This is a genomic window from Leucobacter sp. GX0328, from assembly GCF_053567315.1.
In genome coordinates, this window is the sequence record NZ_JBSGPC010000002.1 from 393,770 (window position 1) to 449,548 (window position 55,779).

53 protein-coding genes (2 of these 53 only partly in view) are annotated in these 55,779 nt (G+C 71.1%); 31 read left to right on the plus strand and 22 right to left on the minus strand.

All coding sequences use genetic code 11. The annotated features are described in order from the left end of the window. Together ACUYTF_RS10010 and argG are read left to right on the plus strand one after the other, a co-directional pair. Positions 1-175, plus strand: the 3' portion of a protein-coding gene (locus ACUYTF_RS10010) for a PucR family transcriptional regulator (protein ID WP_449279694.1). The gene continues 1,433 nt to the left of window position 1, outside the view; the window shows 175 of its 1,608 coding nt (coding positions 1,434-1,608); the start codon falls outside the window, past its left edge; it ends in the stop codon at positions 173-175. 10 nt (positions 176-185) lie between these two features. Continuing rightward, positions 186-1,607 (plus strand): argininosuccinate synthase, encoded by a 1,422-nt coding sequence (argG, locus tag ACUYTF_RS10015; RefSeq protein WP_449279695.1) that lies wholly within the window; start codon positions 186-188, stop codon positions 1,605-1,607. A gap of 61 nt (positions 1,608-1,668) precedes the next feature. Here argG and ACUYTF_RS10020 read toward each other — a convergent pair whose 3' ends face one another. Further along, the gene (locus ACUYTF_RS10020; protein WP_010156721.1) at positions 1,669-1,917 is read right to left on the minus strand and encodes a WhiB family transcriptional regulator; all 249 of its coding nucleotides are present in this window, start codon (positions 1,915-1,917) and stop codon (positions 1,669-1,671) included. 194 nt (positions 1,918-2,111) lie between these two features. On the opposite strand from ACUYTF_RS10020, the gene ACUYTF_RS10025 reads away from it, so the two are divergent. Continuing rightward, positions 2,112-2,522 (plus strand): hypothetical protein, encoded by a 411-nt coding sequence (locus ACUYTF_RS10025; protein WP_449279696.1) that lies wholly within the window; start codon positions 2,112-2,114, stop codon positions 2,520-2,522. Positions 2,523-2,532: 10 nt separating this feature from the next. Here the strand turns inward: ACUYTF_RS10025 and bcp are convergent, their stop codons facing one another. Then, complete coding sequence (bcp, locus tag ACUYTF_RS10030; RefSeq protein WP_449279697.1) at positions 2,533-3,015, minus strand: thioredoxin-dependent thiol peroxidase; 483 nt, start codon at positions 3,013-3,015, stop codon at positions 2,533-2,535. Between the two features lie 120 nt (positions 3,016-3,135). On the opposite strand from bcp, the gene ACUYTF_RS10035 reads away from it, so the two are divergent. Then, entirely contained in the window at positions 3,136-5,355 is a 2,220-nt protein-coding gene (locus tag ACUYTF_RS10035; protein ID WP_449279698.1) for an NADP-dependent isocitrate dehydrogenase, read from the plus strand. A gap of 189 nt (positions 5,356-5,544) precedes the next feature. On the opposite strand, the gene ACUYTF_RS10040 is transcribed toward ACUYTF_RS10035, so the two are convergent. After that, positions 5,545-6,201, minus strand: a complete 657-nt coding sequence (locus ACUYTF_RS10040) for a TetR/AcrR family transcriptional regulator (protein ID WP_449279699.1) — start codon at positions 6,199-6,201, stop codon at positions 5,545-5,547. A 123-nt stretch (positions 6,202-6,324) separates the two neighbouring features. Between ACUYTF_RS10040 and ACUYTF_RS10045 the strand changes: the two genes are divergently transcribed. The 3 genes from ACUYTF_RS10045 (at position 6,325) to ACUYTF_RS10055 (ending at position 10,543) form a co-directional block, all read left to right on the plus strand. Then, a complete protein-coding gene (locus tag ACUYTF_RS10045) occupies positions 6,325-7,368 on the plus strand; it encodes an agmatine deiminase family protein (RefSeq protein WP_449279700.1) in 1,044 nt (347 codons plus the stop codon). After that, on the plus strand, positions 7,365-9,056 hold the full coding sequence (locus ACUYTF_RS10050) for an amidase (protein WP_449279701.1): 1,692 nt from the start codon (positions 7,365-7,367) through the stop codon (positions 9,054-9,056). Before ACUYTF_RS10045 ends, ACUYTF_RS10050 begins: the two co-directional genes overlap by 4 nt. A gap of 98 nt (positions 9,057-9,154) precedes the next feature. Continuing rightward, positions 9,155-10,543: an APC family permease gene (locus ACUYTF_RS10055; protein WP_449279702.1), complete on the plus strand. Its 1,389-nt coding sequence runs from the start codon at positions 9,155-9,157 to the stop codon at positions 10,541-10,543. Between the two features lie 10 nt (positions 10,544-10,553). Here ACUYTF_RS10055 and rsgA read toward each other — a convergent pair whose 3' ends face one another. Further along, positions 10,554-11,612 (minus strand): ribosome small subunit-dependent GTPase A, encoded by a 1,059-nt coding sequence (gene rsgA / locus ACUYTF_RS10060; RefSeq protein WP_449279703.1) that lies wholly within the window; start codon positions 11,610-11,612, stop codon positions 10,554-10,556. Between the two features lie 2 nt (positions 11,613-11,614). After that, entirely contained in the window at positions 11,615-13,159 is a 1,545-nt protein-coding gene (gene aroA / locus ACUYTF_RS10065; RefSeq protein ID WP_449279838.1) for a 3-phosphoshikimate 1-carboxyvinyltransferase, read from the minus strand. Between the two features lie 136 nt (positions 13,160-13,295). Here aroA and ACUYTF_RS10070 point away from each other — a divergent pair, with 136 nt between their 5' ends. Both ACUYTF_RS10070 and ACUYTF_RS10075 read left to right on the plus strand, forming a co-directional pair. Then, positions 13,296-13,919, plus strand: coding sequence for a sigma-70 family RNA polymerase sigma factor (locus tag ACUYTF_RS10070; protein WP_434142732.1), 624 nt, complete (start codon positions 13,296-13,298; stop codon positions 13,917-13,919). Then, entirely contained in the window at positions 13,916-14,182 is a 267-nt protein-coding gene (locus ACUYTF_RS10075) for a zf-HC2 domain-containing protein (protein ID WP_449279704.1), read from the plus strand. Before ACUYTF_RS10070 ends, ACUYTF_RS10075 begins: the two co-directional genes overlap by 4 nt. A 24-nt stretch (positions 14,183-14,206) precedes the next feature. Here the strand turns inward: ACUYTF_RS10075 and ACUYTF_RS10080 are convergent, their stop codons facing one another. From ACUYTF_RS10080 to ACUYTF_RS10090, 3 genes are read right to left on the minus strand one after another with little or no spacing between them, the layout of a single operon-like run. Then, positions 14,207-14,575, minus strand: a complete 369-nt coding sequence (locus ACUYTF_RS10080) for a Fe-S oxidoreductase (RefSeq protein ID WP_449279839.1) — start codon at positions 14,573-14,575, stop codon at positions 14,207-14,209. Positions 14,576-14,628: 53 nt separating this feature from the next. After that, the gene (locus ACUYTF_RS10085) at positions 14,629-15,486 is read right to left on the minus strand and encodes an arginase family protein (protein WP_449279705.1); all 858 of its coding nucleotides are present in this window, start codon (positions 15,484-15,486) and stop codon (positions 14,629-14,631) included. A gap of 30 nt (positions 15,487-15,516) precedes the next feature. Then, positions 15,517-16,353, minus strand: coding sequence for a DUF3097 family protein (locus tag ACUYTF_RS10090; protein ID WP_449279706.1), 837 nt, complete (start codon positions 16,351-16,353; stop codon positions 15,517-15,519). A gap of 80 nt (positions 16,354-16,433) precedes the next feature. Between ACUYTF_RS10090 and ACUYTF_RS10095 the strand changes: the two genes are divergently transcribed. After that, a complete protein-coding gene (locus tag ACUYTF_RS10095; RefSeq protein ID WP_449279707.1) occupies positions 16,434-17,552 on the plus strand; it encodes a 3-hydroxyisobutyryl-CoA hydrolase in 1,119 nt (372 codons plus the stop codon). Then, the gene (locus ACUYTF_RS10100; RefSeq protein WP_434142737.1) at positions 17,549-18,436 is read left to right on the plus strand and encodes a DNA-methyltransferase; all 888 of its coding nucleotides are present in this window, start codon (positions 17,549-17,551) and stop codon (positions 18,434-18,436) included. Before ACUYTF_RS10095 ends, ACUYTF_RS10100 begins: the two co-directional genes overlap by 4 nt. A gap of 11 nt (positions 18,437-18,447) precedes the next feature. On the opposite strand, the gene ACUYTF_RS10105 is transcribed toward ACUYTF_RS10100, so the two are convergent. The 3 genes from ACUYTF_RS10105 to pdxS form a co-directional block, all read right to left on the minus strand. Next, positions 18,448-19,437 carry a DMT family transporter gene (locus ACUYTF_RS10105; RefSeq protein WP_449279708.1) on the minus strand — a complete coding sequence of 330 codons (990 nt, stop codon included), beginning with the start codon at positions 19,435-19,437 and terminating at the stop codon, positions 18,448-18,450. Next, on the minus strand, positions 19,434-20,078 hold the full coding sequence (locus ACUYTF_RS10110; protein WP_449279709.1) for a TetR/AcrR family transcriptional regulator: 645 nt from the start codon (positions 20,076-20,078) through the stop codon (positions 19,434-19,436). Before ACUYTF_RS10110 ends, ACUYTF_RS10105 begins: the two co-directional genes overlap by 4 nt. 165 nt (positions 20,079-20,243) lie before the next feature. Further along, the gene (gene pdxS, locus ACUYTF_RS10115) at positions 20,244-21,137 is read right to left on the minus strand and encodes a pyridoxal 5'-phosphate synthase lyase subunit PdxS (protein ID WP_449279710.1); all 894 of its coding nucleotides are present in this window, start codon (positions 21,135-21,137) and stop codon (positions 20,244-20,246) included. Between the two features lie 94 nt (positions 21,138-21,231). Here pdxS and pdxR point away from each other — a divergent pair, with 94 nt between their 5' ends. Beyond that, a complete protein-coding gene (gene pdxR, locus ACUYTF_RS10120) occupies positions 21,232-22,785 on the plus strand; it encodes a MocR-like pyridoxine biosynthesis transcription factor PdxR (RefSeq protein ID WP_449279711.1) in 1,554 nt (517 codons plus the stop codon). Positions 22,786-22,806: 21 nt separating this feature from the next. Here pdxR and ACUYTF_RS10125 read toward each other — a convergent pair whose 3' ends face one another. Continuing rightward, positions 22,807-23,187, minus strand: a complete 381-nt coding sequence (locus ACUYTF_RS10125; RefSeq protein ID WP_434142742.1) for a DUF488 domain-containing protein — start codon at positions 23,185-23,187, stop codon at positions 22,807-22,809. Between the two features lie 84 nt (positions 23,188-23,271). Between ACUYTF_RS10125 and ACUYTF_RS10130 the strand changes: the two genes are divergently transcribed. Together ACUYTF_RS10130 and ACUYTF_RS10135 are read left to right on the plus strand one after the other, a co-directional pair. After that, complete coding sequence (locus tag ACUYTF_RS10130) at positions 23,272-23,961, plus strand: iron dependent repressor, metal binding and dimerization domain protein (RefSeq protein ID WP_434142743.1); 690 nt, start codon at positions 23,272-23,274, stop codon at positions 23,959-23,961. Positions 23,962-24,000: 39 nt separating this feature from the next. After that, on the plus strand, positions 24,001-24,642 hold the full coding sequence (locus ACUYTF_RS10135; RefSeq protein WP_434142744.1) for an asparagine synthase: 642 nt from the start codon (positions 24,001-24,003) through the stop codon (positions 24,640-24,642). Between the two features lie 11 nt (positions 24,643-24,653). Here the strand turns inward: ACUYTF_RS10135 and ACUYTF_RS10140 are convergent, their stop codons facing one another. Next, entirely contained in the window at positions 24,654-25,037 is a 384-nt protein-coding gene (locus tag ACUYTF_RS10140) for an N-acetyltransferase (RefSeq protein ID WP_434142745.1), read from the minus strand. Positions 25,038-25,079: 42 nt separating this feature from the next. Between ACUYTF_RS10140 and ACUYTF_RS10145 the strand changes: the two genes are divergently transcribed. The 4 genes from ACUYTF_RS10145 to ACUYTF_RS10160 are packed head-to-tail and all read left to right on the plus strand — an operon-like array spanning position 25,080 to position 28,144. Beyond that, complete coding sequence (locus ACUYTF_RS10145) at positions 25,080-25,760, plus strand: hypothetical protein (RefSeq protein WP_449279712.1); 681 nt, start codon at positions 25,080-25,082, stop codon at positions 25,758-25,760. 29 nt (positions 25,761-25,789) lie between these two features. Further along, positions 25,790-27,274 (plus strand): MDR family MFS transporter, encoded by a 1,485-nt coding sequence (locus tag ACUYTF_RS10150; protein ID WP_449279713.1) that lies wholly within the window; start codon positions 25,790-25,792, stop codon positions 27,272-27,274. A gap of 31 nt (positions 27,275-27,305) precedes the next feature. Next, positions 27,306-27,821 (plus strand): hypothetical protein, encoded by a 516-nt coding sequence (locus tag ACUYTF_RS10155; RefSeq protein WP_449279714.1) that lies wholly within the window; start codon positions 27,306-27,308, stop codon positions 27,819-27,821. Then, positions 27,818-28,144: a transcriptional regulator gene (locus ACUYTF_RS10160; protein ID WP_434142751.1), complete on the plus strand. Its 327-nt coding sequence runs from the start codon at positions 27,818-27,820 to the stop codon at positions 28,142-28,144. The genes ACUYTF_RS10155 and ACUYTF_RS10160 overlap by 4 nt, the downstream gene beginning before the upstream one ends. A gap of 224 nt (positions 28,145-28,368) precedes the next feature. Here ACUYTF_RS10160 and ACUYTF_RS10165 read toward each other — a convergent pair whose 3' ends face one another. After that, entirely contained in the window at positions 28,369-28,587 is a 219-nt protein-coding gene (locus ACUYTF_RS10165) for a hypothetical protein (RefSeq protein WP_434142752.1), read from the minus strand. 130 nt (positions 28,588-28,717) lie between these two features. Between ACUYTF_RS10165 and ACUYTF_RS10170 the strand changes: the two genes are divergently transcribed. After that, entirely contained in the window at positions 28,718-29,110 is a 393-nt protein-coding gene (locus ACUYTF_RS10170; RefSeq protein ID WP_449279715.1) for a YchJ family protein, read from the plus strand. Positions 29,111-29,141: 31 nt separating this feature from the next. Here the strand turns inward: ACUYTF_RS10170 and ACUYTF_RS10175 are convergent, their stop codons facing one another. Next, positions 29,142-29,687 carry a hypothetical protein gene (locus ACUYTF_RS10175; RefSeq protein ID WP_449279716.1) on the minus strand — a complete coding sequence of 182 codons (546 nt, stop codon included), beginning with the start codon at positions 29,685-29,687 and terminating at the stop codon, positions 29,142-29,144. A gap of 58 nt (positions 29,688-29,745) precedes the next feature. Continuing rightward, entirely contained in the window at positions 29,746-31,170 is a 1,425-nt protein-coding gene (locus ACUYTF_RS10180; RefSeq protein WP_449279717.1) for an aminopeptidase P family protein, read from the minus strand. Positions 31,171-31,254: 84 nt separating this feature from the next. Between ACUYTF_RS10180 and ACUYTF_RS10185 the strand changes: the two genes are divergently transcribed. From ACUYTF_RS10185 to ACUYTF_RS10200, 4 genes are all read left to right on the plus strand, one after another. Beyond that, entirely contained in the window at positions 31,255-32,103 is an 849-nt protein-coding gene (locus ACUYTF_RS10185) for a PHP domain-containing protein (RefSeq protein WP_449279718.1), read from the plus strand. A 115-nt stretch (positions 32,104-32,218) separates the two neighbouring features. Then, positions 32,219-32,392, plus strand: coding sequence for a hypothetical protein (locus tag ACUYTF_RS10190; RefSeq protein ID WP_434142759.1), 174 nt, complete (start codon positions 32,219-32,221; stop codon positions 32,390-32,392). Continuing rightward, entirely contained in the window at positions 32,389-33,936 is a 1,548-nt protein-coding gene (locus tag ACUYTF_RS10195) for a sodium/proline symporter (protein ID WP_434142760.1), read from the plus strand. The genes ACUYTF_RS10190 and ACUYTF_RS10195 overlap by 4 nt, the downstream gene beginning before the upstream one ends. Positions 33,937-33,994: 58 nt before the next feature. Next, positions 33,995-34,534, plus strand: a complete 540-nt coding sequence (locus ACUYTF_RS10200; RefSeq protein WP_449279719.1) for a hypothetical protein — start codon at positions 33,995-33,997, stop codon at positions 34,532-34,534. Positions 34,535-34,623: 89 nt separating this feature from the next. Here ACUYTF_RS10200 and ACUYTF_RS10205 read toward each other — a convergent pair whose 3' ends face one another. Next, positions 34,624-36,159 carry a DEAD/DEAH box helicase gene (locus tag ACUYTF_RS10205; RefSeq protein ID WP_434144116.1) on the minus strand — a complete coding sequence of 512 codons (1,536 nt, stop codon included), beginning with the start codon at positions 36,157-36,159 and terminating at the stop codon, positions 34,624-34,626. 145 nt (positions 36,160-36,304) lie between these two features. On the opposite strand from ACUYTF_RS10205, the gene ACUYTF_RS10210 reads away from it, so the two are divergent. After that, positions 36,305-37,024: a ferritin-like fold-containing protein gene (locus tag ACUYTF_RS10210; protein WP_434144118.1), complete on the plus strand. Its 720-nt coding sequence runs from the start codon at positions 36,305-36,307 to the stop codon at positions 37,022-37,024. 17 nt (positions 37,025-37,041) lie between these two features. Continuing rightward, on the plus strand, positions 37,042-38,328 hold the full coding sequence (locus ACUYTF_RS10215; RefSeq protein ID WP_434144119.1) for a 23S rRNA (uracil(747)-C(5))-methyltransferase: 1,287 nt from the start codon (positions 37,042-37,044) through the stop codon (positions 38,326-38,328). 24 nt (positions 38,329-38,352) lie between these two features. On the opposite strand, the gene ACUYTF_RS10220 is transcribed toward ACUYTF_RS10215, so the two are convergent. Continuing rightward, a complete protein-coding gene (locus tag ACUYTF_RS10220) occupies positions 38,353-39,270 on the minus strand; it encodes a GmrSD restriction endonuclease domain-containing protein (protein ID WP_449279720.1) in 918 nt (305 codons plus the stop codon). An 86-nt stretch (positions 39,271-39,356) separates the two neighbouring features. Between ACUYTF_RS10220 and ACUYTF_RS10225 the strand changes: the two genes are divergently transcribed. Continuing rightward, entirely contained in the window at positions 39,357-40,742 is a 1,386-nt protein-coding gene (locus ACUYTF_RS10225; protein ID WP_434144121.1) for a phosphopantothenoylcysteine decarboxylase domain-containing protein, read from the plus strand. Between the two features lie 139 nt (positions 40,743-40,881). Here ACUYTF_RS10225 and ACUYTF_RS10230 read toward each other — a convergent pair whose 3' ends face one another. Both ACUYTF_RS10230 and ACUYTF_RS10235 read right to left on the minus strand, forming a co-directional pair. Next, positions 40,882-41,109: a DUF3107 domain-containing protein gene (locus ACUYTF_RS10230; RefSeq protein ID WP_434144122.1), complete on the minus strand. Its 228-nt coding sequence runs from the start codon at positions 41,107-41,109 to the stop codon at positions 40,882-40,884. A 161-nt stretch (positions 41,110-41,270) separates the two neighbouring features. Continuing rightward, positions 41,271-44,003, minus strand: a complete 2,733-nt coding sequence (locus ACUYTF_RS10235) for a penicillin acylase family protein (RefSeq protein ID WP_434144124.1) — start codon at positions 44,001-44,003, stop codon at positions 41,271-41,273. A 144-nt stretch (positions 44,004-44,147) separates the two neighbouring features. On the opposite strand from ACUYTF_RS10235, the gene ACUYTF_RS10240 reads away from it, so the two are divergent. After that, positions 44,148-47,369, plus strand: coding sequence for a PD-(D/E)XK nuclease family protein (locus ACUYTF_RS10240; RefSeq protein WP_434144125.1), 3,222 nt, complete (start codon positions 44,148-44,150; stop codon positions 47,367-47,369). Between the two features lie 23 nt (positions 47,370-47,392). Next, positions 47,393-50,782 (plus strand): UvrD-helicase domain-containing protein, encoded by a 3,390-nt coding sequence (locus tag ACUYTF_RS10245; RefSeq protein ID WP_434144127.1) that lies wholly within the window; start codon positions 47,393-47,395, stop codon positions 50,780-50,782. Here ACUYTF_RS10245 and ACUYTF_RS10250 read toward each other — a convergent pair. Beyond that, positions 50,779-51,684, minus strand: a complete 906-nt coding sequence (locus ACUYTF_RS10250; RefSeq protein WP_434144129.1) for a LysR substrate-binding domain-containing protein — start codon at positions 51,682-51,684, stop codon at positions 50,779-50,781. The two genes, ACUYTF_RS10245 and ACUYTF_RS10250, sit on opposite strands and share 4 nt — an antisense overlap. Positions 51,685-51,762: 78 nt before the next feature. Here ACUYTF_RS10250 and ACUYTF_RS10255 point away from each other — a divergent pair, with 78 nt between their 5' ends. Then, entirely contained in the window at positions 51,763-52,719 is a 957-nt protein-coding gene (locus tag ACUYTF_RS10255; protein ID WP_449279721.1) for an EamA family transporter, read from the plus strand. Here ACUYTF_RS10255 and ACUYTF_RS10260 read toward each other — a convergent pair. Further along, positions 52,677-53,957: a phosphotransferase gene (locus tag ACUYTF_RS10260; protein WP_449279722.1), complete on the minus strand. Its 1,281-nt coding sequence runs from the start codon at positions 53,955-53,957 to the stop codon at positions 52,677-52,679. The genes ACUYTF_RS10255 and ACUYTF_RS10260 overlap by 43 nt on opposite strands. A gap of 102 nt (positions 53,958-54,059) precedes the next feature. On the opposite strand from ACUYTF_RS10260, the gene nudC reads away from it, so the two are divergent. Beyond that, entirely contained in the window at positions 54,060-54,971 is a 912-nt protein-coding gene (gene nudC, locus ACUYTF_RS10265; protein ID WP_434144133.1) for an NAD(+) diphosphatase, read from the plus strand. Further along, positions 54,964-55,779 carry the beginning of an ATP-dependent helicase gene (locus ACUYTF_RS10270; RefSeq protein WP_449279723.1) on the plus strand. It continues 861 nt past the right edge of the window, so the window shows 816 of its 1,677 coding nt (coding positions 1-816); it begins with the start codon at positions 54,964-54,966; its stop codon lies off the right edge, out of view. Before nudC ends, ACUYTF_RS10270 begins: the two co-directional genes overlap by 8 nt.

The window sequence follows — 55,779 nt, forward strand, 5'->3', positions numbered from 1 at the left end:
TATCGCCGAAGTCGCCCGCGCCGTCTACCTCAGTCGGCCGAGCGTCTACGCGCGTCTGAACCGCATCGAGGCGGTCATCGGCTCGAGTCTCGGCAGCGCCGATACCCGCACCGGGCTCTACGTCGCGCTGCTCGCCGATGCGAATGGGGAAACGGGAGCCTCCGGCTCGTCATAGGATAGAAGGCATGTCTAAGGTTCTTTCCTCCCTCCCGATCGGCGAGCGCGTCGGCATTGCGTTCTCCGGTGGCCTCGATACCTCATGTGCCGTCGCTTGGATGCGCGAGAAGGGCGCCGTGCCCTGCACGTACACGGCCGATATCGGTCAGTACGACGAACCCGACATCGACGGCGTCGCCGGCCGCGCGAAGGAGTACGGCGCCGAGCTCGCCCGCCACGTCGACGCGAAGCTCCCCCTCGTGGAAGAAGGCTTCGTCGCGCTGCAGACCGGCGCCTTCAACGTGCGCTCGGGCGGCAAGACCTACTTCAATACGACCCCGCTCGGCCGCGCCGTCACCGGCACGCTGCTCGTGCGGGCGATGAAGGAGGACGGCGTCGATATCTGGGGCGACGGCTCCACCTACAAGGGCAACGACATCGAGCGCTTCTACCGCTACGGCCTCATGGCGAACCCCGCGCTGCGCATCTACAAGCCGTGGCTCGACAGCCAGTTCGTCGAAGAGCTCGGCGGCCGCCACGAGATGAGCGAGTGGCTCGTCGCCCACGGCTACCCGTACCGCGATGCCACCGAGAAGGCCTACTCGACGGACGCGAACATCTGGGGTGCGACCCACGAGGCGAAGAAGCTCGAGTTCCTCGACGCCGGTCTCGACATCGTGGAGCCGATCATGGGAGTCGCCGCCTGGCGCGACGACGTCGAGGTCGCCACCGAAGAGGTCTCGGTGCGCTTCGAGGCGGGCCGCCCCGTCGCGATCAACGGCGTCGAGTTCGCCGACCCCGTCGCCCTCGTCACCGAGGCCAACGCGATCGGCGGCCGTCACGGCCTTGGCGTCTCGGACCAGATCGAGAACCGCATCATCGAGGCGAAGTCGCGCGGCATCTACGAGGCTCCCGGCATGGCGCTGCTGCACATCGCCTACGAACGCCTCGTCAACGCGATCCACAACGAGAACACGCTCGCCTCGTACCACAACGACGGCCGCAAGCTCGGTCGCCTCATGTACGAGGGCCGCTGGCTCGATCCCGAGTCGCTCATGCTGCGCGAGGCGCTGCAGCGCTGGGTCGGCTCGGCGGTCACCGGCGAGGTCACGCTGCGCCTGCGCCGCGGCGACGACTACACGATCCTGAACACCGAGGGCCCGAACCTCAGCTACCACCCCGAGAAGCTCTCGATGGAGCGCACGGTAGGCGCGGCCTTCGGCCCCGAGGATCGCATCGGCCAGCTCACCATGCGCAACCTCGACATCGCCGACTCGCGGCAGCGCCTCGAGCAGTACGCGGCTCTCGGCCTCGTCGGCGGCGCGACCGCCGAGCTCGTCGGCGAGCTCGAAGCCGGCGGCGCCGAGGAGATCGCCGACGCGGTCGGCGGCATCGACGGCGACGCCGATCAGCTCGGCCTCTCGGCGGCGTTCGACTCCGGCACCGACTGACGTCGTGACGCAATGAAGAAGCCCCGGGCCGCGGCCCGGGGCTTCTTCATCCGATCAGTGGTCAGGAGGCGCGGCGCGCACGTGCGGCGCGGCGCTTCAGAGCGCGGCGCTCGTCCTCGCTGAGACCGCCCCAGACACCCGAATCCTGACCGGTGTCCATCGCGTACTGCAGGCACATCTCGGTGACGGTGCACCGCGCGCACACCGACTTCGCCCGCTCGATCTGCTCGACGGCGGGGCCGGTGTTGCCGACCGGGAAGAAGAGCTCCGGGTCTACCGTGAGGCAAGCCGCCTGCTCGCGCCAATCCATCGTGTGTCCTCCTATGCTGCGAACGCACGCGAAATACACTGGAGGCCGGTGGCCTAGATCTCGCGCCGTCAATTACCTGAAACGTGGCTGAGAATGCTCACGTCGGTGTGCGCGAAACTCGACGAAATATATAGTTTCATGGATATCAAGGCAAATCAATAGTCAATTTGCAATTCTCTGGAAAGGTGCTCGTCATGAGTTCGTCACCCGCCGTCGGTAATCGTGCGCGCATCGCATGGGGCGTGCTCGCCGTGCTGCTCGCGCTCGAGACGCTGCTGCTCGTGTGGGTGGCCTATCTGACGGGGGCCGCCACGTTCGGCGATCGCGATTTCCTCGTGCAGAATGCGAGCCTCTGTGTCATGTCGGTGTGCTCGCTGCTGTGGGTGCTCATCACTCTGATCGGCGCGCTGCGTTCGCGGGCGAGCTGGGTGCGGGGGTCGGCGGTCACCATCCACGTGCTGCTCTTCGCCGCGGGCACCGGCTGTCTGCAGCTCGCGATCGGCTCCTGGCAGTTCGGCTTCGCGCTGGTGGGCGCGGCGCTCGTCGGCTTCGTCGCGGCCATCCTCGCGAAGCCGCTGCTGCAGTCGGACGCCGTGCCGAACTGACGCGCCGCGGCTATGCCGCGCCGACGCCCACGAGCTTCAGTACCCGGGCGGCGTGGCCGGTCGCCTTCACGTTGTACAGGGCGTGCTCGATGCGGCCGTCCGCATCGATGACGAACGTCGACCGGATGACGCCCTCGTAGACGCGGCCGTAGTTCTTCTTCTCGCCGTACGCGCCGTACGCGAGCAGCGTCCCGTGCTCCGGGTCGCTGAGCAGGGGATAGGCGAGGGCGTCGCGCTCGGCGAAGCGGCCCTGCTTCTCGACCTCGTCGGGCGACAGCCCGAGCAGCGCGAAGCCCGCCGCCTGCAGGGGTTCGAGGGAGTCGCGGAAGTCGCAGGCCTCCTTCGTGCACCCGGGGGTCATGGCAGCCGGGTAGACGAAGAGGATCACTCGCTCGCCGCGATAGTCCGAGAGGGAACGGATGGTGCCCGACTGGTCGGGCAAGGAGAAGTTCGGGGCGGTCTGACCGGGTTCGAGAATTACGCGCTCGCTCATACCCGCCAGTCTATGGGCCGCGATCCCTGCGCGTTTTCTCTCGACATCGAGATAGTTCAGGCTGGTGGGCTAAGATGCTGGAGGCCTTATGCCCTCTTTCGAACGGGAGAACTACCAGCTGTGACCGACTCCACCATCATTTACACCCACACCGATGAGGCACCGGCTCTCGCCACCGCCTCGCTCCTGCCGATCGTCGACGCGTTCACCCGCGCGGCGGACATCGCCTTCGAAACTCGCGACATCTCGCTCTCGGGGCGCATCCTCGCCGCGTTCCCGCAGCGGCTGACGCCGGAGCAGCAGGTGGGAGATGCATTGGCGGAGCTCGGAGCGCTCGCGACGCAGCCCGAAGCGAACATCATCAAGCTCCCGAACATCTCGGCCTCGATCCCGCAGCTGAAGGCCGCGATCGCCGAGCTGCAGTCGAAGGGCTACGACATCCCCGACTACCCCGATGAGCCGAGCGGCGTCGAGGAGCAGGATATCCGCGCGCGCTACGACCGCATCAAGGGGTCGGCCGTGAACCCGGTGCTGCGCGAGGGCAACAGCGACCGCCGCGCGCCCCAGTCGGTGAAGAACTACGCGAAGAAGCACCCGCACACGAACAAGCCGTTCGCCGCCGGATCGAAGACCCGCGTCGCGACGATGGGCCACGACGACTTCAAATCGAACGAGAAGTCGTGGATCGCGGCTCATGACGACGTGCTCACCGTCCGCCACACGGCGGAGGACGGCACCGTCACCGTGCTCAAGGACAACCTGAAGGTGCTGCCGCGCGAGATCATCGACGCGACCTTCATGTCGGCCGCCGCCCTCGACGCCTTCCTCGCGGAGACGCTCGAGCAGGCCAAGGCCGAGAACGTGCTCTACTCGCTGCACCTCAAGGCGACGATGATGAAGGTCAGCGACCCCATCCTCTTCGGCCACGCCGTCAAGGCCTACTTCGCCGAGGTCTTCGCGAAGCACGGCGCCGCGTTCGAGGCTGCAGGGATCACCCCGAACAACGGTCTCGGCGCCATCCTCGCGGGCCTCGACGCCATCCCCGGCGGTCAGGGCATCGCCGATGAGATCGCCGAGGCGATCGCCGCAGGCCCGCGCCTGTCGTACGTCAACAGCGACAAGGGCATCACGAACCTCCACGTGCCCTCCGACGTGATCGTCGATGCATCGATGCCGGCGCTCGTGCGCAACGGCGGCAAGCTGTGGGGCGTCGACGGCGGCGAGGACGACACGATCGCGGTCATCCCCGATTCGTCGTACGCCGGCGTCTACCAGGCCGTCATCGAGGACGTCATCGCGAACGGCCCGCTCGACCCCGCCACCATCGGGACCGTGCCGAACGTCGGTCTCATGGCGCAGGCCGCCGAGGAGTACGGCAGCCACGACAAGACCTTCGAGATCGCCTCGGCGGGCACCGTGCAGCTCGTCGACAGCGACGGCGACGTCGTCATCGAGCACACCGTCGGCGCCGGCGACATCTGGCGCGCGACTCAGACGAAGCACATCGCCGCCATGGACTGGGTGAAGCTCGCCGTCACCCGTGCCCGCGCGACCGGCGTGCCCGCGGTCTTCTGGCTCGATGTGAATCGCGCGCACGACGCCCAGCTCATCGCGAAGGTGCACCAGGCGCTCGCGACCCTCGACGCGTCGGACGTGCAGATCGCCATCCTCGCGCCCGAGGAGGCGACGCGCTACACGCTCGCACGCCTGCGCCGCGGCCTCGACACCATTTCGGTGACCGGCAATGTGCTGCGCGACTACCTCACCGACCTCTTCCCGATCCTCGAGGTCGGCACGAGCGCCAAGATGCTCTCGATCGTCCCGCTGCTCGCGGGCGGCGGCCTCTTCGAGACCGGTGCCGGCGGGTCGGCCCCGAAGCACGTGCAGCAGCTCGTCGAGGAGGACTACCTGCGCTGGGACTCGCTCGGCGAGTTCTTCGCGCTGGCCGCCTCGCTCGAGCACCACGCGACCACCGCGGGCAACCCGAAGGCCCAGGTGCTCGCCGACACGCTCGACCGGGCGACCGGCACCTTCCTCGAGAACGACCGCTCGCCGGGTCGCAAGCTCGGTACGATCGACAACCGCGGCAGCCACTACTACCTCGCGCAGTACTGGGCGCAGGAGCTCGCGCAGCAGTCGGCCGATGCGGAGCTCGCCGCGTTCTTCGGCCCCGTCGCCGAGCAGCTCACCTCGAACGAGGAGGCCATCGTCGCCGAGCTGCTCGCCGTGCAGGGCGAGAGCGTCGAGCTCGGCGGCTACTACAAGCCGCAGCCCGAGCTCGTGAATGCGGCGATGCGCCCGTCGGCGACGCTGAACGGCATCATCGACGCGATCGCGTAATCCCGTTCGCCGGTTCTGCCGGCTATGTCAGGGGGCGGCTGCGGCCGCCCCCTTTTTCTTGCGTGCACGGGGCGGTCCCGGGGAGGTGCTGCCCGCGCGGCGATGCGGCGCGGCGCGGCGGCTGGGCTTCATCGACCCCGGTGCTCCGGCGGCCCCGGTGCTTCGGTCCGGTGCTTCGGCCCCGGCGGTTCAGCTCTGGTGTACGGCTACTTCGCCGTCGAGGCGGTCGCTGATCGCACCGGGTGTTGCGCCCACGAGCGTTTCGCAGGCCTGGGCGAGCCGCGCCGCGAAGAGCGCGGCGTCGGTACCGCGCGTCAGCGCATGCGCCGAGATGCCGTCGATCATCGCGAGGATCTGCCAGGAGACCGCAGCGGCGTCGTCGAAGCGGAAGGCGCCCGCATCGCGCCCGTCGATGACGATCTGCGTGATGCACGCCTGCCAGGCGTCCATCTGCTCCTCGATCGCGACCGAGAGCGCCGGCAGGCTCCTGCTGAGGGACCAGGCGTCGACCCATACCAGGGTGATGTCGTCGTGGTCGTTCCGCAGCACCGCGGCGATCATGCGTGCGAGCCGCGCAGCGGCGTCCGATGCCTCCCGGACCTCGGCCTCGACCTCGACGAGCTCGGCGCCGACGAGCGCGCTGAACGTGCGGGCCACGAGTTCTTCCATGCTGGTCGCGTAGTGGGAGACAAGGCCGGGCGCCACGCCGGCCCGTGCGGCGACGGCGCGCAGTGTGAGGGCAGCGAGCCCCTGTTCGCGTGCGAGATCGGAGGCGGCGGCGTGGATCTCGTCGGAACGCTGCTCGGGGCTCTTGCGACGGCGGGGGCGAGGAGGAGCTGTTGACATGATCCCTCCAGTGTAGGATGATGTCAGTGTTGATCGGATGATCAATAAGCTTCGGTGCGATGCGGATCGCACCGCTCGACCCGGCGACTCGGGGCGAGCCGCAGAATCGACGAAGGAGACGATATGGGCTGGCGTATGCCGCACGAAGGCGACGCGCACGAGCGCACCTGGATGGCGTTTCCGCGCGCGGGCACCACTCTGGGCGAGGGAGCCGAGTACCAGGAGACCGCGTACCGCGCCTGGACCGATACCGCCCTCGCGATCGCGGAGTTCGAGCCCGTGACCATGGTCGTCGACCCCACTGAGACGGAGCGCGCGAAGCGCATGCTCGGCAGCGACGTCGAGATCGTGGAATCGCCGCTCGACGAGTTCTGGATGCGCGACTTCGGGCCGACCTTCGTGCTCGACGACGAGCGCCCAGGCGTGCTCGGCGCCGTCGACTGGATCTTCAACGGCTGGGGAGCGCCGGCCTGGGCCGAATGGCAGGTCTCCGCCGGCATCGCCCGCATCATCGCCGAGCGCGTCGGCGCCGAGCTCGTGAGCTCGGTGCTCGTCAACGAGGGCGGCGGCATCCACGTCGACGGCGAGGGCACCGTGCTGCTCACCGAGACGGTGCAGCTCGACCCGAACCGCAACCCGTACGCCGACCGCGCGCGCGTCGACGCCGAGATGGCCCGCACCATCGGGGCCCGGAAAGCGATCTGGCTGCCGCGCGGCCTCACCCGCGACTACGACGAGTTCGGCACGCGCGGCCACGTCGACATCGTCGCCGCCTTCGCTTCGCCCGGCCGCGTGCTGCTGCACCGCCAGGACGATCCGTCGCACCCGGACCACGCGGTGACGCGGGAACTGAAGGCGATGCTCGAGGCCGAGACCGACGCTGCCGGGCGCAGCTTCGAGATCATCGACGTCCCGGCGCCTGCGGCGCTGCGCGACGACGAGGGCTTCGTGGACTGGAGCTACATCAACCACCTCGTGGTGAACGACGGCATCGTCGTCTGCGGGTTCGGCGAAGATGCCGCGGATGCGCGTGCGCGCGAGATCCTCGAGGGCGCATACCCGGGGCGCCGCGCGGTGACGGTCGACTCGCGGCCGATCTTCGCACGCGGCGGCGGCATCCACTGCATCACCCAGCAGCAGCCGCGCCTGCCGGGGGCCGCCTCGTGATCGATGTCGTCGAGGCCTCGATCGCAGACCTCCGAGCGGCGCTCGAATCGGGCGCCGCGACGAGCGCGGACCTCGTGCGCGCCTACCTCGGGCGCATCGACGCCTACGATGCGCCCGGTACGGCCACCGCGCTGAACGCGGTGGTGGTGCGCAACGACGAGGCACTGGCCGAGGCCGAATCCTCCGACGCGCGCCGCGCGGCCGGCCGCACCCTCGGCCCGCTCGACGGCATCCCCTACACGGCGAAGAACAGCTACCTCGTCACCGGCCTCACCGCGGCCTCCGGGTCGCCGGCATTCGCCGACCTCGTCGCGCAGCGCGACGCCTTCGCCATCGAGCGTCTGCGAGCCGGCGGCGCGATCTGCCTCGGCCTCACGAACATGCCGCCCATGGCGAACGGCGGCATGCAGCGCGGCGTCTACGGCCGGGCCGAGAGCCCGTACAGCGCCGACTGGCTGACGAGCGCATTCGCCTCCGGTTCCTCCAACGGCTCGGGCACCGCCACGGCCGCGAGCTTCGCCGCATTCGGGCTCGGCGAGGAGACCTGGTCGAGCGGCCGCGCCCCCGCATCGAACAATGCGCTGTGCGCCTACACCCCGAGCCGCGGCGTGATCTCGGTGCGCGGCAACTGGTCGCTCGTGCCGACGATGGACGTCGTCGTGCCGCACACGCGCTCGATGGCCGACCTGCTCGAAGTGCTCGACGTGATCGTCGCCGATGACGCCGAGACGCGCGGAGACTTCTGGCGCGTGCAGCCGTGGGTCGAGATCCCGCGGGCCTCCGACGTGCGCCCGGCCTCGTATCCCGCGCTCGCGCCCGCGGAGCTGCGAGGCAAGCGCATCGGCGTGCCGGCGATGTACATCAACGCCGACGCCGAGGCCGGCACCGGCACGACGATCGGCGGCCCGACGGGGGAGCGGATCGTCACCCGGGCCTCGGTGCTGGAGCTGTGGGAATCGGCGCGGCGCGACCTCGAAGCGGCGGGCGCCGAGATCGTGCTGGTCGACTTTCCCGTCGTCACGAACTACGAGGGCGACCGCGCCGGCGCCCCGACTCTCGCGACCCGCGGGCTCGTGAGCCCCGAGTATCTGCGCAGCGAGATCGTCGACCTCTCGGCCTGGGCATGGGACGACTTCCTGCGCGCCAACGGCGACCCGGCCCTCCCGACGCTGACGCAGGTGGAGGGATCGCGCATCTTCCCGGCGCCGGAGGGCGCTCTGCCCGACCGCTACACCGGATTCGACGACGACATCGCCGAGTACCCGGCGCAGGTCGCGGCGCACCCCTACGCGGGCGTCGCCGAGATCCCGCATCTCGAGGAGGGCCTCAAAGGGCTCGAGGAGACGCGCCGCATCGACCTCGAGGCCTGGATGGAGGCGCTCGGTCTCGACGCCGTCGCGTTCCCCGCAGTCGCCGACGTCGGCCCCGCCGACATGGATGTGAACCCCGAGTCCGCCGATGCGGGATGGCGCAACGGCGTCTGGGTCGCCAACGGCAATCTCGTGCCCCGGCATCTCGGGATCCCGACCGTGACCGTGCCGATGGGCACGATGCGCGATATCGGCATGCCGGTCGGGCTCACCTTCGCGGGGCGGGCCTACGACGACACCGCCCTCCTCGCACTCGGGCTCGCCTTCGAAGCGACGGGCGACCGCCGTACCGAGCCGCCCCGCACCCCGCGCCTCTAGCGCCGGCCCGCCGGTGCCGCGCCCCCGCGGCCCCGGCGGATCGAGCAGAGCTCCCGCGCACCGTTCGACCCCTCATGCTGTACAAGGAAGTAAGCACCATGACCACGCCCGCCCCCGTGACCCTTCGCCGCAGCCTCAAGCAGCGGCACGTCGTATTCATCGGCCTCGCATATATGTCGCCGTTCGCGGTCTTCGATACCTTCGGCATCGTGTCCGAGGCGACCCGCGGCCATGTGCCGATGTCGTACATCATCGTCACCATCGCGGTGCTCTTCACCGCCCTCAGCTACGCGAAGATGGTGCGGGTCTACCCCTCCGCCGGCTCCGCCTACACCTACGCCCGTCGCACGATCGCGGCCCCGGTCGGCTTCCTCGTCGGCTGGGTCGCGCTGCTCGACTACCTGTTCCTGCCGATGATCAACGCGCTGCTCGCGAAGATCTATCTGTCCGCGCAGTTCCCCGAGGTACCCGGGTGGGTGTGGATCGTCGGCCTGCTCGTCCTCATCACCGTGCTCAACATCGTCGGCGTGCGCATCAGCGCCGCGGCGAACATGATCATGGTGGTCTTCCAAGCGCTCCTCGCGATCGTGTTCGCCGTGCTCACGTTCCGGGCGATCCTCGCCGACGATGCGCTGAGCTTCACCTACGCTCCGTTCTACTCGATGTCCGCCGACATGACGAGCCTCATCGGCGGCGCTTCGGTGCTCGCCCTCGCGTTCCTCGGCTTCGACGCCGTCACGACCCTGTCCGAGGAAACGGTCGATCCGCGCCGCACGGTGCCGCGGGCCATCATGTGGATCGCCGCGCTCGGTGCGGCCTTCTTCATCGCGATCACCTACATCATGCAGACGCTCGTTCCCGACCTCGAATCGCTGCGTGCGGTCGCCGACGACATCGAGGGCGCATCGCCGTATCTCGCGCTCTTCATCGGCGGCATCGTCTTCCAGACGCTCTTCCTCGTCGGTGCTACGATCTCCGTGGTCTCGTCGGGCCTCGCATCGCAGATGAGCGCCTCGCGCCTGCTCTTCGCGATGGGGCGCGACGGCATCCTGCTGCGGAAGGTGTTCGGCTACGTGAGCCCGAGGTTCGGCACGCCGGTCTGCAACATCGTGCTGGTCGGGGCGATCGCGCTCGTCGCCCTGAAGCTCGACCTGAACGCCGCCACCTCGCTCATCAACTTCGGTGCGTTCACCGCATTCGCGTTCGTGAACCTGTCGGTGATCGCATTCTGGATCAGGCACCGCCGCACGAACCATGCCGCGGGCTCGACGTTCGCCTGGACGGTGGTGCCCGGCATCGGGTTCCTGATCAACGCGGCGCTCTGGGTCGGCCTGGACGGGCTCGCGATGACGGTCGGCCTCATCTGGGCGGGCGTCGGCATCGTCTACCTGCTGGTACTCACCCGCGGGTTCCGTCGCCCGACCCCCGAGCTCGCGTTCGACGAGGCGGACGAACTGCCGACGGGAGCCGTGCGCGTCTCGGAGTGAGCCCGGCCAGCTACTTCAGCAGGCGTCGCAGGGAGTCGACCCGCAGCGCCCCGGCGGCGTCGAGGCGGCCGTCGGCGATCGCGGCATCGAGCTCGCAGTCGGGGGCGTCCGCCTGGTGCGTGCACCCGCGCGGGCACTCCTCGATCAGTGCGGCGAGGTCGGTGAACCCGCGCAGGATGCTGTCGCTCGTGACGTGGCCGAGCCCGAACGACCGCACGCCCGGCGTGTCGATCACCCAGCCCGAGTCCCCGGCCGGAACGCCCGGGGTGGCCGCCCGCAGCGCGACCGATGACGACGAGGTGTGCCGGCCTCGGCCGGTGACCTCGTTGACGTGGCCCGTGGCGCGCTCGGCCTCGGGCACGAGCTCGTTGATGAGGGTCGACTTGCCGACGCCCGAATGCCCGACGAACACCGTCGTGCGGCCCGCCAGCGCTTCGCGGATCTCGGCGAGCGGCCACGCGCCCGGGGCCGAGCGGAAGATCGGTACCTCGAGGGCGGCGAAGTGGGCGAGGAACGGCTCGGGGTCGGCGAGGTCGGTCTTCGTGATGCAGATGAGCGGCCTGATGCCGGCATCGTACGCGGCGACGAGATAGCGATCGACGAGGCGCACCCGGGGTTCGGGGTTCGCCGCGGCCACGACGATGAGCATCTGGTCGGCGTTCGAGACCATGACGCGCTCGAAGCGGTCGCTGTCGTCGGCGCTGCGGCGCAGCAGGGTACGGCGCTCCTCGAGGCCGATGATGCGGCAGAGCGCCCCCTCGGCCCCGCTCGTGTCGCCAACGAGCTGCACGCGGTCGCCGATGACGATCGGGGTGCGGCGCAGTTCGCGGGCCCGGGCGGCGACGACGGTGCGTTCGACGGGCGATGCCGGGTCCGCGCCCTCCGCGACGAGCGCCGTGTAACGGCCGCGGTCGACCCCGGTGACCATCGCGACGATGGCATCCGCGTGCTCGGGGCGGCGCTTCGTCCGGGGCCTATTGCCCTTCGGGTTCGGGCGCTCGCGCACGCGGTGATCGGCGTACTCGCCGTACGGCGTCTCGTCCTCGTCGTCGGGCGGCAGCCAGCTCACCGTCAATCCAGCTCCGAGATTCCACGGGCGATGCCGCGACCGATCGAACCGATGACGCTGCCGGTGCCGCGCACGACCGCCTCGCCGCCCGAGAATGCCCCGCCGATGAGATCGCCCAGCAGATCGCCGCCCTCGTGAGTGCTCTCGCGCGACTCGGGCGACGTCTGCGTCTGCGTCTGCGGCAGACCGTCGCCGCCGTCGAGCATGCCGGCCCACATCTCGGTGAACAGCGGCATCGTCTTCGACGTGGAGCCGATGTCGTCGACCTCGACGCCGGGCACGCTCAGGCCGAGCACGGCGCCGGTCGTCGCCATACGGTGGTCGGCGTACGCGCCCCACAGACCGCCGTGCAGCTCGGCGGGGTGGATGGCGATGCCGTCCTCGAGCTCCTCGGCTCTGCCGCCGAGACGGTTGACCTCGGCCACCAGCGCCGCGATGCGGTCGGTCTCGTGGTGGCGGATGTGCCCGATGCCGGTGATCTCGCTCGCGTGCCCCTGCGCGCCGGCGAGCGCCGCGAGGCCGACGAGCGTCGGCGAGAGCTCGCCCGCCTCGGGTACGTGCAGCCGCACCCCGCGCAGCCGGCCGTCGCCCGAGACCGTGAGCGAGCCGTCGGCCGCGAGCTCCGCGGTCGCGCCGAACTCCGGCAGCAGCGTGCGCAGCTGATCGCCCACCTGCGTCGTCGACGTCGGCCAATCGGGAACCGTGACGCTGCCGCCGGCGGCGACCGCGGCGGCGAGGAACGGGGCCGCGTTCGACAGGTCGGGCTCGATGCGCGTATCGACCGCACGGATCGGCCCGGGCTTCACGACCCATTCGCCGACGGTCGGCGACGACACGTCGACGCCGCGCGCCCGCAGCGTCTCCATCGTCATCTCGATGTGCGGGATGCTCGGCACCCGGTCGCCGACATGCACCACGTGCACGCCCTCGTCGAAGCGGGGAGCGGCCAAGAGCAGCGCCGACACGAACTGGCTCGAGAGCGACGCGTCCACCTCCACTCGGCCGCCGCGCAGCGACCCGCCGCCGTGCACGGTGAAGGGGAGGAACCCGCGGCCCTCGTCAGCGATGTCCGCGCCGAGCGCGCGCAGCGCATCGAGCACGGGGCGCATCGGGCGCTTGCGGGCGTACGGGTCGCCGTCGAACGAGACCGGGCCGAGCGCGAGCGCCGCCACGCCGGGCACGAAGCGCATCACGGTGCCGGCGAGCCCGCAGGCGATGCTCGTCGAGCCGATCAGCTCCTCGGCCGGCGTGATGCGCAGGTCGGGCCCGTAGGGGTTGCCCGTCTCGATCGTCTCGAAACCGGTGCCGAGCCCGCGCAGCGCATCGACCATGAGGTCGGAGTCGCGCGATCGCAGCGGATTGTGCAGCACGCTCGGCCCGTCGGCGAGCGCGGCGAGGATCAGCTCCCGGCCGGTGAGCGACTTCGAACTCGGCATCGGCACGCGGGCCGACACAGGGCCTGCGGCCGGGGGAGCGGCCCACGCCGTCGACTCGTCATCGGGCACGTCTACCGCCCCGATCTCTTCGCCGTCTTTGCCCTTGTTCATCTTCGCTTCGAACACGCCCCCGAGTCTACCCGGCGGGCCGGAGCGGGGCCTGATCCCTGGCGAGTCCGCCTCGGCGCCCGGCGATGCCGGGACGGGCTGCGGGAACGGACGGGATCGGCGGGCTAGGATCGGGAGGGTGAGCGATACGCCGGTAGGAGAAGACCAGAAGCGACTGGAAGCGCGATTCACCGCCGACGCGCTGCCGCTGCTCGACCAGCTGTACGGCGCGGCGATGAAGATGACGCGCAATCCCCAGGATGCGCAGGATCTGGTGCAGGAGACCTATCTCAAGGCGTACTCGGCCTTCGGGTCGTTCACGGAGGGCACGAACCTCAAGGCCTGGCTGTACCGCATCATGACGAACAGCTACATCAACACCTACCGCAAGCGCCAGCGCGAACCGTATCTGGGCGCGGTCGACGAGCTCGAGGACTGGCAGCTCGGCGGCGCCGAGTCGACGACGGCGATGTCGGCGCGTTCGGCCGAGGCCGAGGCGATCGACCGCACCCCCGACTCGGTGGTATCGCAGGCGCTCAACGACCTGCCCGAGGACTTCCGCCTCGCCGTGTACCTCGCCGACGTCGAAGGGTTCAGCTATCAGGAGATCGCGGATATCGCCGAGGTGCCGATCGGCACGGTGATGAGCCGCCTGCACCGGGGGCGCGCCAGGTTGCGCAAGTCGCTCGGGGAATACGCACGCGAGCAGGGCGTTGGACTTGCTAAGGACGACGCGAAGAGCACAGGAGGGAACGCCCGATGAGCCAGACAGGCGATTGCGGTTGCGAGAAGGCCAAGGCCAACCTCTACGAGATGCTGCGCGGTGAGCTGTGCGCTGAGGAGTCCGCACCGATCCGAGAGCACCTGGAGACCTGCGCGCACTGCCAGGACGAGCAGACGGTGTGCATCAGCCTCACCGATGTCGTGCGCCGTGCGTGCGAGGACGAGCGCGACAACAACTGCCCGCCCGAGGAGCTGCGTGCGGCGATCCTCGCCGCGCTGAACCCGAAGCGGCAGCCGGCCTGACGGCTGCGGCGGGCCCGCCAGGGATCAGTGTGCGCCGGGCCGGCCCCGGCGCACGTACCCGCCGTCTTCGAGACCGGCTTCGATCTCGAACCGGTTGCGCAGCGGGTCGCTGCCGGCGAAGAGATAGAGCAGCGGCATCGCGAACCCGTAGTGGCGCCACTGCTCGACATGCACGAGCTCGTGCCGCAGCACGGCCGTGCCCACGTTGCGGTCGGTGAGATAGCACGCCCCGACGCAGACCCCGCCGCGCTTGAACGCCCAGCGGGGCAGCCCGGTGAACACCCACATGCCGTGGTGCCTGCGCACGCGGCCGGTGCTGAGCATCGCTCCCCAGGCGAAGCCGACGGCCGTCGCGTACCAGTAGCCGAGACGGGCGAGGGGCCAGGGCGCCATCCCGTCGTAGCGGCTCGCCGCAGCGGTCGCCGCAGCCGACGGCGGGGCGCCCGTCAACGCGCCGTACCGGAGGTGAGGGCCGCGAGCACGCGCAGCACGGTCGGCAGGTCATCGGCCGCGAGCTCGGCATCCGCGGGCGCGAACTCGCAGATCGCGGCCCCCGCGAGCGGCAGCGCGGCGACGGCGGCGCGGACCGCCGCCGTGAGCTGCGCCACCGTGAGGCCGAACGGCACCGGCGAGTGGACGGCCGCGAACTCCGACGGGTCGAGCACGTCGAGGTCGATATGCACGTAGACGCGTTCGGCGCCGAGTTCGGCGAGCCGGCCAGCGATCCGCGCCGCGAGCTCTTCGGGCCCGTCGAGGTCGATCGCGGGGCCGATGGTCGAGATGCCGAGCCGGTCGACCTCCTCGCGCTCCTCGGGGTCGCTCGCGCGCACGCCGACGAGGGTGAGCGCCGCGGTGTCGATCGGATGCGCCGACGCGAGGTCGGGGGAACCGTCGCCGAGCGCGTGCCGCAGCGTCATGCCCGAAGCCGCGCCCGATGGCGACGTGCTCGGATGCTGCAGGTCGGGGTGCGCGTCGAACCAGAGCACTGCGAGCGCGCCGTCGTCGCTCGCGGCCGCCGCCTCGAGACCCGGGAGCGACGACGCGCAGTCGCCGCCCACGATGATGGCCGGCCCGTCGGCGCGGGCGAGGGCCTCGCGCGCCGCCTCGCGGGCGTTCAGCAGACTGCTCAGTCGGGCGACCGGCGTGCCCATCGCATCGCCCGCCTCGAGCGGCACCGCGACTTCGCGGGTGGCCGCGCTCGGCAGATCCTCCCGCAGCACCCGGGCGCCGTCGGCGAGCTGCATGGCGCGTGACGACGGCGACCCCTGCCACTGCGGCATCACCAGAAACACGGGGTTCGACATGTCGAACAGAATACTCCCGAATGGTGGGGATCAGGCGGCGGTGACGAAGTCGATGAGGTGCTCGACGCGGCCGACGAGCTCGGGTTCGAGGTCGCGGAAATCGCGCACGCGCCCGCGGATCCGCGACCAGGCGTCCGCGATATCCGCCGGTTCGTCCGACGGCCAGCCGAGCGCGCGGCAGATGCCCGCCTTCCATTCGATCTCGCGCAGAATCGTCGGCCAGGCCTCGAGCCCGACGCGCCCCGGCTTCACCGCCTGCCAGATATCGACGAACGGGTGGCCGACGATGAGCACGTGGCCGCCGTGCGGGCCTCGGGCGATCGCATCGGCGATCCGCGTCTCCTTGCTGCCGCGTACGAGGTGATCGAGCAGTACGCCCGCGCGACGCCCCCGACCGGGCCCGAACTCGGCGAGCACCGCCTCGAGGTTGTCGGCGCCCTGCAGCAGTTCGACCACGACGCCCTCGACGCGCAGGTCGTCGCCCCACACCTGCTCGACGAGCTCGGCATCGTGCTTGCCCTCGACGAAGATGCGGCTCGGCATCGCGACCCGGGCCCGCTGCTCGGCGACCGCGAACGAGCCCGAAGCCGTGCGCTGCCGGCCGGCAGGCTGCCGCTTCGGCAGCACCAGCACGACGGGCTCGCCGTCGATGAGGAACCCGTCGTTCACGGGGAACGCGCGCACCTTGCCGCCGAAGTCCTCGAGCTGCACCAGGCCTTCGCGGGCCCCCACGACCGCCCCGCACCATTCCGTCTCGGTGTGCTCGACCACGAGCCCCTTCGACAGCGGCACCTGCCGGCGCTGCACGGGCCCGCGCCGCGGTCGCATGCGTGAGACGGGGTCGTTGTCGTAGCGAGAATCGAACACGAGAACCGAGCCTACCCGCAGGCGGGCGCACCGTCCCGTCGCGCGCGACGAGTCGCCCGGCGTGCTGCTACGGTGCTGCCATGAGCAACGCCACTGCATCGACGTCGACCGAGGCCGCGAACACCGCGCCCGAACCGCTCATCATCGCCAGGCGGTCGGGAGCGATCACTCGCATCACGCTGAACCGGCCGCGGGCGATCAACGCGCTGAACCGCGAGATGTTCCTCGGGCTCGAGACCGCGGTCGGCGAGGCCGACGGCAGCGCCATCCTGCTCGATGGCGCGGGCGAGCGCGGGTTCTGCGGCGGCGGCGATATCAAGGAGCTCGCGGCGAGCGGCACCGGAGCCCGCGACATCCTCGCGATCGAGTACCGCGTCGACCACATGATCGGGGTCTCCCGCACGCCCGTCGTCGGCTTCATGGACGGCGTCACCATGGGCGGCGGCATCGGTCTCACCGGCCATGCTCAGCACCGCGTCGTCACCGAACGCAGCCGCCTCGCGATGCCCGAGGTGCGCATCGGTATCGTGCCCGACGTCGGCGGCCACCTGCTGCTCGCGCGTGCGCCCGGCCGGCTCGGAGAACTGCTCGCGGTGACCTCGGGCGAGATGGCCGCGGGCGACGCCATCGCCCTCGGGTTCGCCGATTATTTCGTGCCTGCCGAGCGGCTCGGGGCACTCGCCGCAGCGCTCGAAGCGGGGGAGGAGCCGGGAGCGGCCTGCGCGCGCTTCTCGGAGCCCGCGCCCGCATCAACCGTGGCCGCGGCGCGCACCTGGTGGGATCCGATCGCGGAGGCCGCCCTCGCCGACGTCGAGGCGCAGCCGCGCGAGGCGGCACTGCGGCTCCTGGCTGGCCTCGACGCCGCAGCGGCGGCGGGCGGCGAGGGCGCGGCCGATGCCGCCGCGACCGCTGAGACCGTGCGGGGCATGTGCCCCGTGTCGGTCGCCGTCACGCTCGCGCAGATCTCGCGCACGCGCCGCGCATCCCTCGACCTGCGGGCGGTGCTCGAGGACGACCTGCGTGTGCTCGGCCGCCTCAGCGTGCGCCCCGACTTCGCCGAGGGCGTGCGCGCGCAGGTCATCGACAAGGATCGCAACCCGCGGTGGCGGCCGACGTCGATCGAGGCGATCGACGAGGCCGAGCTCGCCCGAGTGCTCGACCCGGTGCCGCTCGTCGACGAGCCGCCGATCGGCCTGTGAGCGGCGCTGACGGGAAGGGGCTCGCTGCGTGGGACGAGGCGGGCCCGAATCTCGTCTTCGCGGGCGACAACCTGCCGATTCTGCGCAGCCTGCCCGGCAGCCGCTTCGCGGTCGTCTACCTCGACCCTCCGTTCAACACCGGGCGCGAGCGCCGTGCGGAGCGCGTGGACGTGGTCCGAGCCTCGGAACCGGGAGCCGGCGGCGGCACGCGGCTCGGCTTCCGGGGCCAGGGCTACAGCGCGACCCGTCGCGCGCTCGAATCGTACGACGACCGCTTCGGCGACTACTGGGCCTTCCTCGAGCCCCGTCTCGAAGAGGCATGGCGCGTGCTCTCGCCCGACGGGCTGCTCTACCTGCACCTCGACTACCGCGAGGTGCACTACGCGAAGGTGATGCTCGACGCGCTGTTCGGCCCGGAGTGCTTCATCAACGAGATCATCTGGGCGTACGACTACGGGGCGCGGGCGAAGCGCCGGTGGCCCGCGAAGCACGACAACATCCTCGTCTACGCGAAGCTGCCCGATCACTACTACTTCGACGCCGAGGCCGTCGACCGCGAGCCCTATATGGCGCCGGGGCTCGTGACCGCCGAGAAGGCCGCGCTCGGCAAGCTGCCGACCGACACCTGGTGGCATACCATCGTCTCGCCGACGGGCGGGGAGCGCACCGGGTACCCGACGCAGAAGCCGCTCGGAGTGCTGCGCCGTATCGTGCAGGCGTCGTCCCGGCCCGGCGACTGGGTGCTCGACGCCTTCGCCGGCAGCGGCACGGCGGGGGCGGCGGCCGCCGAGCTCGGACGGCGCTTCGTCCTGATCGACGAGAACCCCGCCGCGATCGAGGTCATGCGGGGCCGGCTCGCGGGGCCCGGAACGCGCTTCGTCTGAGGCCGCGGCTCTCACCTCGGCGGGGCGGGATCCGCCGCAGAACTCCTGACGGATGCCGCACGGGATGCCGGTTCCGCGGTCGTCCGTGCGGCGGTGTTCGTCGAGGCGCTCTCCGCGCCGGGCGCGAGCGTCAGCACGACGAGCACGATCGCGATGCAGCCGAGACCCGCCCAGCCGAGCGGTCCGAGTCGTTCGCCGACGATGAGCACCGCGAGCACGGTCGCGATCGCGGGTTCGAGCAGGGTGACGGTCGTCGCCGTACTCGCGCTCACCCTCGTCAATGCGACGCCGAAGAGCACATAGCCGAGGAACATCGGCACGAGAGCCATGTACGCTGCAACGGCCATATTGCCGGGGGATTCGAAGATCGGGGCTCCGGTGAGTGCCAGCACGGGCATGAGCAGCATCCCGCCGAGACCGAAAACGGCACCCATCGATGCAGCGCGCCCGACCCCGGCGCGCATGAGCCGGTACGAGGACCACGAGTAAGCGGCGTAGCTGGCGCCCGCGGCGAGTCCGAGCGCGACTCCCGTCGTGGTCTCGAGGAGCGAACCGGTGCTCATCGTCGCCCGCGAGGCGCAGAGAGCGGCGCTGCCGATGATGCCGAGACCGACTGCGAACCACCACCACGGACCGAGGCCGGTGCCGTCGACGAGGCGCTCGAGCAGGCCCGATGCGATGGGAGCAGAGGCGAGCGAGACGACCGAGCCGATGGCGACGCCCGCGAAATGCATCGAGCTGTAGAACGCGAGCGGGTAGATTGCAACGGCGATCGCCCCGAACATGACGATTCCGGCCCGCGCCCGCAACTCGTGCCGGTTCGCCCGCAACTGCGGGAGTGCGATGAGCGCCTGAAGAATGCCGCCGATGCCGAGCGCCGCCGCTCCGATCGCGAGCGGCCCGACGCCGGGAGCGAAGGTTGCGGCGGTGCCGGTGGTACCCCATGCGAGGGAGGCGAAGGTCAGCATGGCGATGCCGATCGTGCGGTCGCGATGCATCATGCTCGGCCTTCGGCGCGCGTCTGCCGTTCTTCGGCCGGCAGAGCGGTGACCAGCCGTTCGGCGAGAGCTCGTGCGTGCTGGAGTCGGGACGGGCCGCCCTCGAGACCCGCCCGGGCGACCGCCCCCTCGAGCAGGAAGGAGCAATGCTCCGCGGTCTCGGCGGCTCGACTCTCTCCCGTCAGTTCGCGCAGAGGGTCGAGGAGAATGGCCTCGACCTCCTCCTTGTGGCGGCGCACGGCTTCGCGGCCCGGCTCGCCGACGGAGAGTTCGGCTGCGGCGTTCAGCAGCCCGCACCCGCGGAAGCCATGGGCATAGCCCAGCTCGGCATGATCGATGTAGGCGTCGAATACCGCGAGCACCCGGTCGAGCGGAGTGCGTGCGCCGGACCGGCGCGCCTCGTGCAGGGCGAGCCATTCGTCATGGCGGGCGGCGATGTAGGCCTCGACCAGGTCCGCCTTCGACGCGAAGTTGTTGTAGAGGCTCATCTTGGCGACTCCGGCATCCGACGTGATCGCATCGATGCCGGTCGCGGCGATGCCGTCGGCGTAGAACCTGGCGGCGGCGGCGTGCAGAATTCGACGTCGGGCCGATCCGTGTCGTCGGCCCGGGTTCTTGCCGCCGTTGCGCAGTGCTTCGCTCATGCAGACATCATAAACAAGGTAGACCGATCTACCTAATTTTGGGATGGGCAGTGCATGTCCGAGTCCGGCGAGGCCGCATGCGGGATCTGGTGCGGAATTCTCGACGGATTCTGCACCAGAACCCGCATTCGCGGCCGTCTGGGCGGCGTGCGGAGCGGGCGCCGGCTACCAGCCGCGCTCGGCGAGGCGGTGCGGTGCGGGCAGATCGGCGACGTTGATGCCGACCATCGCCTCGCCGAGGCCGCGCGAGACGTCGGCGATCAGCTTCGCGTCCATGGAATTCGCGGTCGCCGTGACGACGGCCGTCGCGCGCGCTTCGGGGTTGCCCGACTTGAAAATGCCCGAACCGACGAACACGCCGTCGGCGCCGAGCTGCATCATCATCGCCGCATCGGCCGGGGTGGCGACGCCGCCCGCCGTGAAGAGCGGCACCGGCAGTTTGCCGGTGCGCGCGACCTCGGCGACCAGCGCATACGGCGCCTGCAGCTCCTTCGCTGCGACGAAGAGCTCGTCATCGCCCAGCACGCCGAGCCGCGCGATCTCGCTCCTGATCGTGCGGATGTGCTTCGTCGCCTCGGAGACGTCGCCCGTGCCGGCCTCGCCCTTCGAGCGGATCATCGCCGCGCCCTCGGCGATGCGACGCAGCGCCTCGCCCAGATGCGTGGCCCCGCAGACGAACGGGACCGCGAAGCCGCGCTTGTCGATGTGGTTCACGTAATCGGCGGGCGAGAGCACCTCGCTCTCATCGACGAAGTCGACGCCCAGCGCCTCGAGCACCTGGGCCTCGACGAAGTGCCCGATGCGGGCCTTCGCCATGATCGGGATGGATACGGCGGCCCGGATGGCGTCGATGAGATCGGGGTCGCTCGCGCGGGCGACGCCGCCCTGCGCACGGATGTCGGCCGGGACGCGCTCGAGCGCCATGACGGCGACGGCGCCTGCTGCCTCGGCGATGCGCGCCTGCTCGGCGGTGACGACGTCCATGATGACGCCGCCGACGAAACGGTCGGCGAGTCCGCGCTTGACGAAGGTGGTTTCCGGAGTATCGAGTTCAGTCATGCCTCCACCATTGCCGGGTCGATTGGTACTCTGCAAGATCCACTTCTTGTGATCAAGAGTGGACCATTGCGTCCGTGGATGCCAGACTTGACGCATGCCCGCCCCGCACCCCCGCACCCCCGCAGAGATTCCGGTGACGCTCGACCGCGCCGCCGAGAGCTCGCTGCCCGTGCAGATCGCGGCAGCCCTGCGCGACGCCATCGACCGCGAAGCGCTGCGGCCCGGCGAGGGCGTCGCCGCGACGCGGCAGTTCGCGCAGCGGCTCGGCGTCGCACGCGGTGTCGTGGTGGCCGCCTATGAGCAGCTCATCGCCGAGGGGTACCTCAGCGCCGAGCACGGTCGCGGCACCATGGTCAACCCCGATCTGATCGGTCGCCGCACCGCGCCGGGGCAGGGCGAACGGAGTCCGCGGGGGAACGCCGCTGCCGGCGAGCCCCATGCAGGTCGGGCAGCAGTCCATCCGGGAAGCCGCGGCGGCCGCTCCGATCCGCGCTCCGATCCGTACGACGAACGGCCGGCCCCGCGCCCGCCCTTGAAGCCCGGAGCGCCGGTCACCGATACGGTCGACAGGCCGGCATGGCGAGCGGCCTGGCGCAGCGCGCTCATCCGGGCCGATCGCCCGGCCCCGCCGCTCGGCGACCCGGGCCTGCGTGCGGAGATCGCCGAGCACCTGAGACTCGTGCGCGGCACCGCACGTCCCGCTGCCGATGTGCTCGTGACCGCCGGCGCGCGCGAGGGGCTCGGCCTGCTGCTCAGCGCCCTCGGCACCACGCACGGCAGGCGCCTCGTCGTGGGCGTCGAAGACCCCGGGTATCCGTCGCTGCGCGGTGTCGCCGCCCGGCACGGCGCGCGCATCGTCGGTCTGCCCGTCGACGACGACGGCCTGCGCGTCGACCGCCTGCCGAACGGCCTGCTCGACCTCGTCATCGTCACGCCGAGCCACCAGTACCCCGTCGGCGGTTCGCTGCCGCTGCCGCGCCGGCGTGAGCTGCTCGAGTGGGCCTCGCGCACCGGCGTGGTCATCGTCGAGGACGACTACGACTCCGAACTGCGCAGCACCGGCAGCCCCTTGCCGGCGCTCGCGGCGCTCGACGACCCCGTGTCGGGGCCCGTGGTCACCCTCGGCACCTTCTCGAGCACGGTCACCCCGGCGCTCGCCGCAGGCTTCCTGCTCGCCCCCGAACGTCTGCGCGGGGTGCTCGAGCCGGTGCGCCGCGATCTCGGCTCGCCGGTGTCGACCGTCGTGCAGCTGGCGCTCGCGGAGTTCCTGCGCAGCGGCGAGCTGCGCCGCAACATCGCCCGCATGCGCCGGCGCTACGCGGCGCGGCGCGATCTGCTCTCCGAGCGCTTCGCAGGGCTCTCGGGCGCGCGCCCGCGGCCGATGAACGGGGGGCTGCACGCCGTCATCGAGCTGACGGGCGCGCCCGACGCCGTGCTGCGCCGCGAGTCCGAGATCGTGCGGCAGGCCGCTCGGCCCGCCCCGGAATTCCCAGAAGGTCTCGGGGTCGCGGCGCTCGGCGCGTACTGGCGGCATGAGCGCCCGGACCGCACGGCCGGACTCGTGCTCGGCATGGGCGGCCCCGAAGATGCGGTGTTCTCCGGCGCGATCGAGCGGCTGCGGGACGTGCTGCAGCGCAACGCCGGGTGAACGGTGCAGGCGCGCGGACGGTCAGCCGGCGAGCCGCTCGATGAGCGCGTCGCGCAGCACCACGGCATGATTGACCCGTTCGTCTTTCGCGCCGTACACGAGGGTGAGCGGCGAATGCGCCCGAGCGAGCTCCGCGAGGGAGTCGAGCGCCGCGAGGCCAGGCCCGTCGGCCAGTTCCGACCGGTAGTCCGCAGCGAAGGCGGCGAAGTGCTCGGGGGAGTGCCCGTCGACGTCGGAGTGCCACGCGCGGCGCAGCTCGGGGCTCGGGGCGACATCCTTGTCCCAGAGATCGAGGTGCGCCGCTTCTTTTGCGATGCCGCGCGGCCAGAGCCGATCCACCATCACCCGGTAGCCGTCGCCGGGTTCTGCGTTCTCGTACACGCGTTTGATCCTGATGTCCATGCTTCCAGTGTCCTCCTCCGCGGGCCCGAGCACCAGGGCGTGCGGATCGGGCCCGCGCTCGGCCCGAGCGAGTACCCTGGCGGGGTGAGTGTTGACAGTATTTCGCCGAGCATGCAGAACTACCTGAAGGTGATCTGGAGCCTGCAGGAGTGGTCCGAGGCGCCCGTGACGAACTCCGCGATCGCCGAAGCGGCGGGAGTGCGGCTGTCGACCGTCTCGGATGCGCTGCGCAAGCTCTCCGATCTCGAGCTCATCGGGCACGCGCCGTACGGCAGCGTCACCCTTACGGAGATCGGGCATCAGCACGCCGTCGCGATGACCCGCCGCCACCGGCTGCTCGAGACGTTCCTCGTGCAGATGCTCGACTACGAGTGGGACGAGGTGCATGACGAGGCCGACCGCCTCGAGCACGCGGTCTCCGACGAACTGGTCGACCGAGTCGACCGGGTGCTCGGGTTCCCGACCCGGGATCCGCACGGCGATCCGATCCCCGGCGCCGATGGTCGCGTGCACCGCCCCGATGCCGTCGTGCTGCAGCTCGCGAGCGCCCCGGGTCGGGTGCGCGTCGAACGCATCTCGGATGCCGACAACGAGATGCTGCAGTACTTCGCCTCGCGCGGCATCGTCGTGGACGCGGAGCTCGAGCTGCTGCCGTCGGAACCGTACGCCGAGACCGTGACGGTGCAGCTGGCCGGCACCGGCGAGCCGATCAGCCTGGGGCCGGCGGCCTCCTCGTCGATCTGGGTGTCGGCGATGCCGGACGATCGGCGATAATGGAAGCGGTTCGAGTGCGAAGCTGTCGAGAGGGGGGCCGTGTTCAACTGGTGGAAGAAGCGCAAGCGTAATCGTGGGCGACCGCGGCGCCTGCCGCGCCGTGTGCTGGCTCCGGTCGAGGAGATCGTCGAGCAGGGGCTGCTCGTCGCCGATGTCGCGGTGCGCATGACGGTGAAGAACGACATCATCATGAACGCGCTGAAGCGCCACGTCGACTACGACAAGGCCGAGATCATCGAGATGGTGCGCAGCGCGACCGAGAAGCTCGCCGACGAGCGCGAGCACGACGCCGAGCACATCGGGCGGATGATCGGCGAGATCCGCGATACCGGCCGCAGCTCGTGGAGCGAATCCGACTACGGCATCGGCGACAACACGACGCTCAAGCATCGTCGCGAGGTCTACGCCGGGGTCGCGGAGGAGCTGCGCAAGCGCGTCGAGGACGAGGAGTTCCTCGCGGAGACGGCCGGGCGCGCACGCGATCTCGCCTGGGCGGAGATCGGCGACTCGCTGAAGGAGCGCGCGTCGCACCCGTACTACAGCGGCGGCGACAACGACGAGTACCGCGGGGCGCGCGAAGGGCGCATCCAGCAGTTCATCGAACGCGACCTCACGGAGCTCATCCAGCAGCAGAGCGCGAAGCCGTCACGCCTGCGCATGCGCACCCGCAAGGAGAAGTGAGGCGAGGGCGCTCAGCCTTCGTCGTGCGTCTCGCGCTTCTGCGACTGCGGAACGTCTCGGCGCAGCTCGGGATGCTTCGCGAGGTATCCCTCGATGAACCAGCACGATGCAAGGATGCGTCGGCCGTCCGCCGCGCTGCCCGTCAGCGCGCGTCGGGCGAGCACGCCCGAGAGTCCGGTGCCGCGCAGCGACGGATCGACGACGGTGTGATCGAAATCGATCGCGTCGTCGCCGATGAGGGTATAGTGCGCCTCGCCGATCATGCGGGGTTCCGGCGCTCCGGGCCCCGCCTCGCCACCGGGCTGCTGCAGCAGGGCGTATCGGTGCCGGTCGGCCTGGTGCACGATGGTGAAGCCGTCTGCTGCGGCTGCGGCTTCGTCCTGGTATCTCGCCATGAGCCCACCATAATCCCATCCCCCTCGCGCTATTCTGAGATGATGCGTACGAGGACCTGGAGAGCAGCCGGCGCCGCAGCATCCGCGACCGCCGCGCTGCTGCTCATCGGCTGCCAGGCCGCCGCTCCCGAGGAGCCGCCGGAGCCGGAAGTGCTGTCGGCGACGAAGGCGGGCGGGCTCTACCTGTCGGCCGTGTGCCCGGTGAACGAAGCGTGGGATGAGCTCGACGTGGAGGTCGATCGTCTGCGGATCGCCCAGTCCCGCGGCGACGACGGCACCGAGGGCTTCTCCGAGGCGATGCTCGCGGTCGGCGAGGCGAGCGAGCGTGCCGCGGGGCAGCTCGAACCGAAGGATCGTGCCTGGCCGGCGGATGCCGTGGACGAGGTCGAGGCGGTGCGCGACACGCTGCGCGATGACGCGAAGCAGGCCGAGAAGGTCGCCGACCTGCCCATCGAGAAGGCGACCGTCTATTCGTGGAAGGGGGCGGCCGACGCCGGCGTCGCAGCGGCCGAGGCTCGAGAGGCGCTCGGGCTGCCCGCGGACGCGGAGACGGCCTGCACGCAGTGGCAGGAGGCGGAGCGGAGCGCCGCCGAGAGATCCGCGACCGAGGACTCTCAGACCGAGAAGCCCGCGACGGAGAAGCTCGCGACCGAGAAGCCCGCGACGGAGAAGCCGGTCACTGAAAAGTCTCCGGCAGAAAAGAGCGGTGCGGCGAAGAACTAGCGCGGAGATTCCGGTAGGCTTGACCTCTTATGTCTGATTCACCTTCGGCCCACTCCGAACCCTTCGGCGATGCGGGGGAGCCGGAGTTCGGCGCCCGCGAACAGCTCGCGATCTGGCTGCTGCTCGCCTCGGCCTTCGTCGTCATCCTCAACGAGACGATCATGAGCGTGGCGCTGCCGCCCGTCATGGACGACCTCGGCATCACCGCGGCGGTCGGCCAGTGGCTGACGACGGCGTTCCTGCTGACGATGAGCGTCGTGATCCCGATCACCGGCATGCTCATCCAGCGCGTCGACACGCGCCCGCTCTTCATCGTCGCGATGAGCCTGTTCACCGCGGGCACGCTGATCGCCGCCGCCGCCCCGGGCTTCACCATGCTGCTGCTCGGGCGGGTGGTGCAGGCCGGCGGCACGGCGATCATGATGCCGCTGCTCATGACGACGGTGGTGACGCTCGTTCCCGAGCGCCAGCGCGGTCGCCTCATGGGGCGCATCGCGATCGTCATCTCGGTGGCGCCGGCGCTCGGGCCGACGATCTCGGGGCTGATACTCGAGGTGCTCGACTGGCGCTGGCTGTTCATCTTCGTGCTGCCGGTCGCCGGCGCGGCGCTCGTGATCGGCGCCGTGAAGATGCCGAACGTCGGCATGCTCCGCGTCGCGCGCATCGATGTGCTGTCGGTGCTGCTGTCGGTGCTCTCGTTCGGCGGGCTCGTGTACGGGCTCAGCCTGATCGGCGATGCGGCGAACGGCAACGCGCTCATGCCGCCGTGGGTCGCCCTCGTCGTCGGAGCGCTCGCGCTCGCGGCATTCGTGGCCCGACAGTTGCGACTGCAGCGCGACGACCGCGCGCTGCTCGACCTGCGCACCTTCGAGACGCGCCCGTACGCGCTGTCGGTGCTGCTGTTCTCGTTCAGCTCGATGGCGCTCTTCGGGTCGCTGATCCTGCTGCCGATCTACGTGCAGAAGGTGCTCGGCGAGAGCACGCTGGTCACGGGCCTGCTGCTGCTGCCCGGCGGGCTGCTCATGGGCCTGCTTGGCCCGACGGTCGGGCGCATGGTCGACAGCCGCGGCGCCCGCTTCATGCTGATACCGGGCACGGGCGTCACCGCGCTCTCGATGTGGTGCATGGGGCTCTTCACCGACGCGACCAGCGTATGGCAGGTGCTCGGCACGCACCTGCTGCTCAGCGTCGGCCTCGCTGGCGTGTTCACGCCGCTGTTCTCCGTCTCGCTCGGTTCGCTGCCGAAGCGCCTCGCTTCGCACGGCAGCGCCATGATCTCGACGGCGCAGCAGGTGGCGGGAGCGGCGGGCACGGCGCTGTTCGTGACGGTGATGACGCTGGTATCGGTGTCGGTCGCGGGCTCCGCCGAGGCGGTGACGCCGCACTCGCTCGCGGCGGGCACGCGCATCGCCTTCATCGTGGGGGCGGCGGTCAGCACGGTCGGCTTCGCGATCTCCTTCTTCGTCAGGGATCAGCCCCAGCCCGTTCCGGGCGCGCCCGACGAGAACGCTTGACAGTTCGGCAAGCGACATTATGCTTGCCGATATGGAAAGTGATTTCGAAGAGGGTCGCGACGACGCGAGCGAAGGCGCATCGGCGGAGCGCGCCCGCGAGCTGCTCGCGAGCGTCGGCACCGACGGCGCCCGGCTCGCGGCGGCCCTCGTGACACCGTGGTGGTACCACCCGCTGCTCGCCACCATCGTCGCGACGATGGTGGCAGCGCAGGCGCTGCCGAACGGCCTCGGCCTCGGTATTGTCGTCTTCGGCATCATCTCGATGGCGCTGCTGCCGCGGGTCTACGCGAAGCGATACGGCGTCGCGGTCTCGAAACCGGCGGGCCGGCGTTCGCGCGGGTTCATGATCGCACTCATCGTGCTGATGGCGGTGAGCTTCGTCGCGGGCCTCGCGGTGAAGCTGGCGGCGCTGCCGACGGCCTGGGTGCTGGTGCCGATGATCATCGCGTTCGTCGGCGTCATCGTCATCGGCCGCAGTTACGACGCGGCCCTGCGCCAGGAGCTCGCGCGGAACGGGACGCCGAATGACAGCGGGGCGGGGAAGTGAGTCGCAGTGCGCCCGATCGGCGGGCCGCATTCGACGATCTCATCCACTCGCCGGTGCGCTTGCGCATCTGCGCGCTGCTCAGACGCACCGACGAGGTGGAGTTCGCGGTGATCCGCGATACGCTGGAGGTCAGCGATGCGCACCTCTCGAAGAACCTCAAGCTGCTCGCCGACGCCGAGTACCTCCGGCTGCGCAAGGAGAGCTCGCCCGGGTCGGGCGATGCCCGCAAGCGCACCTGGGTCGCGCTGACCGCCGCGGGTCGCGACGCGGTCGAGGGACATCTCGCCGCGCTCGCGCGCATCGCCGGCGAACCGCTCGGTTGATCGCATGTCTTTCGGCCGCGAGATGCTCCCGTCGACCGCGAGATGCTCCCGTCGACCGCGAGACGAACCCTTGTGCACGAGACACATCCGGGGAAGCGAGATTCGCACCGTCGTCTCGCGCAGGGTGGATGCGGGAGCCGGGGGAGAGCCGACGGAGATGACGAAGGGCGGGGCGCAGCTCGTCAGAACTGCGCCCCGCCCTTCGCCGGCTAAAGCAGCGGCGTCTACTTCTTCTCGAAGAGATTGCCGACGAGCGTGCTGCCGATGAGCACGACCGCGAGCAGTACGACGCCGACGATCGAGATCGCCACGACATCGACCGGGGTGCCCGCGCTCGAGAACATCGAGTGCTCCTCGCCCTCGTGCGCGAACGCGGGGGCTGCGACGAATACCGAGGCGAGTGCCACGGTCACGGCTGCGGCGATGCGGGTGCGGATCTTCACGTTGTCTCCTCGCGAATGTCGGTGGGGCGCAGGGCGCCGATCCCTCCCATCCTATCCCGATTCTCGGGGCGCGCGGGCCGCGCCGCACCCGACTCGCGGCGGTGCGGCGCCGAACGCTACGCTGGCACGCATGACGGCGCTCGATCCCTGCCCCTGCGGCCGCGGCGAACCCTACAGCGCGTGCTGCGGCCCGCTGCACGGCGGGGAACCGGCGCCGACCGCCGAACGGCTCATGCGGTCGCGCTACAGCGCCTTCGTGCTCGGGCTCGCCGACTACCTGCTCGATACCTGGCACCCGCGGAACCGGCCGGAGGCGCTCGAGATCGACGACGAGGTGCGATGGCTCCGTCTGCTCATCGAGGCGACCGAAGGCGGCGGCCCCTTCGACCGCGCGGGCGTCGTGGAGTTCACCGCCATCGGGCGCACCCCGTCCGGGCGGTTCGCGCAGCGCGAACGCAGTCGCTTCGCGCGGAGCGGGCCCGAGCGGCGCTGGGTCTACGTCGACGGGGACGTCGCCGGCTGAGCGCCCTGCGCGGGAGAGCGCACTCGCGCGATCAGCGGATGTACACGTCGAGATGGTTGCCGACGGTGCCGCGGTCGTAGATCTTGCCCGGGTAGCCGAAGGGCGTCTCGTAGACCGTGCCCTTCGGCGCCGACCCCGCGAGCACGATGAACCCCTGGTCATCGCTCACGTATCCGGCCGCATTCAGGTGGCGCCCCGGAATGTCGAGGCCCGGGCCGGGCAGCACCTGCTCGCTGTAGTAGGTGAACTTGTAGCCGCCCCAGTTGACGACGCCCTTCGACATGAACTGGTCGAGCGTGAACTCGGCCGCGGCCGGCGGTCCCGCGGCGCCGGGCGCCGCCGTGGCATCCTCGGCGATGGGCACCTCGGAATCGAGCGCGGGCGACTCGGCAGCAGCAGCGGTGAAGCCCTGATGCCGCTGCAACTGGGCGGCGACGCTGCTCTCGTCGGCGAGCGCGGTGTCGACCGAGAACGGGGCGAGCGCCGCCGAGCCGAGCAGCAGCACCGAGACCGCGACCCCGCCCGCGACGCGCACGCGTCGGAGGCGTCGGAGACCGGGGGAGGTCGGTCGAGTCATGGCAGGCACAGTGCGACGATTGTACCCCGCGCGTGTCAGAACCCTCGGTGAGGGTCGATCAGCGCGCGTTCCGCAGCCACTCCTCGACCTCGTCGGCGGTGCGCGGGATCGCCGCGGAGAGGTTCTCGCAGCCGTCCTCGGTCACCAGGATGTCGTCCTCGATACGCACGCCGATGCCGCGCAGCGCTTCGGGAACGGTGAGATCGTCGGGCTGGAGGTACAGACCCGGCTCGATCGTGAAGATCATCCCGGGTTCGAGGGTGCCCTCCATATACATCTCGCGCCGCGCCTGCGCGCAGTCGTGCACGTCGAGGCCGAGGTGGTGGCTCGTGCCGTGCACCATGTAGCGGCGGTGGTAGGCGGTATCGGTGCCTGCGACCGGCATCTCCAGCCCCCATTCGCGGGTGCGGCGTTCGATGACCGCCATCGCGGCGTCGTGCACCTCGCTGAAGCGGATGCCGGGCCGCACGATCGCGAGAGCCGCATCCGCCGCCTCGAGGACCGCCTCGTACACCCTGCGCTGGTCGGGGCTGAAACTGCCCGAGACGGGCACGGTGCGCGTGATGTCGGCCGTGTACAGGCTGTCGAGCTCGACGCCGGCGTCGAGCAGCAGCAGTTCGCCTGCGGGTACGGCGCCGTCGTTGCGGATCCAGTGCAGGGTGCAGGCGTGCGCCCCCGCGGCCGCGATGGTCTCGTAGCCGACGGTGTTGCCGTCGAGCCTCGCCCGCTGGTTGAAGACCCCTTCGACGATGCGCTCGCCGCGCGGGTGCGCGCTCGCCTCGGGAAGGGCGGCCAGCACCTCGTCGAAACCGCGCGCGGTCGCGCCGATGGCGGCCCGCATCTCGGCGACCTCGTAGGCGTCCTTCACGAGGCGCAGCTCCGACGCCGCGCGGGCGAGCTCCGCGTCGTCGAGGGTGCGATCGGTGTCCCGCGCCTCGAATTCCGCGAGGGGGGCAGTGGCCAGCCCGAGCAGGGCCGCGACCTGCGCCAGAGTCGGGCGAGCGCCGATCCAGAACTCGCCGATCTCGGGGTTCGCGAAGAACTCGTCGCTGTCGCGCCCGGCCGCCTCGCGGAAGAAGAGCGTCGCGGTGTGCGTTGGCGCCTCGACGGTGCCGTCGCCCGCGCCGCCCGGCGCTGCCTCGCTGCAGGGATCGAGCACCAGCACCGCCCCCGGCTCGCTCGCCGAGCCCCAGCCCGTCAGGTGGGCGAAGGCGCTGTGCGCGCGGAAGCCGTAGAAGGTGTCGTTCGAGCGCTGCTTCATCGCACCCGCGGCGATCACCAGCCGTTCGCCGACGAACTGGGCGCCGAGTGCGGCACGACGAGCCGCCGCGAACGGGGCCGCCGCATGCGCTTCGGGCAGCGGCTCTGCGCGCTCGGCCCAGGCGCTCGAGATGTACTCGAGGAACTCGGTCGACCGCGGGGTCGTGCTGCGGCTGCTGTGATCGATCGTCGCGTCGTGCGTCTGCTGCTCGTGTGCGCTCATGCCTCCATCATGCCAGCCTGCGGTCAGCGGTCCGCTCCGAGGGCGGAGCGGACCGCGAGCGCCCCGGCCGCCTAGAATGAGGGGATGGAATCGATGCCGGCTGCGGGCTACGACCTGCACACCCATTCGACGTTCTCGGACGGCACGACTTCTCCGGCCGAGATCGCGCGCGAGGCGGCCCGCATCGGGCTCACCGGGTTCGCGCTCACCGACCACGACACCATCGACGGCTGGGGCGAGGCGCGCGAAGCGGCCGCCGCGGCCGGAGTCGACTTCGTGCCCGGGATCGAGATCACCACGAAGCATCGGGGGCGGTCGCGGCACCTGCTCGGCTACGGCATCCGGCCCGAGGCCGGCGAGCTCTTCGAAACGCTCGCCGAAATACGCGAATCGCGCCTGGCTCGGGCGCGCGAGATGGTGCGCCGCCTCTCGGGGGAGTACGCGATCTCGTGGGACGCGGTCGTCGGCTCGAACGATGTGCGCACCGTCGGGCGGCCGCACATCGCCGACGCGCTGGTCGCGGCGGGCTACGCCGTCGATCGCAGCGCGGCCTTCGCCGAGATGCTCTCGCCGGCCTCGCCCTACTACCTCGACACCTATGCGGTCGACACCGCGAACGCCATCCGGCTCGTGCGCGACGCCGGCGGGTTCCCGGTGATCGCGCACCCCGCCGCGAGCCGTCAGCGTCGGCCGCTCCCGGTCGACGACCTCGCGGAGCTCGCGGAGGCGGGACTCGGTGGAGTCGAGCTCGACCATCCCGAGAATCGGGCCGATTGGCTGCCGCCGCTCGCCGCGCATGCCGTGTCGCTCGGCCTCGAGGTCACGGGCGCGAGCGATTACCACGGCGACGGCAAGCCGAATCGGCTCGGCGAGTGCACGAGCCCGCCGGAAGTCGTCGCCCGCATCCGCGCCGACGTCGCGCTTCCGGCTTAGGGCGGGGGCCCGCCTCCGGGCTCCGGGCTGATTTGCGTCCCTGCTCGATTGATGTAGGCTGTGATCGCTCCGGCATTAATGTGTACATAAACAAGAATCACAGCGAGGTGTTCTTATGTTTGGCTTGCCCGCAAGTACGGCGATAATTATTTTCGGTATACCTTCAATATGGGTCATCTACACCCTCGTGTTCGTCTACGTGTCGCGCCATTGGAGTGCTGAAGACGTCGAGGAAGATGCCGACACCGGCATCACGGCTGCTCGCACCGAGGGCGGTGGCGCAGCATGAACATCGAAACCTGGTTCCTCATCGTCTACTTCATCGCGATGGCCGGCATCGGCGTATGGACGCTCAAGATCGGATCGAAGGGCGCCGAAGGCTACCTGCTGGGCGGGCGCAGCCTCGGCCCCGCCGTCACCGCGCTGCGCCTGCAGTCGTCGTCGATGTCGGGGTACATGTTCCTGGGCGCCGGTTCGCTCGCATACACGAAGGGCTACTACTCGCTCTGGTACGCCATGGGCGACATCGGCGGCGGCGTGCTCAACCTGTCGATCCTCGGCCGCCGCATGCGCAAGCTCTCGCAGATCCTCGGGTCGCTGACGTCGATCGAATACCTCGAGCACCGCTACCCGTCGCGCTGGATCCGCGCGATCGCGGCGCCGATCGCGCTGTTCTGCATCTTCTTCTACGTGATGAGCCAGTTCATCGCGGGCGGCCGCGGCCTCGAGATGGTCACCGGCGTGCCTTACGCCTGGTCGCTGCTCATCGCCGTCGGCGTCATCGTCTTCTACACCTTCCTCGGCGGTTACCTCGCCGTGGCGTACACCGATTTCGTGCAGGCCATCATCATGCTCATCGGCATGGTCTGGATCCTCGTCGGCACCATGCAGGCCATCGGCGGCTGGACCGCCGGTAACGAGGCCGTCGCCGAGATCAACCCGAACCTGCTGACCATGTGGGGCCCCGACGGCATCGGCTCCGTGCAGTGGGGCGTCATCATCGGCGCCGTGCTCGTCTTCTCGATCGGGTACATGGGCTGGCCGCACGTCAACGTCAGCCACATGGCGATGAAGAAGCCCTCGGTGGCACGCTCGGCGAGCCTCTACGCGACCGGCTTCAACCTGCTGTTCATCCCGGCGCCCTACATCGTCGGCGTCATGGCCCTGATCATCCTGCCGAACCTCGACAATCCCGAGCTCGCGGTGTTCGAGGTCGCGGATACGGTGCTGCCGAACTTCGCCGTCGGTATCGTCATGGCAGGCATCATGGCCGCCATCATGTCGACGGCCGACGCGCTGCTGCTGCAGTCGGGCACCATCGCGAGCCAGGATCTGATCCAGCGCTTCTTCATCAAGAACCTGAGCGACCGACAGTCGGTCTGGATCTCGCGCATCACGGTCTTCGTGCTCGCCGCCATCGGCTACATCGTCGCCGTGAACAACCCGCCCGCGGTCGCGGAGGTCGTCATCTTCTCGACCACCGTGCTCGGCGCGGCCTTCGTACCGGTGTACATCGGCGCGGCCTGGTGGAAGAAGGCGAACGTTCCCGGCGCGATCGCGTCGATGCTGCTCGGCACGGTCTCGTCGGTCGGCTGGCAGCTGAGCGGTCTCGTCGACTCGACCGGCGTCGACCCCATGGGCATCGGCATCGTCTGCTCGACACTGGGGCTCATCCTCGTGTCGCTCGCCACGCAGAAGTCGCACCCCGTCCCCGCGCACATCGTGGAGGCGCTCATCGAGACCGACAAGATCGGTCCCATCCCCGCACGCATGCTGACCGGCCAGAACGATGCGCTGTCGGCGCAGGTGCCGCAGAATGCCTCTGGCAAGTAACGGAGAGACCGCCCGGGGCTGGCGCCCCGGGCGGTCCGCCCCCGACGGAACCGCAGCGGTGAGCCTCGCCCGGCTCACCTCGGAGCGCGACGCCATCGCCGTGCTGCGCCGCAAGGTGCCGGGAGCTGAGGCGGTGGCCAGCGAGGTGTTCCACCCGTTCTGGTGGGCCCGCCTGCAGGTGCGCACCCGCGGCCTGATCCCTCGTCGCCGCACGGCGGATGACGGCGGCGAGCCGGCCGGCACCGTCATGAACGTGCTCGTGAATGCGCACTCGGGCCGCAGCTTCATCGCCGATTTCGAGCCCTCGGGCGAAGAGATCGACCCTGCGCGGTGGCAGGAGGAGCTCGACCGACTCGGCGAGCTGCGCACCGGCGTGAGCGCCGAGGACGCCCAGATCGCAGCCCGCGCCCTCGTGCGCACGAAGGTCGTGAAGACCGTCAAGCTCGGCATGCGCATCGACATCTCGCCGATCGGCGCACCGATCCCGGTGCTCAAGCCGAACTGGCTGGTGGAGGGCGCGAACGGGAAGTTCTCGGCGCAGTTCCTCGTCGACGGGCTCGACGGCACGCACTACGTCATCCGCGCGGAGAAGCTCTAGCGGTTACGTGCGGGCGCCTGCTCAGGCCGCCGAACGCAGTCGGGGTGCGGTTCCGGTGGAACCGCACCCCGACTGCTGTCGACTCCCGACTACTCCGCCGTGGCGTCGCCGGTCGCGGCACTGCCGCTCTCGCCGGTCGAGCCCTCGCCGGTCGAGCCAGTTCCGCCGCTGCGGCGGCGCCGACGCCGGCGGCGCGGGGCGACGCCCTCGCCGGGCTCCTGCAGCAGCGGTGCGCCGGGCTCGCCGCCGCCCTCGGTGTCGTGGCCGTGCTGCTCGTGGCCGTGGGTCTCGTGCCGCCCGCGGCCCTGCGGGTTCGCGCTGCGGGTGCGGCGCCGAGTGCGCGTGCGTCCGCCGCCCTCGGTCGATGCCTCGCCCGAACCCGAACCGCCGCGCGTGCGGCCGCCGGCGCTGCGCGTCGCGGGGGCCTGCTTCACCGGAGTCGCCTTGAGACGGCCCTTCGACCCCTCGGGGATGTTCAGGTCGGCGTAGAGGTGCGGCGACGACGAATAGGTCTCGGTCGGCTCGGGGATGCCGAACTCGAGCGCCTTGTCGATGAGCGCCCACTTGTGCAGGTCGTCCCAGTCGACGAAGGTGACCGCGATGCCGTTGCGGCCCGCACGGCCCGTGCGGCCCACGCGATGCAGGTAGGTCTTCTCGTCGTCGGGCACGGTGTGGTTGATGACGTGCGTCACATCGTCGACGTCGATGCCGCGCGCGGCGACGTCGGTCGCGATCAGGATGTCCTTCTTGCCCGCCTTGAACGCGGCCATCGCGCGTTCGCGCTGATCCTGGTTGAGGTCGCCGTGCACGGCGGCCGCATCGAAGCCGCGGTCGTTCAGCTCCTCCTGCAGCTTCGCCGCCGCGCGCTTCGTGCGCATGAAGACGACGGTCTTGCCGCGGCCCTCGGCCTGCAGGATGCGACCGATGACCTCATCCTTGTCGAGCGAGTGCGCGCGGTAGATGATGTGCTGGATGTTCGCCTGCACGCGGCCCTCGTCGGGGTCGGTCGCACGGATGTGGATCGGCTTGGTCATGAACCGACGGGCGAGCGTCACGATCGTGCCGGGCATGGTCGCCGAGAAGAGCATGGTGTGCCGGCTGTCGGGCACCTTCGAGAAGAGCTTCTCGATGTCGGCGAGGAAGCCGAGGTCGAGCATCTTGTCGGCCTCGTCGAGCACCATCTCGCGCACATTCCCGAGATCGAGCACGCGCTGGCTCGCGAGGTCGAGGAGACGGCCGGGGGTGCCGACGACGACCTGCGCGCCCGCCTTCAACTGCTCGATCTGGCCCTCGTAGGCCTTGCCGCCGTAGATCGGCACGACGGTCGCCGCGCGGCCCTGCGAGGCGAGCTCGAGATCCTCGTACACCTGCACCGCGAGCTCGCGGGTCGGCACGACGATGAGCGCCTGCACGCCCGGTTCGGGGTGCTCGCCGATGCGCTGCAGCAGCGGCAGGCCGAAGCCGAAGGTCTTGCCGGTACCGGTCTTCGCCTGACCGATGATGTCCTGCCCGGATATGGCGAGCGGAATCGTCTGCTCCTGGATGGGGAAGGCATCGTGGATGCCCGTGTTCGCGAGGGCGTCGACCATGTCCTGGTCGACCCCGAGTTCGAGGAATGTCGTCACGCCTGGTCCTGTTCTGTTCTCGAGTGCTGCGCTCAATTACGAACCGGGGCGCAGCCGCCACCGCGCCAGCGGCGATGACGTGATTGATGTACGTACGCGATCAGTCTATTCCAGCGCCCGCGCCCGCCGACGGTAAGCTGGCAGAGTGTTTGAATGGATCCGCGGCCTGCGCCGTAAGAGCGCGCCGTTGCAGCGACACCGCCTGGGCGGCGACGATCACGATGCCGAGCGGGTCGAGCTCGCCGAGTTCGCGCCCGGCATCATGGCGTTCCTCGGGCTGACCGCGTATCTCCAGCTCGAGCTCTACGAGGCGGCCACCCGCGGCGTCTCGGGCGCCCCGACGCTGAAGGCGAAGGACATCCTCGCGAACGTCGCGGGCGAGACGCTCTCGAAGCACCATCGCATCACCGGCGAGATCCGCCGCCGCGGTCACGAACCGCACACCGTCATGGAGCCGTTCAGCTCGGTCATCGACGAGTACGTCGAGCGCATCGAGACCGTCGACTGGCACCAGCACGTGCTCTCGCTCTACCTCGTCGGCGGCCTGTTCGACGACTTCTTCGCGAGCCTCGCCGGCGGCATGAAGGACGGCTACCGCGCCGAGGTCGTCGCCCTGCTGCGCGAGGACACCGGGCGCACGGAGCTCAAGGGGCTGCTCGAGGAGGCGCTGGCCGAAGACCCGAAGCTGTCGAGCTGGCTCGCGCTCTGGGGCCGCCGCCTCGTCGGCGACACGCTGCTCGTCGCCCGTGCCGTGCTCTCGCTCAGCGAGAAGCGCGAGTTCGTCGAGAGCGAGGTCGAGCCCGTGTTCACCGAGCTGATCGCCGACCACATCCGCCGCATGGACGGCCTGGGCCTGACGGCTTGACTTCGGAGCGCACCGACATGCCGCGCACCCCGGCCTCTGCTGCCGAGCAGCTGCGCTTCGCACCGCCGCAGTGCGGCTACTTTGCGGCGGGGCTCTGCAGATCGTGCACCTTCATCGAAACGCCGTACGCCGCGCAGCTCGATGCGAAGGAGCGCCGCTGCCGAGAGCTCCTGCCCCAGGTGCCGGCGACGGCCTGGCTGCCGAGCGTCGACGGCGGCGGCGGTGCATCGTCGTCCGTACGGGACTTCCGCAACAAGGCGAAGCTCGTCGTCGGGGGAGTCGCGGGCCGCGCGACCCTCGGCATCCTGGGCCCCGACGGCGAGGGCGTCGACCTGCGCGAGTGCCTCATCCAGGCGCCCGCGATCCGGGCGGCGATCCCGCTGATCGCCGCCTTCATCGAGCGCACCGGTCTCGAGCCCTACAGCGTGCCGCGGCGGCGCGGCGAGCTGAAGTTCGTGCACGTCACCGTTTCGCCCGACGACCAGCTGATGCTCCGCTTCGTGACGCGCACCCGGCACGGCCTCGACGTGCTGCGCGCCCGGCTGCCGCAGCTGCGCGAGAGCATGCCCGGAGTCGCCGTGGTGTCGGTGAACCTGCTGCCGGAGCACAAGGCCGTGCTCGAAGGGGAGCACGAGGAACTGCTGCTCGGATCGTCGCTGCATATGGCCTCGAGCACGGACCCGGGCGAGGGCGCAGGCTTGGGCGGCAGCGCCGCGTCGGGCGGCCGGCTCGCGCTGCACCTGCTGCCGCAGAGCTTCTTCCAGACGAACACCGCCGTCGCGCGCGAGCTGTACGCGCAGGCGTCGGCCTGGGTCCAGCGTCTCGGCCCGTCGTCGATCTGGGACCTGTACTGCGGGGTCGGCGGCTTCGCCCTGCACGCCGCGGTCGCGATGGGGCGAACCGCCGGCGCGGTCGGATCGCAGGGCGCCCCGGCCGCGCCGCGGGTGCTCGGCGTCGAAGTCTCGGAGTCGGCGGTGCGCTCTGCGCGGCGGAGCGCGCGCGACGCCGGCATCGACGCGCGTTTCGAAGCCGCCGACGCGACCGCGTTCGCCCTCTCGGCGCCCCGCGACGAGATTCCCGAGCTCGTGATCGTCAACCCGCCGCGGCGGGGCATCGGCCCCGAACTGTGCGACTGGCTCGAGCACGGGACGTCGCGGCACGTCGTCTACTCGAGCTGCAACCCCGAGAGCCTGGCGCGCGACCTCGCGGCCATGCCGTCGCTCGCGGTGCGCGAGGCGCGGCTGTTCGACATGTTCCCGCACACGCGGCATCTCGAAGCCGCGGTGCTGCTCGAACGCGCCTGACGGCGCGGCGACCGGCCCCGGCGCCTACTCGCAGCCGACCCCGTCGCCGTCGCGGTCGAGATGCCGACCGTATCCCGGCTGGCCCTCGACCACGGGTGCCGCACCCGCCTCGCGCGCGGCGGTGCAGTTCTTGAAGTATGCGGGCGGAGCCGGAGGGACGACCGGAGCCTCGGTCTCGGCAGGGGGAACCGGCGTCTCGGCAGGAGCCCCGGCCTCGTCGAGCTCGGCTTCTGCGCCGGCATGCGACGCCAGGTGCGACACCAGCAACGGCTGGTCGGGGCAGCCGCCGAGCACGCGCGCCATGGCGTCGTGCTCCGCCTGCGTCACCCAGAGCCCGTACGCGGCCTTCACCGAGACCTGCCGCGCCACGTAGTCGCAGCGCGCGGATTTGTGCTTCGGCAGCCAGGTCGCGGCGTCGCCCGCACCCTTCGCCGCATTCGCGCCGCCATCGACCGCGAGCAGATTGAGCGGGTCGTTCGCGAGCGCGACGCGCTGCTCCTGCGCGAGCTGCTGCGCGCCCTTCTGCCACGCGTCGGAGAGCGCGACGACATGATCGATCTGCACGAGCGCCGACGTCGTATCGCCGCGCACGAAGTCGATCGTCGCGCCGGTGTACGGGTCGTGCAGCGTGCCCAGCACGACCTTGCAGCGGCCCTGCATGACCAGGTCGGTCAGATCGCGCCGCAGAATGTCGTTGCGGGTGTCGCAGCCGTTGCCGTCGGCATCGAGCCAGCGCTTGCCGAACTGCTCCGTGCGCTGGTAGCCGGTGCGGGGAGCGCGGCCCTTGACCGGGAGCGTCTCGAGCGCCTCGACGGCGGTCGCCGATGCTCTCTCGGGCGGTGCCTCTGCAGCAGCCGGCGCCGCGATCGCGCCCTGCACCAGGAGCAGCGCGAGGAACGATGCGACACCGCATGCGCGCAGTGCGGCGGATAGGCGGGGCATAGCTCAGAGTCTATCGCGGCCTCGCTCTCCGAGAACACCGGCCCGCCGACCGGCCCCGGATCCCGTCCGCTCGCTACGATGAAGCCATGAACATCGTGCTCGGAGTCACCGGAGGCATCGCCGCCTACAAGGCCGTGCTGCTCGCTCGCCTGCTCGTCGAAGACGGGCACGAGGTGCACGTCGTGCCCACCGAGGACGCCCTGCGCTTCGTCGGCAAGCCGACCTGGGAGGCGATCAGCCGGGCCCCCGTCACCACCTCCGTGCACGACGACGTGCCCGAGGTGCGCCACGTCGCGCTCGGGCAGCGCGCCGACCTCGTCGTCGTCGCCCCGGCGACTGCGAACACGCTCGCGCGCATGACTGCAGGGATCGCCGACGATCTGCTCGGCACCACGCTGCTCGCGACCCGGGCCCCCGTGCTCGTCGCCCCCGCCATGCACACCGAGATGTGGCAGCATCCGGCCACGCAGGACAACGTCGCGATCCTGCGCTCGCGCGGCGTGCACTTCGTCGGTCCCGAGAGCGGGCGCCTCACCGGTGCCGACACGGGGCCCGGGCGCATGAGCGAGCCGGATACGATCGCGGAGCGCGTGCGCGAGCTGCTCGACGACGGGGCGGCCGTGTCGCCTGATCCCGCCGCGCCGGGCACCGGCACGACGGTCATCGGGCCCGGCCCCGATGCTGCTGCCATCGAGGCCGCGGCCGAATCCGGGTTCATCGATCTCGAGGCGGCAGCGGCCGCCGACCCCGCGGAGGCTCCGTCGGCCGGCGACCTGCTCGGCGTGCGCGTGCTCGTCACCGCAGGCGGCACCCGCGAACCGATCGACCCGGTGAGGTATATCGGCAACCGTTCGAGCGGCCGGCAGGGCGTCGCGCTCGCCGCCGCTGCCGCCGATCGTGGAGCCAAGGTCGTGCTGCTCGCGGCCAATATCGACGAATCGGTGCTCGCCGATGCCGACAGGCCCGGCGTGCGCACCGTGCGGGTGAGCACGACTGCGGAGCTCGACCAGGCGGCGCGCGCCGCGGCGACGGGCGCCGAGGTGATCCTGATGGCGGCGGCGGTCTCCGACTACCGCGTCGCCGAGGTCGCCGACGGGAAGATCCGCAAGGAGGATTCGCCGGGCGGTGCGCCGACGCTCGCGCTGGTGGAGAACCCCGACATCCTCGTGTCGCTCGTGCGCGAGCGGAGGCCCGAGCAGGTCATCGTCGGGTTCGCCGCAGAGACCGTGGAGAGCGAGGGCGAGCTGCTCGAGCGGGGGCGGCGCAAGCTCGCGCGCAAGGGAGTCGACCTGCTCGCGGTCAACGCGGTCGGTTGGCGCGAAGGCTTCGAAGCGAACGAGAACACGCTGCACGTGCTCGGTTCGGCGGGCGACCTCGTCACCGTGGCATCGGGCAGCAAGCGAGAGGCCGCCGATGCGCTGCTCGACGCGGTGGTCGATGAGCGCGACGGCGGCCTGCACCCGCTGTCGTGAGGCGGCCCGCTCCCTGAGCGTCGGCCTGCGGCGTGCAACAGAGGCGCCGAAGGGCGAGAAAACGGGCCGATGCCTGTGGCACGGTCAGATTTCTCGCCCTTCAGCAGGGGTGCTCGGCAGCCGGCGGCTACCGTGACGGTCAGTTGATGAAGCCGACCTTGCGGCTGCTGTCGCCGCCGATCTCGAGGTAGGCGATCGAGGCGGTCGGCACGAGGTACTGCTTGCCCTTGGTGTCGGTGAAGCTCACGAGCGGCTGCTTGCCCTCGGCGAGCGCCGACTCGACGACCGCGCGCAGCTCATCGGCCGGCTGATCGGTCTCGAAGCTGATCTCGCGGGGCGACTGAATGATGCCGATGCGTACTTCCACGGATGTCCTCCTCAAATCGTGGGCCGGCGCGGTGCCGCAGCTGCGGCGCGCGTCGGTGCCCGGCAGTCGCCGGTACCGGCCGTGCCGATACCGAGTCTAGAGGCGAAAGCGGTGCGCGCCGCCGGTCGACGGCCGGTCGTTCGCCAGCAGCGCACCGCCCGCTACCCGGTCGGCCGCAGGATCAGCGTCCGTTCGGCGGCGGCGCTCACCGCCGTCCTCGAATAGTTCCAGGGAGAGGGCTCGCCGCTCGCCCAGCCGGCCGTCTGATCGACGTAGTGTGCATTGAAGGCGTGACCGCTCTGACCGGTGAGGTTCTGCCAGGTCGATGCATCCCACGCAGCGAGATCGACGACCATGCGCATCGACGGTACGGTGACGGTGCCGTAGCCTTCTCCGAGCGTCCACCCGGTCGCGTTCACGATGCTCGGGCCGCCGCCCACCGGGTACGGCCCGCGGTTGAAGAGCGCCTCGACGGGGGCGATGCCGCTCTCTCCGAAGGTGCCGTTGCGCAGCTCGAGCGCGTGCAGCCCGCCCCAGTTCCAGCGATCGGGGTTCGATCCCTGCAACCCCGCGAGCTCCGCGCTCGCGGCCTCTGCGGCCTGGAGCAGCAGCGCGTCGCGGTCGTCGCCGAACCACCGGCTGCCGGGGTCGGCGAGCTGCTGCGCGAAGAACAGAGCGAAGCGCCCCTGGTCGTCGCGGGGGATCACTGCGGCGCCATCGGCGTCCTCGCCGCCGACCGCGCGCACCATCGCGTCGGTCACCCGCTCCCACAGCACGTTCGCGTACGCTGCGGCGGCCGAATCGGCGTCGTTCTGCCCGTCCCAGCCCTGCAGCAGCCGCAGCGCCTGCGCGGTCGTCGGGTCGGCGCTGTCGATGCCCGAAGCGGCCTGCTGCAGCGCGTCGGCCGCGGGAAACCGATTGTCGAGCTGGATCGCGGTCATGTCCGCGGAGTCGACCGGGCCCTCTGCGATGCGCTCCTCGAGCAGTTCGACGATGCGCGCCGCCCGGAAACCGTAGTCCCAGTCGCGGCTGAGGAAGTAGGGGTAGTCGTCGTTCACGATGGCGTTGTTCGCCGTCACGATGTAGCCGGACTCCGGGTTGTAGGCCCGTGGCAGCTCGTCGAACGGGATGAACCCTCGCCAGTCGTAGGCGCTGTCCCAGCCCGGCTGCGGCATCCAGCCGTCGCCCGCGCCGCGGATCGGCAGCCGGCCCGGCGCCTGGTAGCCGATGTTCCCGTCGAGGTCGGCGTAGACGAGGTTCTGCGCGGGCACGTCGAACTTCGAGGCCGCGGCGCGGAAGTCGTCGAAGCCCCGCGCCCGGTTCATGAGGAACACCGCCTCCGCCGTGCTCCCCGCGTCGAGCGCCGTCCAGCGCAGGCTCACCGCGAATTCCCCCGGCGGCAGCACGGCCGCACCGGTCGCGCCCGCCGACGGGTCCATCCCGGTCTCCGCGGCGCCCGACGTCGTGCCTACCCGCGGCTCCTCGGCGATCGCAGTGAAGTCGGGCGTCAAGCCCGACACGATCGGCCCGTGCACCGTCTCGCGCACCTCCATCCGCGCCTCCTCGCCGCCGGCGACCGAGAAGGTCTCGGTGCGGGTCTCGAACGGCACCTTCTCTCCGTCGCGCCAGTAGCCGTCGCCCTCGACCCGCTCCACGTACAGATCGGCGACGTCGGTCGTGAGGTTCGTGAAGCCCCAGGCGACCCGGTCGTTGTGCCCGATGACGATGCCCGGCAGCCCCGAGAAGCTGAAGCCCGCCACATCGAACGGGCAGCTCTCGTCGACGACCCGGCAGCGCAGCTGCAGCTGCGTCCACACCGACGGCAGGGCCGCTCCGAGATGGGGGTCGTTCGCGAGCAGCGGCTTCCCGGTCGCGGTGTGCTCGCCCGAGACGACCCACGAGTTCGAGCCGACGCCCTCGCCCTGCGCGGCGATCAGGCGGTCGACCTCCGCGATCGCGCGCTGCACCTCGGGGATGGCATCGGGAATCGCGGCCGCGATGCCCTCCGCGGGCGCCGCCGGCCCCGGAGCGGCCGCGTCGGCAGCGGGCTCGGCGATCCCTGGAGCGGGTGCCGCCCTCGCCCCGTCACCGCCAGCGACCCCGGCCGCTGCCGTGGTGGCCGCTGCCGCCGGGTCATCGGCCAGAATCACCGGGTGCTCATCGAACGGATACCCCGGGTAGAGCTCGGCGAGCTCCTCGGGCGACAGGGATCGCGCCTGCAGCGCCCGCGCCGTCTCGTCCTCGATGTTCGTGCGCAGATCCCACGACATCGCTTTGAACCACGCCACCGAATCTGCCGGAGTCCAGGGCTCGGGCACGTAGCCCGCATGCTGCAGCGCCAGCACCGAATACTCGAGCGACAGCGCCCCGCCCGAGCGCTCCGCGAGATACGCGTTCACTCCCGCCGCATAGGCCTCGTAGTACGCGCGCGTCTCCGCGGGCAGCGCCGTGACCTCCTCCTCGGCGATGCGGTGCCAGCCGAGGGTGCGCAAGAACTTGTCGGTGCCGAGCTGCGACTCCCCGAACAGCTCCGCGAGCCGGCCGCTCGTGAGGTGCCGCCGGAAATCCATCTCCCAGAAGCGATCCTGCGCGTGCACGAAGCCCTGCGCGAAGAAGAGATCGTGACTCGAATCGGCGGTGATGGTCGCGATGCCGAGCGCGTCGCGCTGCACATCGACCCGAGACTCGAGACCCGCCACGTCGATGCGGCCCTCCGTCTGCGGAAACGCCCGCTGCACCGTCCACACGCCGAACCCCGTCGCCACCACGGCGATCACCACGATCGCGGTGAGCAGACCGAGCAGCGCTCGCCGCAGGCGGCGCCCCCGGCGCCCGCGCGGCGCGGTCGGCGGCGGGGTGGTCGAACGATTCGATGTTGTGGCGCGATTGTGCACTTCGGCTCCTCCTGCTCCGTTGCAGACCGTCAGGCTTCAGCATAGTGATGGCGCCGGTGCGGGCGCAGCGCCGCGTGGGCGGGCGGGATGCCGCCCGTCGCCGGCCGGGAGCGCGATGTCGGCGGTGCTCAGTAGGCTGAAATCATGATCCGACCCGACCCGTCGCAGGCCGCCGTGCTCGCCTTCGACCCGACCCGGCACGCCCGCATCCTCGGCGCACCGGGCACCGGCAAGAGCGCGGTGCTGATCGAGATGACCGCCCGCGCGCTCGACCTGCCGGGTTGGAGCGAACACGATGTACTGGCCGTGGCCCCGGGGCGCCGGCCCGCCTCGGAACTGCGCGCTGCGATCGAACACCGTGTGCAGCGCGCCATCGGCGGCGTGCCGGCGCGCACGCCCGCGTCGCTCGCGTTCACGGTGCTCGCCGAGGCCGCGGCCCGGACGGATGCGACGGCACCGCGGCTCATGACGGGCACGCTGCACGACGAGATCATCGCCTCGGTGGTGGAAGAGCTCGTCGAGGGGAGCCCGGCGGCCGCGCCCCCGGAGCTCGGCGGGATCGCGGGCGAGGTGCTGCGCACTGCGGCGTTCCGGGCGGAGCTGCGCGAATTCTCGCGCGTGCTCGACGACTTCGCCCTCGACGCTGCACAGGTGCGCGCAGACCTCGGCCGACTCGCCGGCACTGCGACGGCCGACGCGTTCTCGTCGGCGCCGCCCGAGGCGCTCGTCGGGTTGTGGCTCTCGGCCCTCGACGTGATCGAACGCACCGAGGAGCGCCGTGCCGATCAGCACCCGGACGAGTTGAGCGCGAGCGCGCTGTTGCGGGCCGCCGCGCGGGCCCTCCGCGCGGGCGAGGTGCGCCCGCCGCGTCTCCTGCTCGTCGACGACGCGCAGGAGCTCGGCGAGGGGCAGCTCGGGCTGCTCGCCGCCTGCGCCGCCGCCGGCAGCCGGGTCTGGGTGTTCGGCGACCCCGACATCGCGACCTCGGCCTTCCACGGCGAACGCACCGGCGCGCTCGCGAACCTCGCTGCGGAGCTGGAACGCCGCGGAGCACCGGCTTCGTCCGGATCGCCGGGGCCGCACGATGCGCATGAGCAGTTCGGCGTGCTCGGGACCGTGCATCGGCACGGCGGGGCGCTGCGCGGGCTCGTCGCGAGCCTGACGTCGCGCGTCGGGGCGGCGGCGGCCGGTGAGCAGCGCGCGGCGGTCGCGGCGGATGCGGATGCGAGCGCGAGCGCTGGCGCCGATGAGCGCGACGGTGCGATCGTGCGCTTCGTGCGGGCGCCGTCGCCGGCCGAGCAGCTGGGCACGGTCGCGCACCGCCTGCGCAGCCGGCGCCTCGGCCTCGACGGCCCGGTCACGCAGTGGGGCGAGATGGCGGTCATCTGCCGGTCGCGCTCCGAGGCCTCGCGCATCGCGCGCGGGCTCGCCCTGCACCAGGTGCCGACCGGAGTGGCGGCCGGCGGCATCGTGCTGCGCGAGCATCGCGTGGTGCGCGACCTCATCGCCCTGCTGCGCGACGCGATCGGGCTGCACCCCATCGCGGCAGACGACGTGCTCGAACTGCTGGCCGGGCCGATCGGCGGTCTCGACCCCGTGGCGGTGCGTCGCCTGCGCGGCGCGCTCATGATGCAGGAGCGGCGCGAGGCACGCGACGAGGAGCGCGACGCGCGGGACGTCGACGAGCTCGTGCTCGACGCCTTCCGCTTCCCCGGTGCGGAGCCCGCGGTCGACAGCTCGGGCGGGCGCGCGCTGCGGCGCATCGGGACGATCGCCGCAGCCGGGGCCGCCGTGCACCGCGCCGGCGGCACGCCCCGCGAGGCCCTCTGGGCGCTGTGGGACGGTACGAAGCTCGCCGGCCCTTGGCAGGACGAAGCGCTCGCAGGCCGCGGGGCGCGTTCGGACGAGGCGAATCGCTCGCTCGATGCGGTGCTGGGGCTGTTCTTCGCGCTGCAGCGCCACGAGGAGCAGGACAGCGAACGACCGATCGGCGAGATACTCGGCGAGCTGCTCGAGAGCGCGGTGCCCGAGGATTCGCTGGCCCGCTCCGCGGCGCGCGACGCCGTCGTGGTCACCACGCCGCAGGGCGCGGTCGGCAGCGAGTTCTCGTTCGTCGCGATCGTCGGCCCGCAGGACGGCACATGGCCGAACCTCCGCTCCCGCGGCTCGCTGCTCGGCACCGTGGCGTTCGAGCGCTGGCTGCGCGGGGGCGAGGCGACGACCGCCTCGCGCGGCGACACGGTGCACGACGAGCTGCGGCTCTTCGCACAGGCGGTGAGCCGCGCCCGCGACGAACTGCTCGTCGCGGCGATCGCCGACGACGAGCACCACCCGAGCCCCTTCTTCGCCTTCGGCGGCGACCATCTCGTCCATGGTCTGCCGAGCTCTCGCCTCACCCTGCGCGGGGCGACCGCCCAGATGCGGCGACGGCTCACCTCGCTCGACGACGGGGAGGAGTTCGACGCGGAGGCGCTCGCCTCGCTCGCGGAGCTCGCCCGCGAGGCGGTGCCCGGCGCGCACCCCGACGAATGGTACGGCGTACTGCCGCCGAGCACCGACGCGCCGCTCTACGCGGGCGACGCGCGCATCCCGGTCAGCCCGTCGCGCCTCGAAGCCGCGGAGCAGTGCCCGCTGAACTGGGCGGTCTCCGTGCTCGGCGGCGGTACGGGCAGCGTGCAGGCGAGCATCGGCACGCTCGTGCACCACGCGCTCGAAACGGCGCAGGGCCACGACCCCGAGGAGCTGCTCGCCGCGATCATGAGCGAGTGGCGCAAGCTGCCGTTCGACGCCGAATGGGAGGCCGAGCGGGCGCGCCGCACGGCGGCCGCGATGGCCGACGGTCTCGCCGCCTATCTGCGCGAGTTCGATGCATCGGACCGGGAGCTCATCGGTCGGGAGACGGGCTTCGCGATCGAGATCGGTCGGGCGGAGCTGCGGGGCATGGCCGATCGACTCGAGCAGCGCCGTACCGCGTCGGGGGTCGAAGTGACGGTGCTCGACCTCAAGACGGGGCGCACCCCGCCGAGCAAGGCCGATGCCGAGCAGCACGTGCAGATGCAGGCCTATCAGCTCGGAGTCTCGCGGGGAGCGTTCGACCTGGCGGATCCGCCAGACGAGGGCGCGGCGAGCGGCGGGGCGCGCCTGCTGTACGTGCACCCGGACGCCACGAAGCAGGCCGAGTTCGTCGAACGGGTGCAGCAGCCCCTCTCCGTAGCAGCGGGCGCCGAGCTCGAAGCGCGCGTCGAGCAGATCGCCGAGGTCATGGCGGCCGGCGCGTTCACGGCGCGGGTCGAGCACCACTGCTCCGACCCGCACCAGCCGGGCGATTGCCGCCTGCACATCATCCGGGCGGTGAGCCGCGCATGAACGGAACGGAGCACGGAACGCGCATGACATCGGAACGGGGGAGCAGGCAGGACATCGTGTTCTCGGCCGCGCGCATCGCGGAGCTGCTGGCCGAGCCGGGCAAGGCACCGCTCGCGCCGACCGATGAGCAGCGCGCGGTCATCGAGCACCGGCTCGAGGGCAGCGCGCTCGTCGTCGCGGGAGCCGGCAGCGGCAAGACCGAGACGATGGCGAACCGTGTGGTGTGGCTCGTCGCCAACGGGCTCGTGGCCCCCGAGCGGGTGCTCGGCCTCACCTTCACGCGGAAGGCCGCAGGAGAGCTGCGCGACCGCATCGTCGCCCGCCTCGAGACCTTCAGCTCGCGCTTGATCGATGCGGCGGAGCGGGGCCTACTCACGGAGCCCGAGGCGCTGCGGGCGACCGGGCTCGCGGCCGAGCTCGGAGACGGCCTCGCGCTGCCCGACGTCAGCACCTACAACGCCTTCGCCGCCGGGGTGCTGCAGGAGTTCGGCACCGCCGCGGGCATTCCGCCCGGCGCGGCGGTGATCGACGAGGCCACGGCGTGGCGCGTGGCGCGCGAAGTGATCCTCGCGAGCTCCGATGCCGGGCTCCGCGACAGCGAACTGCGCACCCCCGAGCTCATCCGCCAGGTGATCGGCATGGATCATTCCGTGTCAGACCATCTCACCTCGCTCGCCCGCGTCGAGCAGGTCGTCGAGGAGTTCGGGCGCGTCATCCGGCTGCCCTACAACGAGAAGGAGCTGCACGGCGAGCGCAGCGGCAAGATCTACGCTCCCGTGCGAGACGCGGTGGCGCACCTCGGCGAGACTCCGCTGATTACCCGTCTCGCAGCGGAGTACGCGGCGGAGAAGCAGCGGCGCGGCCTCATCGAGTTCTCGGATCAGCTGGCCCTCGCCACCCGCACCCTCGAACGGGCGCCCGAAGCGGCCCGTCTGCTGCGCAGCAGATACGGGGTCGTGCTGCTCGACGAAGTGCAGGACACCTCGGTGGGGCAGACGCGACTGCTCGCCAAGATCTTCGCGGGTGCCGCCGTGATGGCCGTCGGCGACCCGCATCAGTCGATCTACGGCTGGCGCGGTGCCTCGGCCGAGGGGCTGCAGTCGTTCCACCAGGACTTCCGGGGCCGGAAGCCCGCCGGCAGCGGACGGACGACCGAAGCCGGGGCGCCCGCGACCCTGACGCTCTCGACCAGCTGGCGCAACCCCGAGGCGGTGCTGGGCGCCGCGAACGAGATCGCGGCGCCCCTCGCGGCCGACGCCGCGATCGACGTGCCGAAGCTCCGGCCGCGGCCCGGTGCCGCGGCCGGAGACGTGGAATGGCTCTTCGCCGAAACGGTGCACGAGGAGCGGCAGCGGCTCGCCGAGTGGATGGGTGCTGCGCGGCAGCAGCACCTCCGCGAGTACGGCGAGCTCCCGACCGCCGCGGTGATCTTCCGCAAGCGGAGCCCCATGGCGGCCTTCGCCGCCGCGCTCACCGAGGCGGGCGTGCCGAACCGCATCGTCGGGCTCGGCGGCCTGCTGACCACGCCCGAGGTCACCGATGTCGTCAGCGCTCTGCGCTGCATCTGGTACGCCGATGCGGGCGGCGACCTCATCCGCCTGCTCGTCGGGCCGAGGTTCCGCATCGGCGTCGCCGATATCGCGGGCCTGCGCGATGCGGCGCGCTGGTTCGCCGAACGAGATCTCTCGCTGCGGCGCCTCAGCGAAGAGGATCGCCGCGCCGACAGCGTGCTGCCCGACCCCGACCGGCGGTTCACGCTCATCGACGCGCTCGACCAGATCGTCTCGATCAAGGACCCGGAGCACCGCGCGCTCGCCGGCATCAGCCGGGTCGGTGTCGAGCGCCTGCGCGATGCCGGCCGCATGCTCGCGGCGCTGCGCCAGCGCGTCGGCGGTGACATCGGCGAACTGATCTCCGCCTGTGTGCACGCGCTGCGTCTCGATATCGAGCTCGAGGCGAACGAGGCGCGGGGCCACGACGGGGGAGCCGCCGCCCTCGACAATCTCGAAGTCTTCTCGGAGCTCGTGGAGGGCTATCTCGCGGTCGACTCGCGGGGCACGCTGCCGTCGCTGCTCGAATGGATCGAGCGGGCGACCGAGGCCGACGAGGTCGCCGAACGCGTCGCCGCCCCGGCACCGGGCACGGTGCAGCTCATCACGGCCCATGGCTCCAAGGGGCTCGAATGGGACATCGTCGCAGTGCCCCGGCTCGTCGAGGGGGAGTTCCCCGGCGCTTCGCGCAGCGGGGCCGGCTGGCTGCGCAGCGGGCAGCTGCCCGACGAACTGCGCGGCGATGCGGCCGCGCGCCCCGAGCTCAACTGGCGGATCGCGGCGACGCAGCAGGAGCTGCGCGATCGCATCGCGGAGTACCGGGAGGCCCTCAAGGAGCGGCATGCCGAGGAGGAGCGCAGACTCGCCTACGTCGCGGTGACCCGTTCGGCCGGTCGGCTGCTGCTGAGCGGCTCGTTCTGGGCGGGGCAGACGAAGCCGCGGCCGCCGTCGCGCTACCTGCGCGAGCTCGAGGAATCCGGCGTCATCTCAGGGCTGCCCGAAGCGAGCGCGCACGAGACCGACCCGTCCGAGGTCGAGGAGCTCACGCTCCGCTGGCCGCTCGACCCCCTCGGCTCCCGGGCCCGGCCGGTGCATCGCGCCGCCGAGGCGGTGCGGCGCGAACTCGCGCTGCCGGCGCGGCCCGACGCGCCGATCGACGAGACGGTGCGCCTGCTGCTCGCCGAGCGCGATGCGCAGGGCGCGGCGCAGGCCGCGGCGCTGCCCGAACGCATCACCGCATCGACGTTCCACGAGTTCGTGGAGCATCCCGAGCAGGCGGAGCGGGGGCGCCTGCGCCCCGTGCCGCAGCGCCCGTACCGGCGCACGCGCATCGGCAACCGCTTCCACGAGTGGGTCGAACGCCGGGCGACCACGGCCGCCGGCACGGCGCTGACCCTTTTCGGCTACGACCCGGAGGAGTGGGATCCGGGAATCGCCGAGTTCGAAACCGAACGCGAGCTCGAACCGCTCATCGAGCAGTTCGAGCGGTCGCGCTGGGCGGGCCGCATGCCGATCGCCGTCGAACAGGAGGTGACGCTGCCCTTCGCCGGCAGAACCCTCGTCTGCAAGCTCGACGCCGTCTACCTCGACCGCGACGAGGCCGGGGAGGAGCGCTACGAGGTCGTCGACTGGAAGGCCGGTCGGTCGCCCCGGAACGAGCGCGAGCGCGCCACCCGCTTCTTCCAGCTCGACCTGTACCGGCACGCGTACGCGCAGTGGGCCGGCGTCGCCCCCGAGCGCATCGACGTCTCGCTGTTCTACGTCGCCGAGGGGGTCGAGCTGCGCGGCGGCGAACTGTGCACGCTCGCCGAACTCGAGGAGGCGTGGCTGCAGGCGGCGCATCGCCTGCAGAGCCCCGCCTAGAGCGCCGCGTCGTTCCGGGCCCCGTCGAGCGCGGGAGGGCGGAGCATGTCGAGGAACGCTTGCGCTGCCGGTGCGGGATTGAATGCGCTCCACGCGAGGTATTCGGTACGGGTCGGGCCTCCGGCGACAGGGATCGTGCGGAGGTCGTCGGCGCCGGTCGGCACCACGGCCGGTGAGAGCAGGGCGATGACGAGGCCCTGCCTGACCAGGTCCAGGATGAGATCGGTACTCATCGCTTCGAATGCGACGTCGCGACGCACTCCGGCCGCATGGAACGCGAGATCGGAAGGCGCACGGCCCGGGGTGCCGGCGGGGAAATCGACGAATACCTCGTCGGCGAGATCCACCAGCCGCAGCCGTCGTCGCCGTGCGAGTCGGTGCGCGGAGGAGAGGACAGCGACCAGGCGTTCACGGGCCAGGACGCGTGCGTTCACGCCTATCGGGGGCGTGCTGTCGGGGAGGCCGAGGACGGCGGCATCCATTCGGCCCGCGCGGATTGCTGCGATGAACTCGTCGCTGCCGCCTCCGCGCAGTCTGATCCGCACTTCCGGATGGGTGCGATGGAATCGCCCGAGGCCGGCGGGGATATCGATCGCGGTCACGGTGGGGATGACCCCGACGGTGAGGGTTCCACGGATGCGTCCGTTCGCCGCGGCGGCGTCCGACACGGCCCGCTCGGCGGCAGCGAGGCTCGCCCGTGCCTGCGCTACGAACGCTGCACCGGCGGCGGTGAGCTCGACGCGGCGGCTGCTGCGGGCGAACAGCGCGACCCCGAGCTCGCGTTCCAGCGCCTTGACCTGGTGGCTGAGCGATGACTGCACCACGAAGCACCGTTCGGCGGCGCGCGTGAAGTTCATCTCCTCTGCGAGGGCGATGACGTACCGCAGCTGCTGCAATTCCATGCATCTATGGTCTCAATGCATCATTGATATGGCAACAATCTATTGGACACATGAGGCGAGTGGCCCGACGATGAGTGCATGAGCATCACGACTCCCGCCCCGGCATCGCAGAGAGCTCCGGGCGCCTCCCCGAATCGAGCGACGTGGACGGCGATCACCGCGATCGTGCCGATGGTGTGGGGAACCACCTACATCGCCACCACGCACCTGCTGCCCGAGGGGCATCCGCTGTTCGCTGCGATGATGCGTTCGCTTCCGGCAGGGGCGATCGCGCTGCTCATCGCTCGGCAGCTGCCGCGCGGGGCCTGGTGGTGGCGGAGCCTCGTGCTCGGCACCCTGAATATGGGGGCATTCTTCCCGCTGCTGTTCGTCGCGGCCCAGGAGCTCCCCGGCGGCGTTGCCGCCACTCTGGGGGCCGCGCAGCCCATTGTCGTCGCATTCCTCGCCGTGGTGATTCTGCACGAGAGGCTGTCGGTTCGGCGGGTCTGCTGGGGCGTGCTCGGCATGAGCGGTGTCGCCCTCGTCGTCCTCGGGCCCGACGCCGCGATGTCTCCCGTCGGCGTCATCGCCGGGCTCACCGGAGCCGTGTCGATGGGCACCGGGGTCGTGCTCACGAAGAAATGGGGCCGCCCCGAGGGGGTCTCTCCGATATCGCTCGCGGGATGGCAGCTCGCCGCCGCCGGTCTCGTACTCCTCCTGCCCGCGCTGCTCATCGACGGGGTACCGCCCGACATCGACGGCGCCGCGTGGCTCGGCTACGCGTGGCTCGGCATCGCGGGGGCGCTCGTCGCCTACACGATCTGGTTCGCAGGCATCCGACGCCTCCCGGTCACCGCGACCGCGCTGCTCGGCCTGCTGTCCCCGCTCGTCGCCGCGATCCTGGGCGCCGCGATCGCCGGAGAATCCCTCACTCCCGTGCAGCTCCTCGGCTTCGCCCTCGCGCTCGTCGCGATGCTCGCCGGCCAGCTGCCCTCCTCGGCGGCCCGGTCGGCTCAGCGGGGGATATCCTCGTCGCCGATGGGCTCGGTCGGGTGATCCGAAGCATCGTCCGGGGCGGCGGCCGATGCGTCCTCCGACGCGTCGTCGTGCTGCCGGATGTCGGGCATGACATCGGTTTCCGCGTCGGCCGAGGATTCGGAGGCCTCGGCACCCGACTCCTCGGAGCCTCCGCCCGCCCCTGCGTCTGCGCCCGTCCCGGAGCCGTCCGGGGCGTCGGTCTCGACGAAGGCCTGCTCGACCCCGAACATGCGGTCCTCGTCGAGCGCCTCGTACGCCGCGGTCTCCGAGAGATGGTCGACCACCTCGGGGGTCTCCTCGAGCATCGCCTCGACCTCCTGCTCGCTCAGCGTCGGCCGCGACGCAGCGGCGACGGGCACCGAGATCAGGGAGTCGACGAGCCGGTCGAGCATCGCGACGGCGTCGTCGACGACCTCCTGATCGTGCGCCTCGACGCCGTGCAGCAGCCAGCGGGCGACCTCGAGCTCGCGGTAGAGCCGGGCGCGCACGGTGAGCGAGGCGAGCGATCCCGCGCTGCGCAGGTTGCCGTAGCGCGGCACGACCGCTTCGAACACCCCCGCGCCAGCTGCGATCAGCCACGAGAAATCGACGGCCGGGTCGCCGGTGCCGAACTCCGACCAGCCCTCGATGCCGACGATGACGTCGTCGGCCACGAGCAGCTGCGCGGCGTCGAGCGAACCGTGCACCATCGTGGGCGCGAAATCCCAGACCTCGCTGCTGTCGAGCACCGACATCCACCGCTCCCGCACGGTCTGCGGCAGCAGGCGCGTGCCCTCCGCGCGCTCGACCAGCCGGCCCACCTGCTCGCGCAGTTCGCGGCTGCTGCGCACGGGGAGCCCGCCGTGATGCGCGATCGTCGTGGGTAGATCGTGGATCGCCGCCAGCGCCTTCGCGATCTCGGGGACGAGGATCGCGTCCTCCGCCAGATCCTCGACCGCGAACCGCAGCCCGGGCAGCGACGTCGACACCACGGCGCGTGTCTCGCCCGCTCGCGTCATGCCGAGCGTTTCGGGCACCGAGAACGGCAGCAGCGCGCGCGACCCCTCGGTGAGCGCCGCGAGGCCGAGCAGTTCGGCCGATTGGCGCACCTCGGCCGGCCCGCTGCGGGGCACGCGCACCAGCAGCTCGCCGCGATCCGTGTCGATGACAGCGGTGGCATACGCCGTGTCCTCATCGTGGGGGCCGACGCTCAGGACCTCGAGGCCGGGCACCGCCGACGTCGCGAGCGCGGCTAGAGTGAAGGGGATACTGGCCATGTACTCAGCGTATGCATCAGTGCTGCGGGAGCCCTCGCGCCACGCGCATCGCCCCGATACCGCGCCGATGGACGACCGAGCGATCGGATGGAGAAGAACCGGATGACAGTGGACGTGCCACCGTTCGCAAGTGGACTGCTCGACCGCGACGCGGCGACGCGGATGAGCGAGGACGGGCTGCTCGCGGCCTGGGCCGACCCGGCCGCCCGCGTGCTGCGGCTGCACGGTCTCGAGATCCCGGTCTTCGGCGACGGCGCGCACGGCCTCGGCCTGGTGCTCGCTGAGACCGACGGGCGGTACGCGCCGGCGCGCGAGGACGGCTCCATCGGGCACGTGTACCTCGGGCGCCGCGACGGTGCCCCGGTGTTCGCCGAACTCGCGGCGGAGACGACCGTGCTGCCCGATGGCGCCGAATGGATGCACCCCTTCCAGGCGGGCGCCCGGCTCTCGCAGATCGACCGCGAGCTCGTCGCGGTCGCCTCGGCGCTGCTGCGCTGGCACGAAGCAGCGGCGTTCTCGCCGCGCGACGGTGCCGCGACCCTCGCGGTGCAGGGCGGCTGGGCCAGGCACGACGCCAGCGGCAGCGAGTTCTTCCCGCGCACCGACCCGGCCGTCATCGTGCTCATCGAGCACGAGAACCGAGTGCTCCTCGGCTCGAACACGCTCTGGGAGACCGGACGATTCTCGCTGCTCGCCGGGTTCGTGGAGGCCGGCGAGTCCCTCGAACAGGCGGTGATCCGCGAGGTCTTCGAAGAGTCCGGTGTGCGGCTCGGCGCGGTCGAGTACCAGGCTTCTCAGCCCTGGCCGTTCCCGCGGTCGCTCATGATCGGCTTCAGAGCGCGGCTCGCACCGGGGGCCGATCCCGACGATCTCGTCCCCGACCCGACCGAGATCTCCGAGCTGCGCTGGTTCTCCCGCGACCAGGTGCGCACCCCCGACCCGGGCATCACGCTCCCGGCCGGTACCTCGATCGCCCGTTGGCTGCTCGATCGGTGGGTCGCAGAGGGTGACTGAGACCGAGGGGATCCTCGACGCGCTCGACCCCGAGCAGCGCGAGATCGCCGAGAGCCTGCGGGGGCCCGTGTCCGTGCTCGCGGGCGCGGGCACCGGCAAGACGCGCGCGATCACGCACCGCATCGCCCACGGCGTGCGCAGCGGCGTCTACGACCCGCAGCGCGTGCTCGCCGTCACGTTCACGAGGAAGGCCGCGGGGGAGCTGCAGGGGCGGCTGCGCGGCCTCGGCGCCGAGGGCGTGCGCGCCCAGACCTTCCACGGCGCGGCGCTCGCGCAGCTGAGCCACTTCTGGCCGCAGCTGGTCGGCGGTCTCGCGCCCAAGGTGCTGCCGGGCAAGGTCGCGACCGTCTCGCAGGCGGTCGAGGGCATGGGGCTGCGCCTCGGGTCGGAGGCGCTGCGCGATGTCGCGGCCGAGATCGAGTGGCGCAAGGTGTCGATGCTGAGCCTCGACGCGTACGCCGATGCGATCGATGCGCGCGCCATCCCGGTCGGGCTCACCGGCGAGCAGCTGGTCGATGTGCAGCGCCGGTACACGGAGCTGCTCGAGGAGCGCCGGCAGATCGACTTCGAGGATGTCATCGTGCTCGTCACCGGAATGCTCGAGACCGAGCCGCGGGCGGCGGTGCAGGTGCGGGAGCGCTACCGGTTCTTCACGGTCGACGAGTACCAGGACGTATCGCCGTTGCAGCACGCGCTGCTGCGGGCGTGGCTCGGCGACCGCGATGACGTCTGCGTGGTCGGCGATGCGAGCCAGACGATCTACTCGTTCACGGGGGCGTCGAGCTCGTACCTGCTGCGGTTCGGCGTC

Excerpts from the sequence above, each read along its gene's own strand:
- argG (WP_449279695.1), top strand. The coding sequence starts at position 186 with ATGTCTAAGGTTCTTTCCTCCCTCCCGATCGGCGAGCGCGTCGGCATT.
- ACUYTF_RS10020 (WP_010156721.1), bottom strand. The coding sequence starts at position 1,917 with ATGGATTGGCGCGAGCAGGCGGCTTGCCTCACGGTAGACCCGGAGCTC.
- ACUYTF_RS10025 (WP_449279696.1), top strand. The coding sequence starts at position 2,112 with ATGAGTTCGTCACCCGCCGTCGGTAATCGTGCGCGCATCGCATGGGGC.
- bcp (WP_449279697.1), bottom strand. The coding sequence starts at position 3,015 with ATGAGCGAGCGCGTAATTCTCGAACCCGGTCAGACCGCCCCGAACTTC.
- ACUYTF_RS10040 (WP_449279699.1), bottom strand. The coding sequence starts at position 6,201 with ATGTCAACAGCTCCTCCTCGCCCCCGCCGTCGCAAGAGCCCCGAGCAG.
- ACUYTF_RS10045 (WP_449279700.1), top strand. The coding sequence starts at position 6,325 with ATGGGCTGGCGTATGCCGCACGAAGGCGACGCGCACGAGCGCACCTGG.
- ACUYTF_RS10055 (WP_449279702.1), top strand. The coding sequence starts at position 9,155 with ATGACCACGCCCGCCCCCGTGACCCTTCGCCGCAGCCTCAAGCAGCGG.
- aroA (WP_449279838.1), bottom strand. The coding sequence starts at position 13,159 with ATGAACAAGGGCAAAGACGGCGAAGAGATCGGGGCGGTAGACGTGCCC.
- ACUYTF_RS10075 (WP_449279704.1), top strand. The coding sequence starts at position 13,916 with ATGAGCCAGACAGGCGATTGCGGTTGCGAGAAGGCCAAGGCCAACCTC.
- ACUYTF_RS10080 (WP_449279839.1), bottom strand. The coding sequence starts at position 14,575 with ATGGCGCCCTGGCCCCTCGCCCGTCTCGGCTACTGGTACGCGACGGCC.
- ACUYTF_RS10085 (WP_449279705.1), bottom strand. The coding sequence starts at position 15,486 with ATGTCGAACCCCGTGTTTCTGGTGATGCCGCAGTGGCAGGGGTCGCCG.
- ACUYTF_RS10095 (WP_449279707.1), top strand. The coding sequence starts at position 16,434 with ATGAGCAACGCCACTGCATCGACGTCGACCGAGGCCGCGAACACCGCG.
- ACUYTF_RS10105 (WP_449279708.1), bottom strand. The coding sequence starts at position 19,437 with ATGATGCATCGCGACCGCACGATCGGCATCGCCATGCTGACCTTCGCC.
- ACUYTF_RS10110 (WP_449279709.1), bottom strand. The coding sequence starts at position 20,078 with ATGAGCGAAGCACTGCGCAACGGCGGCAAGAACCCGGGCCGACGACAC.
- pdxS (WP_449279710.1), bottom strand. The coding sequence starts at position 21,137 with ATGACTGAACTCGATACTCCGGAAACCACCTTCGTCAAGCGCGGACTC.
- pdxR (WP_449279711.1), top strand. The coding sequence starts at position 21,232 with ATGCCCGCCCCGCACCCCCGCACCCCCGCAGAGATTCCGGTGACGCTC.
- ACUYTF_RS10125 (WP_434142742.1), bottom strand. The coding sequence starts at position 23,187 with ATGGACATCAGGATCAAACGCGTGTACGAGAACGCAGAACCCGGCGAC.
- ACUYTF_RS10140 (WP_434142745.1), bottom strand. The coding sequence starts at position 25,037 with ATGGCGAGATACCAGGACGAAGCCGCAGCCGCAGCAGACGGCTTCACC.
- ACUYTF_RS10145 (WP_449279712.1), top strand. The coding sequence starts at position 25,080 with ATGCGTACGAGGACCTGGAGAGCAGCCGGCGCCGCAGCATCCGCGACC.
- ACUYTF_RS10150 (WP_449279713.1), top strand. The coding sequence starts at position 25,790 with ATGTCTGATTCACCTTCGGCCCACTCCGAACCCTTCGGCGATGCGGGG.
- ACUYTF_RS10155 (WP_449279714.1), top strand. The coding sequence starts at position 27,306 with ATGGAAAGTGATTTCGAAGAGGGTCGCGACGACGCGAGCGAAGGCGCA.
- ACUYTF_RS10170 (WP_449279715.1), top strand. The coding sequence starts at position 28,718 with ATGACGGCGCTCGATCCCTGCCCCTGCGGCCGCGGCGAACCCTACAGC.
- ACUYTF_RS10175 (WP_449279716.1), bottom strand. The coding sequence starts at position 29,687 with ATGACTCGACCGACCTCCCCCGGTCTCCGACGCCTCCGACGCGTGCGC.
- ACUYTF_RS10180 (WP_449279717.1), bottom strand. The coding sequence starts at position 31,170 with ATGAGCGCACACGAGCAGCAGACGCACGACGCGACGATCGATCACAGC.
- ACUYTF_RS10185 (WP_449279718.1), top strand. The coding sequence starts at position 31,255 with ATGGAATCGATGCCGGCTGCGGGCTACGACCTGCACACCCATTCGACG.
- ACUYTF_RS10190 (WP_434142759.1), top strand. The coding sequence starts at position 32,219 with ATGTTTGGCTTGCCCGCAAGTACGGCGATAATTATTTTCGGTATACCT.
- ACUYTF_RS10195 (WP_434142760.1), top strand. The coding sequence starts at position 32,389 with ATGAACATCGAAACCTGGTTCCTCATCGTCTACTTCATCGCGATGGCC.
- ACUYTF_RS10215 (WP_434144119.1), top strand. The coding sequence starts at position 37,042 with ATGCCGCGCACCCCGGCCTCTGCTGCCGAGCAGCTGCGCTTCGCACCG.
- ACUYTF_RS10220 (WP_449279720.1), bottom strand. The coding sequence starts at position 39,270 with ATGCCCCGCCTATCCGCCGCACTGCGCGCATGCGGTGTCGCATCGTTC.
- ACUYTF_RS10225 (WP_434144121.1), top strand. The coding sequence starts at position 39,357 with ATGAACATCGTGCTCGGAGTCACCGGAGGCATCGCCGCCTACAAGGCC.
- ACUYTF_RS10240 (WP_434144125.1), top strand. The coding sequence starts at position 44,148 with ATGATCCGACCCGACCCGTCGCAGGCCGCCGTGCTCGCCTTCGACCCG.
- ACUYTF_RS10245 (WP_434144127.1), top strand. The coding sequence starts at position 47,393 with ATGACATCGGAACGGGGGAGCAGGCAGGACATCGTGTTCTCGGCCGCG.
- ACUYTF_RS10250 (WP_434144129.1), bottom strand. The coding sequence starts at position 51,684 with ATGGAATTGCAGCAGCTGCGGTACGTCATCGCCCTCGCAGAGGAGATG.
- ACUYTF_RS10255 (WP_449279721.1), top strand. The coding sequence starts at position 51,763 with ATGAGCATCACGACTCCCGCCCCGGCATCGCAGAGAGCTCCGGGCGCC.
- ACUYTF_RS10260 (WP_449279722.1), bottom strand. The coding sequence starts at position 53,957 with ATGGCCAGTATCCCCTTCACTCTAGCCGCGCTCGCGACGTCGGCGGTG.
- nudC (WP_434144133.1), top strand. The coding sequence starts at position 54,060 with ATGACAGTGGACGTGCCACCGTTCGCAAGTGGACTGCTCGACCGCGAC.